Raw genomic sequence first — 56610 nt, forward strand, 5'->3', positions numbered from 1 at the left:
AGAAGGCCGCCACCCGCCGGGCCATCGCCGACGCCGCGCTGCGCCTGTTCCTGGAGCGCGGCTACGACGAGGTCGGCATCCGCGAGATCGCGGACGCCGCCGACGTGTCCACCACCACCCTGTTCAAGCACTTCCCGGTCAAGGAGGCCCTCGTCTTCGACGAGGAGACCGACCGGGAGACCCACCTGCTCGCGGCCGTCCGCGAGCGCCCCGAGGGCCGGTCCATCCCCGCCGCGCTGCGCGAACACGCCCTGACCACCCGCCTGGTCTCCGCCGACGGCGACGCCCGCTTCGCCGCCTTCACCGACCTGGTGACCCGCACTCCCGCCCTGCTCGACTACGGCCAGAAGATGTGGCTGCGCCACACCACCGCGCTCGCCCGGGTCATCGCCGAGGAGAGCGGCCGCCCCGCGGACGACCCCGCCTGCACCGCCCTGGCCCACTTCGCCCTCGAGGCCCCCCGCGCGGCCTACCCCCATGCCACCCCCCGCGAGGTCGTCGACCGGGCCTTCGACCTCCTGGAGGAGGGCTGGAACGCGCTCGTACGGAGCGAGGAGTGAGCGTGGATCCCGCCGCCCTTCCACCGCGGGGAGGGTGCCGGTTCGCCCTCCCCGACGATCAGGCGGTTCGCCCTCTGGCCTCACCGATCCGTCTGTCCAACTCGGCGTCCGATGCTGCCTGTTCGCGCACACCGGGGTCATAGCCGTTCCACTCCCGCAGAGCGGCGCGTACCTGCTCGTACTCCGCCCAGACGGTCTTGCCCGGGCCGTCCGGGCGCGGGTGCCAGTCCCAGCGGGTCGCGAGCTGTGACACGAGGAGCAGTCCGCGGCCGGTCTCGTCGGTGACGTCGGCCTCCTCCGCGACAGTGGGGCGGCGGGGGTGGCGTTCGGTGCGGGGGTCGGTGACCTCCACCCGCACGGTGCGGCCGTCGGGGGTCACCCGGAGGCGGAGGTGGAAGTCCCGGCCGGGGACGTGGCCGTGGCTCACGGCGTTCGCGGCGAGTTCGGCGACGATCAGCACGATCGCGTCGTGCGGGTCGGTGCCGTACGGGATGCCCCACGCGTCCAGGCGGACGGCCGCGAGGCGGCGAGCGAGACGGGCTCCGCGGGGTGTGGACGTGAAGCGCATCCCGAAGGTGCGGTCCGGTGGCGGGGGTGCCTTCAAGGGGGAGCAGGGGGTGGCAGGTTGGGTGGTGTCCGTGGGATTGATGGGTTTTGTCGTCACGCCTCTCACGGTCCCGTCGGTCGCGTAGCGTGACCAGTGGTGACGCAGCGACAGGGGGCGGCTGTACCCGAGGTGTACGCGCGTGTCGGAGCCGCGCGCCGTGACGGCGTCCCTTGCGGGGGCGTTGAGCGAGAGAAGGCGGTGGTGGACATGGCGGAGCGCGCGGGTGCGGAGGCCGGGGCCGAGGCGGTTCCCGGGGAGCGTGAGAACGACGGCAGTGGCGCGGGTGCGGCGGTCGTGAGTCTCGGGGACGGGTGGGAGAACGACGACGGGGCCGGGCGGCGGCCGGAGGACGAGGCCGGGTGGGGTGTCGTGGTCGCGTTCGGGCAGACCATGAAGACGCTGCGGGTACGGGAGGGGCTGGAGCGCGAGGAGTTCGGGCGGCGGCTCGGGTACTCGGCGTCCACCATCGCATCGTTCGAGCAGGGGCGGAGGATTCCGACACCGAGGACGATCGAGCGGGCGGATGAGGTGCTGGGGGCGGGTGGGTTGCTGTGCCTGTGGAAGGAGCAGGTGGAGCGGGCTCAGTATCCGGTGTTCTTTCAGGGGATGGCGGCCTTGGAGAAGGAAGCCGTTGAGCTGGTCGCCTACGACACCCTGGTGGTCAAAGGGCTGCTTCAGACAGAGGAGTACATGAGGGCGCTGCTCGCCATGAGGCGACCGCCCTTGGACGAGGAGACCATCGAGCAGCGAGTGACGGCACGCTTGGCCCGGCGGGACATCTTCGATCGTCGGCCCGCCCCGCTACTGAGTTTCGTACTCGATGAGGCAATCCTGCGGCGCCCTTACGGAGGAAAATCCGTGCTGCGCGGGCAGTTGGAGCACCTGCTGCTGATCGGGCAGAGGCGCAACGTCGAGATCCAGGTCATGCCAGTCGACCGCGAGGACAACGCCGGCGTGAACGGGCCGTTCACCGTTGTGACTCGGAAGGACGGCAAAAAGTTCGTGTACGCAGAGGCTCAAGGAATCGGCTCTCTACAGACCGACCCGGAGCAAGGGGTTCTGGCCGCCGCCCGCTATGGGATTATCCGATCACAGGCTCTCAGTCCGCGAGAGTCACTGGAGCTCATCGAAGGGTTGCTGGGATCGCTATGAACAACGCTGAGTCCTCGACCGTCGCCTCCGATCTCGCTTGGTTCAAGAGCAGCTACAGCGGAACCGAGGGCGGTGATTGTGTAGAGGTCGCGCCCGGTACAGCGGTTGTGCGCGTCCGGGACTCCAAGGCCGCCGCCGGGCCCATGCTCGTGGTGTCACGTGAGGCTTGGGCGGGTTTCGTCGGGCTGGCCTCCTCGGAGCGGCGCGTCTGACGCTCGTACGACCGTGAGGGCTCTGCCGGCCAAGGTCCAGGTCGGCAGGGCCCTCACGTTCAGCCCTCCGGAACCCCTTCTCGGACCACTCGTCGGCGAATTGCCCCCTCTGGCGGAGGACCAGGTCGATGGCCTCCTTCTGCCGGTCCTGTGGTCCAGGGGCGCTTGGTGATGCTGCCCGGCCGCCCGTCGGTCAGTGGGTGTCGGTGCGCTTCTCCAGGCGGGTGCCGTCGCGGAGGGTGATCGACATCAGGTCGCTGGGGGCGTCCAGTTCCAGGCGGTGCCAGCGGCCGCGGGGGACGATCGCGGCGGTGCCCGCCCGCAGCCGCACCATGTCCTCGGCCCCGCCGGGCGTGGTGGGACGGAAGTAGAGGCGGACACCGCCGGTCAGGCAGCACACCGCCTCCTCCGCCTCCGGGTGCATCTCCCAGTGGTCGGCGTGGACGTCGGTGTCGGTCTCCACGTGGAACGTGGCGATCTGCCAGGCGCCGGAGCCGCTGCCCGTCATCTGCCGTCCGGCGGCCCGGACATCGCCGTCGGGGTGGACGTGCAGCGCCGAGGTGAACAGGTCGATGGGGGCGGTCGTCATGACGAAGTTCCTTCCAGCCGGTTCGGTTCGGGAGTGGTGGGGCGCGGGACGGGAGTGACGGCCCGGCGGCGCGGCAGTACGCCGACGGCCACGACCGCCGCGAGCACGAAGACGGCGGCGGCGACGGCCAGGCCCAGGGCGTAGCCGTCGTTGAGCGCGGCGGGGTCGGCGGTCGTGCCGGTGTGGTGCGCGGCGATGGTGGCCAGGGCGGCCAGGCCGATGCAGCCGCCGAGTTGGCGGGAGCTGTTCATGAGGCCGCCGGCCATGCCGGCCTCACGCGGGGCGACGCCGGTGGTCGCGGCGGCGGCGACCGGCGCCAGGACCAGCCCGGCGCCGACGCTGGTGACGAGGGACGGGCCGAGTACGTCGGTGAGGAAGCTGCCGTCGGGGCTGATGAGGGCGAACCAGGCCAGGCCCGCGGCGGCCAGCAGGGCGCCGGGCACCAGGGACGCGCGGGGGGTGCGGGAGGCGGTGAGGCGGGTCGCGACGACGGTTCCCGCGACCAGGCCCAGGGAGAAGGGCAGAAATGCGATGCCGGTCGCCGCGGCTCCCATGCCCAGGACCTGCTGCATGTACAGGGAGACGAAGTAGAACGCCGTGAACTGCCCGGCCGCGGCCAGGAACACCAGCACGTTCGCGCCCGCGACCCAGCGGCTGCGCAGCAGGCCGAGGCGGAGCAGGGGTGCGGCGGCCCGCGCCTCGGCGAGGACGAAGGCGGCGAGCAGCACGGCCGCGGCGGCGAGGGTCGTCCACGTGGCCGGGGAGCCCCAGCCCAGGGTGTCGGTGCGGACGACACCGAGCACCAGCAGCCCGACTCCGCCCGTCGCCAGGACGGCGCCCCAGGTGTCCAGCCCTTCGCGCCGGGCGGGCGGGGTCCCGGCGGGCACCCCCGTGAGGACCAGCTCGAGAGCCACTACGACGATGGGCAGGTTGACCAGCATGATCCAGCGCCAGCCCGCGTACTCGGTCAGCAGGCCGCCCGCCAGGACGCCCAGCGCGCCGCCCGCGGCGTTCACCGCGCTCCACACCCCCAGCGCCCGGACGCGTCCGGGGCCTTCGGGAAAGGTGGTGGTGAGCATCGCCAGCGCGGCCGGCGCGGCCGCGGCGGCGCCCAGGCCCTGCCCGGCGCGCGCGGCGATCAGGTGCCAGGGGTCCTGGGCCAGCCCGCCCGCCAGCGAGCACAGCCCGAAGACGGTCAGCCCCAGCACGAACATCCGGCGCCGCCCGTACAGGTCACAGGCACGGCCCCCCAGCAGCAGGAACCCGCCGAACGTGAGCGCGTACACGTGCACGACCCACGACAGGTCGAGCGGCGCGAATCCCAGCGCCGTACGGATCGCGGGTAACGCGACGTTGACCACGGACATGTCCAGGGCGACGACGAACTGGGCGACGGCCGCCGCCGCCAGCACCACTCCGGGCCTCCCACGAGAGTTTTTATACATGTAAGAAAACTTAGCGCCGGGGTTCGCCGTTGTCGACACCTGGGGAATGATGGGGGCATGCCGCAACCGTCCGCACCGCGCAGAACCCCGGGCCGGCCTCCCCGCATCTCCCGCGAGGCGATCATCGGGACGGCCCGCCGGATCGTGGAGGAGGGAGGTGTGGACCGGCTGACCATGCGGCGGCTGGCCACGGAGGTCGGCAGTACGCCGATGGCGCTCTACCACCACGTCCGCGACAAGGAGGAACTGCTGGTCCTCCTGCTGGACGACTACGCCGCCCGGACCCTGCGCCGGCCGGAACTGCCCGCCGACCCCCGCGAGCGGGTCGTGGTGGCCGCCGCCGCGATCCACGAGGCGCTCGCCGCCTGCCCCTGGATCGTGGAGGTGCTGACCGCCGACGACCTGCTGTCCACCAGCGCGCTGTGGTTCGTCGAGCAGATCGTCGACGGCCTGGTCGGGTGCGGCCTCTCCCTCGACCGGGCCGTGCACGGCTACCGTGCGATCTGGTACTACACCGCCGGAGAGATCGTGGTCCGGACGACGGCGGCCCGGCGGCGCGCGGACGACGACCGCGCGACCTACCGGGAGCAGGTCTTCGCCGGTCTCGACCCGAGCGAACTGCCCCGCCTGGCACAGGCCGCGGACCGCTGGGCGCCGCTGACCGCCGAGGACACCTACCGGGACGGGCTCCGGGCCCTGGTGGACGGCCTCCTCGCCGGCCGCTGACGAGGCCTCACCGGCGATGTGTCCGGCCGTCGGTGCCACGCGAGCGGGGCGGACGGGCCCGTGACGCGGCTTCCGTGGGTCGTCTCCCTTTACGGGCGGTCCCCGCACCGGCGGGCCCGCGGCCGGCCACGCCGTCAGGCGGTGACCCGTACCGTCTCCACCCAGCCCGGGGGCTGCGGTGCGCCGTCGCCGATCAGGGCCGCGATCAGGCGGCAGGACGGGGTCTCGTCCGGCCAGGGGGTGAGTCCGTCGGTGAGGACGATGACGATCGAGGGGCGGTCGCGGGTCGCGAGGGCGGCGTCGATGCCGACGCGCATGTCCGTGCCGCCCCCGCCGCCGAGGGTGACCTGCTCGGTGGACGTCACCCGGGACACGGCGTGCACGTCGGCGTCGCAGGCGAGGACGGTGACGCGGTTGCCGCGCACGCCGACCTCGCGCAGCACGCCCGTGATCTCCCCCAGGGCGGCGGCGAGTTCCGCGTCACCCATCGAACCCGAGGTGTCGACGACGACGGCCACCCGGGGCAGCGGACGGCGCAGACTGGGCAGGACGACGCCGCGCAGCGCCGGGGTGCGGCGCGACGGGCGGCGGTAGGTGTAGTCGATGGCGCCCGCTGCCCACGCGGCGGCCTCCCGGACCGCGCCGGACAGGGCCTGCCGCCAGTCCACCGTGGGTTCCAGGAGCTCCTCGGCCCAGCGCTGCCAGCCGGCGGGCAGGGTGCCGCGGGCGCGCTGGTGGGCGCGCATCGCCTCGGCGGTGTGCCGGCGCAGCGCCTGGGCCTCGACGTCGCCGAGCGCGGCGGGGCCGGCGGATCCGGGAAGGTCCCAGGGGGCGGGACGGCCGTGGGCGCCCGATCCGCAGTCGTGTTCCCTTACGTGCGGGGGCAGTTGCGGTAGGTACGCCTCGAAAAGCTGCCCTTCGGGGAGGCCGAAGAGGCGGGGTTCGACGCGTCCGGCGGGCAGGCGCAGGCCGTCGGTGAGGAGGTCGTCGTTGATCTCGCAGTCCTGGGCGACGTTGACGCGGTACCGGTCGCGCTGGTCGGCGGCGGGGAGCCGGCCGGCCCGGCCGTGGTGGTCCCGCAGGAGGTGCGCCGCCTCGTGGATCCATACGCCCGCGAGTTCCTCCACGGGGGTCGCGTCGACGAAGGCGGGCGACACGTAGCAGCGCCAGTGTCGGTCCACGCCCATCGTCGGCACGTCGGAACTCGGTACGACGGTGAGGGCGTACAGGGCCGAGGCCAGGTAGGGGCGGTCGTTCGCGGCGCGGTAGCGGGCGGCGAGCAGTTTGGTCGTGTCCAGGTGGTTGCGGGCGGCGTCCGTCATGCTCGTGGGTCTCAGCGGCTGCCGGGCAGGGCCCCGGACATGTGCAGCAGGTCCAGGAAGCCGTCGATGCCGGGCGGTACGGGCCAGTCCAGACGGCGCATCGAGGCGAGGTCGGTGGCGGCGCGGGCGGCCACGTCCGGTACGCCCGCGTCCACGGCCTTGGCCAGGACCACCCAGCCGGCCTCCCAGCGCGGCCGGGTGAGGTCGCTCTGGATGGCGGCCACGACCGCGATCAGGAAGGCGAGTTGGCGGTCGCCGCGCTCGGGCAGGGCGAACGCGTCGGGGTCGGCGAGGACCCGCTCGGGGTCGGGCAGGTCGAGGTGTTCCAGGTACGACAGCAGTTCGATGCCCGCGCCGTCCCCGACGGCACCGGTGAGCGCGGCGGCCGTCGCCTCGCGGCCGGCGCCGGTCGCGTATCCGGTGGCGAGCAGCCGCAGCGCCATCTCCCAGGTGCGCGGGGACGGCCAGGAGCGGCCCCGGCTCTCGGCGTCGGCGGGGATGTGGTGGACCAGGCCGGGGCGGGCGGTGAGGAAACCGGAGACCGCGCCGCGGGCCCGTGCGACGGCACCGGGCACCTTGGCCGGATCGACCGCCGGAACAGCCACCTCCGGCCAGGTGCCGGCCATGCCGCGGGCGACCGTGGCCGGGTCGTGGGTCCAGTCGAGGTGGACGAAGCGGTTGGCGAGCGGCGGGCTGAGGTGCCAGCCGTCGGCGGCGCTGGACGGCGGGTTGGCGGCGGCGACGATGCGCACCGCGTCGGGCAGGACGAGGCTGCCGACCCGGCGTTCGAGGACGACCCGCAGCAGCGCGGCCTGCACGGCCGGGGGCGCGGAGGACAGTTCGTCGAAGAAGAGCAGGCCCTGTCCGGCGCGGGTGAGCCGGACCGCCCAGTCGGGCGGGGCCATCGGCACGCCGGTGGTGGCCGGGTCGTCGCCGACGATCGGCAGTCCCGCGAAGTCCGACGGCTCGTGCACGCTGGCGATGACCGTCTCCAGCGGGAGGCCGAGTCCGGCGGCGAGCTGCTCCAGGCCGGCGGACTTGCCGATGCCGGGTTCGCCCCACAGCAGGACGGGCTGGTTGGCCGTCACGGCCAGGGCGAGCGCCTCCAGTTGAGGGTTGGCGGCGGGTTCGGTGCGGTGCGCGCGCAGTCTGGCGACGAGGGCGTCCGCGGCGGCCAGCGGGGCCGGTGCGGTGCGGGAGGCGGAGTCGGTGCTCAAAACGGCGGTTCCTTGCTGTACGTGCCGAGTCCGGGATCGACGAGTCCGGGCTTGACGGGCTCGGGCTCGTCGAACTCGGACTCGTCGGGCTCAAACTCATCAGGCTCGACAGGCTCGTAGTCGTCCGCTTCCTCCTCGTGGCGGTCCATGTAGTCGTCCCACCACTCGGCCCCGAGTCCCGGGTGTTCCTCACGGACACGCTTCCGGAGGAAAGCCAGATCGGAGCGCTTGTAACGGCGGATGACCTGGGCCAGCGACAGCTCCATCTGGTCTTCCACGTCGATCCGGGCGCCGGCGGCGAGGAGTGCCTCCACCAGGGCCCGGGAGCCGCCGTCGTTGACCGCCACGAACAGCGGTGTGCGGTCCCGCCGGTCCCGTGCCTCCAGGTCGAGCCCCGCCGCGAGCAACCGGGGCAGCAGCGGCTCGTGGTCGAGGAGGTGCAGTACGTGGAGCAGCGAGCGTCCGGCAGCGTCGCGCACCCGGGGGTCCACGCCGGCGTCCAGGAGGTGGAGCACGCCGTGGGTGTCACCGTGCTGGGCGCGCAGGAACAGGTCCTGCCGCTGGGCGCGCAGCGCCTTCGGCAGCCGGCCGTCGCCGGACGCCCAGGTCTGCTCGACGGCGAAGCACCCGGCGACGGCGCCGCCGAACGCGCGCAGGGCGCGCTCGCGCTGCTGCTCCTCGTCGCTGTGCGGCATGCGGAGCAGACCGTCCGGGCGGAAGCCCACCTCGTGCCATTCACCCCGGCAGCGCACCCTGACGGGTGCGGGGACGTCGGGACCCGGCGGGCCGCCGGTCCCGTCGGCGACCCGGAGGTCGGGGAACAGCGCCTCGCGGACCAGCGGATGCAGGTGTTCCGGCTCCACTCCGCCGACGCGCAGCAGGTCGAGGTCGGGGAGCCTGCGCCAGAGCGCCTCGGCCAGGAAGGGCACGTTCTTGGCCTCCTCGCGGCCGGCCGCCCTCGCCCCGAGACCGGTGGCCGTCGGCTCCAGCAGGATGCGCGTGCGCCAGTCGCCGACGACGAGGAAGCGGTCGCCGACGCCCTCGTCCATCAGCCGGCGGACCTCCCGCTCCAGACGGGTGTGGTCGAGCGCGAGCCGGCCGATGAGCTCCGCCGGATCGGCCCGGTACCAGCCGGGGCCGGTCGGGGGCGTCAGGTCGAGTTCGATCCCGGCCGCGGTGAAGGCCGCCTCGACCTCGCCCTTCTGGTGCAGCAGGGTGACCCACTCGGCCCGGGCCGCCGCGTCGGCGGGGCCGGGATCGGCGGTGGGGAGTTCGTCCGTACGGCGCGGCCGGCCGTCGGCGTGGAAGAAGGGAGGCCGGTCGGTGCCGCCGCCGCACCGCGCGCGCAGTTCGGCGGTGTGCCGCGCGTCCCACAGGTGCCGGGCGTACCGCCAGTCCTCGGTCCGGCTCCCGAAGACGCCGGCGGTCTTCTCGTCCAGGACGGTGCGGAACCGCAGGGTGACCCGCTGCGGACCCTGCATCATCGCGGGCGTGGTGAGGTGCAGGTACGGCGTGGTGCGCGGGCGTTCGCCCTCCCGCACCGGCCGGTAGCGGGCGAGGACGACGGTCCGGTCGGTGTCGAGGGTGGTCCAGCCGCCCAGCACCCGGGGCAGGTGCCAGCGCACCAGGTCCGGGACCAGGTGGCGCAGGTCGTCCTCCAGGGCCTCGGCGACGTCGTCGCCGCAGTGCTCGGCGACCTCCGGCAGGTCGATGTCGACGTCCACGCCGGCCGCCGCGCACGCGCCACGCCAGTCACCGGCGGTACGGTGTTCCGTCGCGCGCTCGATCATCAGCCGGGGCACGGCGTACCGGCGGATCCGCCGCCAACTCGCCGCCTCCTCCGGTGGGAAACAGGGGAGTTCGGGGCGGCGGCTCACCGGTAGACACTTCCTATCGCGCGCAGGTCGGGGTGGGCCCCGGCCATGGGCCGCAGGCGCTGGGTGAAGGACCGCTTCACCTTCCGGGGCAGTCCCGGCCCCAGACCGACGTACTCCAGCGGTGAGCCGTCCGGCACCGCCGCCAGCAGGGACTTCGCGCCCCGCCCGGTGAGTCCGGTGTGGCACAGCTCCAGCCGACGCAGCGGGCTGCCTGGGAGGGCGGCGGCCAGGGCGTGGGCGCCTTCGTCGCCGGTGGCGTTGGCGGGGGCGCCGAGGCTCCGCTCCGACATCGGCCGTCCGAGGTCGAGCGTCTCGATGGCGCCCAGGGCGTCGGCGAGGGCGCGCGCCCCGGCGGGGCCGATGCCGTTGCCGCCCAGGCCGAGGCGTACCGGCCGTCCGGCGTCGGCGGCGGCTGCCGCGAGGACGGCGGCGCCTTCGTCGCCGAGGTGGTTGGCGGGCAGGTACAGCTCGCGCACGCCCGCCTCCCGGATCAGCGCCGCCAGCAGGCCGGCGGCGTCGGCGGTCAGTCCGTTCCCACCGAGGAAGAGGCGTTCCACCGGGTGCGGGCGGCCGGTGAGGGCGTCGAGCAGGGCGCGCAGGCCCTCGGTGGTGACACCGGTGTTGACCAGGTCGAGGGTGCGCAGCGCGGTGTTGCGGCGGAGCATCGCGGCGAGCGCCGCCACGCCGTCGTCGCCCACCGGGTTGCGCTTGAGCCACAGAGCGCGGACGGTGTCGTCCGCGGAGAGTACGCCGGCGAGGGCGGCGGCGCCTTCCGGGCCGACGCGGTTGCAGCCGAGGTAGAGCGTGTGCAGGCCGTGGCCGGCGGTGAGCGCGCGGGCGACCGTGGCCGCTCCTTCGTCACCGATGGCGTTGGTGCCGAGGAGTACGTGCCGGGCGTGCGGCGAGGCGGCGGCGACGGGCATCAGCCGGGCGGCGCCGGCCGCTCCGAGGCCCTGCTTGCACAGGTCGACGCGGCCGTCCGCGCGGAGGGTGCCGAGCGGGAACGTCTCGTCGGTGTCCACCGCCCGCGCCGACCCCAGCCGGGCCAGCAGCGGGTCCAAGCCGGCGGGGTCGCTGATAGGGATGTCCGGGTGCTCGATCGCCGGGCAGCGCACGGGTGTCGGCTGCGTCATCACCACTCCACCGGTCCATCGCCGGTGTCCGGCTCGCCGAGGGCGGCTCCGCCCTCCGCCCGCCCGGGACGGACCGACGCCAATCGACGTTCCTCCACGACAAGGGTGGCAAGGCCGGTCGGATTCGAACCGACGTCCTCCGGCTTGATGCGAGGGCGCGACGACCTCTGCGCTACGGCCTTGCCGTGGAAGATCATAGCGGGATCGACCACGTTGTCGATCACTTGTTTGAATGGGATCCTCTGCACGCGGCACGCCACCACCTCTCAACCGCCCACGAGGGCGACGAGCCCGATGCCGCTCCGCCTCGGTCCCTGTGTCGCGGTCCCTTCACGCCGCTGACCGTTCAGCGCGGTGACCGGGGTTCCGGCCGGGTGGGAGGGCCCGAGAAGCCGTCCGGCTCACAGGCCGTGTTCGTCCATCAGGCGCATCAGGTTCCGCTTGCGTTTCCGGGTGGTGCGCAAAGCGGTGAGGTAAGCGGTGAACTCGTCTTCGGTGCCCAGGCGGCGGTGGCAGTCGCGGATGCTCAGCAGCAGGCCGACGAGCCGCTCGTAGACCTTGTTGCCGGTCTCCTCGGTCAGCGGCTCGGCCAGGCGCAGGTAGACGCCGAGCGCGTCGGCGGGACGGGCGGCACGGGCCTGGTCGGCGAGTGCGAGCCACTGCTGATCAGAGGCGCCCGTGCCGGTGGCGGCCTGCCAGGCGGCGTCGACGTCCTTGTCGTCGAGCAGGGCGTCGACCAGGACGGGGCCTCCGTACCGGCTCTGTCGCGGCCGCTCCGCGTCGGCGCGCAGCAGGGCGAGGGCTCCCTCGCGCTCGGCCGGCCAGCTGTCCGCGGCCCGCGCGGCGGCGCGCAGCTGCTGGTACGCGAGCAGTGAACGGCGGGCGCCGAAGTGGTCGCGGCGCACGGCGACGGCGTCGGCGGTCCGGCCCGCCCGCGCATAGCGGTCGCAGAGGTGGTCGACGAGGGCGGTGTCCACGGCGGAGAGGTCCCGGGCGTCCCGGATACCGCGTTCCGCCCACTCCAGGGCCTCGTCGAAACGCCGGGCGGCCTCCAGCTCGCGGGCGATGACCAGGTGGGTGTGGCCGTTCGGCGCGAGATCGGCCGCGTGCACGGCGATCACCGCGTCGACGTCTCCTCCGGCCTCGGCCAGACGCTCCATCAGGTACTTCTCCGCCCAGCCTCGGCGGTTGCGCCGCCACGCCTCGACGGCCAGCCTCCGCAGGACGGCCATGCCCTCTTCGCCGAGGACGTCGTCGTAGTCGAGCGGATCGATGTCGGTCAGGCCGTCGTCGGCGTCGCCGAGCACATGGCCGGCCAGCCAGTGTGCGAGCTCCTCGGGGTCGGGGTGTGCCGCGCGGCACGCGTCGAGGTGGGCGTCGGCGAGGCCCGCGCCGATCTGCCCGAGCCGGCCGTCGGTGTCGTCGACGCTCTCCACCGCCTCGGCCAGCAGCCGCATCGCCTCCCGCGCCAGGGTGATCGCGTCGGCGGCCCGGCCCGAGCCGGTCAGCGCGCCGATCGCGGACACCGCCTGCCGGGCCTGGTCGGCGTAGGCGCGGGCATCGGCGTACTCGACGTAGCCGTACTGCGCGAAGGGGCCGATGTCGAGCAGGTCGCGGATACGGGACCGGACCGTGGTGAGGTCTCCCCGGGCGCTCGCGGCCCGTAGTTCCAGGCGTCGCCGCACCTGCCGGTCCTCGTCGACCTGTTCCCGCAGCAGGGCGAGCAACTCGTCCTTGGACAGGGCGGACAGCCACCCGTCGAGGTCCCGCGCGCGCTCCCGGGCCGCCTTCCGCTGCCGCGGCAGGCTCTCCGGCCGGGCGAGCACGGTCAGACCGAGGGCGACCAGGTGCTTGCAGAAGTTGCCCTCGAGACCGTACGGGCAGTCGCACGCGCCGGACAGCCCGCGGGGCCCGTCCAGGGTCAGCTCGACCTCGTACCGCTCCGTCCCTTGGACCCGCGCGGTGATCCAGCCGTCCCCCACCTCGATCCCGGACACCGCGTCGAGATACCCGAGGGCGCGTTCGAAGGAACGGGCACCGGCCAGCGTCCTGAGGTCCGTCTCGGTGAGGCCGCGCATGGTTCTTTTCCGCCCTGCCATGGTGGTGCGGTCGACGCCCCCAGCCTAGTGGGGGCCGAGGCCGCGAACCGACGACTTCGCCGGGTACGCCCCTCAACTCGCCCGACGCCAAGGGGCGGTCGGCCGTGCACGCGCGCCTCCCCGGGCCCCGTGGGGTTCGCGCTCCTGGGCTGCCGCCCCGAGGATCTGACTCTCGCAGCCCGTCGGCTCCGTCAGGCGCCCGGCCCGCCGGTGCCCCGCGGCCGTCCGGTCAGCCCGACGTGACCGGCAGTACGTCGGGGGACAGTGCCGCCGCGCGGGCCGTCGCGGCCGTCATGCGGCGGCGGTGGTGGCGGCGGCACAGGACCTCGTAGCCGACCTCGTCCGCGGAACCGGTGACGTCGCCGACGACCACCTGGGCGCCCTCGACGACCATGACCCCGCCGACCGTACGCGCGTTGTGCGTGGCGCGGGCGCCGCACCAGCACAGGGCCTCCACCTGGAGCACCTCGACCCGGTCGGCCAGTTCCACCAGCCGCTGGGAGCCGGGGAACAGCTTGGAGCGGAAGTCGGTGGTGATGCCGAAGGCGTAGACGTCGAGTTCCAGGTCGTCCACGACCCGCGCGAGCTGGTCGATCTGCTCCGGCGCCAGGAACTGCGCCTCGTCCGCGATCACATAGTCCGCGCGGCGGCCCTTCGAGAGGTGGTCGACGAGGTACGCGTACAGGTCCGCGCCGTCGCCGACCTCCACCGCGTCCGTGACCAGGCCGAGGCGGGAGGAGAGCTTGCCCTCGCCGGCCCGGTCGTTGCGGGTGAAGATCATGCCGGTCAGGCCGCGTGCCGAACGGTTGTGCTCGATCTGGAGAGCCAGCGTCGACTTCCCGCAGTCCATCGTTCCGGAGAAGAACACCAGTTCGGGCATGGGAGGTCGGGCACCTTTCGGCAGGGGTCGCGGGCGGATCGTCAGGAGTTCAGGAGCGTACTTCGAGCAGGGGGACCAGTTGCTCGGCAGGGGTCATCGAGCCGTGGTTGCCGACCATCGCCGACTCCCTGGGCTCCCGCTCGGAGGCGATCAGCAGGACGTCGTCCCGTGCGGCGGCGACCACGTCGCCGATCCGGTGGTACACGCGCTCCTCGACCGCCGGACCGAACCAGCCCGCCTCGATCGCCTCGTCGCGCGAGGCCACCCAGAACCGCTCGCCGAGCACCTCGCGCCAGCAGGTCAGCACGTCGTCGGCGGCGCCCGGTACGGCGTACACGTGCCGGGCGCGGCCCTCGCCGCCGAGCAGGGCGACGCCCGCCTTCAGCTCCCAGTCCTCGTCGACGTCGATGCGGTGGTCCTCGTCGAAGGGGATGTCGAGCATGCCGTGGTCGGCGGTGACGTAGAGCGCGCTGCGCGCGGGGAGCTGTTCGGCCAGGCGCTGGACCAGGCGGTCGACGTACATGAGCTGGCCGCGCCAGGTGTCGGAGTCGACGCCGAAGCGGTGGCCGGCGCCGTCGACCTCCGCGTAGTACGTGTAGACCAGGGAGCGGTCGGCGGCGGCCAGCTGCTCGGCCGCGACGTCCATGCGCTCCTCGCCGGACAGCCGCCCGTGGAAGCTGCCGCCGCTGAGCGCGACCTTGGTCAGCGGGGTGTTCGCGAAGGCCGGGGAGGACACCTGCGCGGCGTGCACGCCCGCGCGGTGGGCCAGTTCGAAGACGGTGGGGTACGGCTGCCAGGGGCCGGGCGGGGTCCAGGGCTGCCAGCGCAGCTGGTTCATCAGCTCGCCGGTGTCCGGATTGCGCACCGTGTAACCGGGCAGGCCGTGCGCGCCCGGCGGCAGGCCGGTGCCGACGGAGGCCAGGGAGGTGGCGGTCGTGGCCGGGTAACCGGCGGTGATCGGGCGTCCGGTGCCGCCGCGCGAGGAGGCGAGCAGGGACGTCATGAAGGGGGCCTCGTCCGGGTGCGCCCTCAGCTGCTCCCAGCCCAACCCGTCGATCAGGAAGACGCAGTTCCGGTCGGCGGGGGTCAGCTCGGTGATCGCGGCGGTCGTGCCGGGGACGGCCATGCCGGCGGCGAGCGTGGGCAGCAGGTCGGCGAGCGAGCCGGTGCCGTATGCGGGCAGGGGCGCGGAACCGGGGGCGAGGGGCCGCGGGTGCGCGTCCTCCCAGGCGGTGGGGGGCGGGGGCGGTACGGGCAGGGCGGGGGGCGTCGGCCGCGCCGTGGAGGTGGACCGCGGGACGCGGGCGGGCGGCGCGGGGCGGGGAGCCTGCGGGCGGGGCACGGGCCGCGCGCCGGGGGCAGGCTGGGCGCCCGGCGAGGGTCGGGCGCCGGGTGTGGGCTGTGCCATCAGCGCGTCTGGTCCGCGGTCGCCTCGGACAGGGCCTGCGCGAAGGTGAGCGCCTGGCGCACCGTCTCCGGCCCGTCGCCGGCCTCGCTGACGCGCAGGCTCAGGTCGTCGGCCGTGGAGCTGCCCGTGTAGCCGTGGTCGGCCTCGCAGTTGGGGTCGCCGCAGGCGGCCGGCTCCAGGTCGATGCGGGAGACGGCGCCCCAGCCGATGGTGAGCACGACCTCGCGCGGCAGCGTGCCCGGCTTGTACGACTCCGGGTTGCCGACCACCCGGCTGACCACGATCGACGAGATCCGGTCGAGCTTGACCGACTCCGTGGACGTGGTGGCGTACGGCGTCGGGGAGGTGCTGTCCGCGGCCTGCTCGTCGGTGTGGCTGACGATGAAGCGGTTGCCGGTGAGGACGAGCACGGTGACGTGCCGCCGCACCTCGTTCGAGTCGAACGTCGTCTCCTGGTGGACCAGGTACGACCGGATGGGCTCGCCGCCCACGGCGGCCTCCACCGCCTCGGCCACGAGGGCCGGGTAGTAGCCGCTGCGCTCGATCGCCGCCCGCAGCCCCTGGGTCGTCGTACTGGTCTTGGCCATGGGCCCCATCCTACGGGGGACCACCGACTGCGAGGCACCGCTCACCGCACTCCCCTCCCCGGCGCCGGTCAGTACGCGGGGAGGGTCCGCGGGCCGAGGTCGTCGCGGGCGGGCGGCGGGGCGAGGCGTACGGAGGCGCCGAGGACGCTCACGCCGTGCGGGGCGACGACGACCGGCTCCAGGGTGACCGCGACGACCTCCGGATGGTCGTGGACCAGCCGTGACACCCTCAGCATCAGCTCCTCCAGCGCCGGGGTGTCGACCGGTGCCGAGCCGCGCCAGCCGAACAGGAGCGGGGCGGTACGGATCGATCGCACCAGTGAGGTCGCGTCCCGGTCGGTGACCGGGATCAGCCGGTGCGCCATGTCCCCGAGCAGCTGCGAGGGGGGTCCGGCCAGCCCGAAGGAGAGGACGGCTCCGGCGGCGGGGTCGATGACCGCGCGTACGACGGTGTCGACACCGCGCGGGGCCATCCGCTGCACCACGGGGCGCAGCTCCTCCGGGGCACCGAACAGCTCCGTCAACTCGCTGTACGCCCGGCGCAGTTGTTCCTCGTCGGCCAGGTCCAGGCGGACGCCGCCCAGGTCGGCGCGGTGCCTCAGGTGGGGGGCGGTCGCCTTGAGGGCCACGGGGTGGCCGAGGGTGCGCGCGGCCTCGGCGGCGGTGTCGGGGTCCGGGGCGGGGAGGGCGCGGTGGACGTGGATGCCGTAGGTGCCGAGCAGGTCGCAGGTCTCGGCGGTGCCGAGGGCGAAGCCCTGGCCGCGCGCGAGCAGCCCTTCGATGAGCGCGGCGGCGCCCCGCTCGTCGATGTCGTCGTACTCGGGCACCTTGCCGGGCTCGGCGGCGTCCCGCCGCCACTGCGCGTACGCGACGGCCTGGGCGAGCGCCCGGACGGCACGCTCGGAAGCGGGGTAGGCGGGGATGAGGTGGGCGTCCTCGGGGAGCGGCGGGGCCGTCACGGAAGCGGTGTCCGCCCGGGGGCGTGGCGCCAAGGTCGCCGGCGTCGAGGTCGCAGGCGCCTGGGGCTGGGGCGGGGCCGGCGTCGGGACCTGGGGCGGGGTCGGCGTCGAGGCCTGCGGGGCCGTGCTGGTGGCGGCCGACAGGGCCGCCGCGAGGCCGCCGAGTTCCACGTGGACCACCAGGACGGGCTTGGACGGGGTCGCGGCGGCGGCCGAGCGCAGGGCCTGGGCCAGGGCCGCGTCACCGACCGAGCCCTCCCCCACCGCCGGGATCGCCGTCACGACGACCGCGTCGCTCGTGTCGTCGGCCAGCGCGCGGGAGAGCGCCGCGTGGAAGTCCGCTGCCGAGGCCGCGGTGGTGAGGTCCAGCGGGGGATGCGGACGCAGGCCCTCGGCGAGGCAGGCGTCGTAGGTGAGCAGGCCCAGGGACTCGGAGTTGCCGAGGATCGCCACCCGGGGCCCGGCCGGCAGGGGCTGGCGGGCGAGCAGCAGGCCCGTGTCGACCAGCTCGGTGATGGTGTCCACGCGGATCACCCCGGCCTGCCGCAGCAGCGCGGACACCGTCGCGTGGGGCAGCCGGGTCGCCCGTACGGCGTGCCCCCGGGGGCCCGCTCCGTGGCGTGCGCCCTGGACCACGACCAGCGGCTTCGCCGCCGCGGTGCGCCGGGCGAGGCGGGTGAACTTGCGGGGGTTGCCGATGGACTCCAGGTACATCAGGGCGACGTCGGTGTCGGGGTCCTCGTACCAGTACTGCAGGACGTCGTTGCCTGAGACGTCGGCCCGGTTGCCGGACGACACGAAGGTGGACACGCCGGTGACACCGGTGACGCCGCCGCCGCGCCGGTGCAGGCGGGACAGCAGGGCGACGCCGATGGCGCCGGACTGGGCGAACAGCCCGATCCGGCCCGGGCGGGGCGTCTCGGGGGCGAGCGAGGCGTTCAGCCGGACGTCCGGGGAGGTGTTGATGACGCCGAAGGCGTTCGGTCCGATGATCCGCATGCCGTACGCGCGCGCCTGCCGTACGAGGGCGCGCTGGCGTTCGCGGCCGTCGGGGCCGGACTCGGCGTAGCCGGCGGAGACGACGACGAGCCCCTGCACGCCGTGCTCGCCGCACTCGGTGACGGCCTCCGGGACCCGTTCGACGGGCACCGCGACGACCGCGAGGTCGACGGGCCCGTCGATGTCCCGCACCGAGCGGAACGCGGCCACCCCGCCGATCTCCTTCTCCCCCTCCCCCAGGGCCTTGTTCACGGCGTACAGCCGGCCGGTGAACCCTGTGTCGCGGAGGTTGTCGAGGACGCTGCGGCCCACCCCGCCGGGGGTGCGGCCCGCGCCGACGACGGCCACCGAGCCGGGGGCGAGCAGCCGCTGCACCGAACGCGCCTCGGCGCGCTGTTCGCGCGCGTACTGCACGGCCATGGAGCGGTCGGTGGGTTCGAGGTCGAACTCCAGGCGGACGACGCCGTCCTCGAAGCTGCGCTTCTGGGTGTACCCGGCGTCGGTGAACACCTTGATCATCTTGGTGTTGGCGGGCAGCACCTCGGCCGCGAACCGGCGGATGCCGCGCTCCCGCGCGACGGCGCCGATGTGTTCGAGGAGGGCGGAGGCGACGCCCCGGCCCTGGTGGGCGTCCTGGACGAGGAAGGCGACCTCGGCCTCGTCGGCCGGGGCCGAGGCGGGCGCGCCGTCGGCGCCGATCCGGTCGTAGCGTACGGTGGCGATGAACTCGCCGCCGATGGTGGCCGCGAGTCCCACCCGGTCCACGAAGTCGTGGTGCGTGAAGCGGTGGACGTCCTTGGCGGACAGGCGAGGGTAGGGCGCGAAGAAGCGGTAGTACTTCGACTCGTCCGACACCTGCTCGTAGAAGCTGACCAGGCGCTCGGCGTCATCGACGGTGATGGGGCGGACGCGCGCGGTGCCGCCGTCGCGCAGCACCACGTCGGCCTCCCAGTGGGCGGGGTACTCGTGCCGGTCCGACGAGGTCTGCATGGGCCCCAGAGTACGGCTCGCGTACGACAACGGCGCGGGGCAGTCTGTGGTGGACGACAGCCGGGCCGAGGCCGCGGTCCGGCTGCCACCGGGAGCGGGAGCGGAGGCCCCTTCGGGTACGCCTCCGGCACGCTCCGGGCATGCTTCACGATGTGGGAAACTGGTCTAGACAACCCTGAACACCGAAGGGCAGCAACACATGGCTGAGCGCCGCGTCAACGTCGGCTGGGCCGAGGGCCTCCACGCCCGCCCCGCTTCCATCTTCGTCCGAGCCGCCACGGCCGCAGGCGTCCCGGTGACGATCGCCAAGGCAGGGGGCGCCCCCGTCAACGCGGCCTCCATGCTGGCCGTCCTGAGCCTGGGCGCCCAGGGCGGCGAGGAGATCGTCCTCGCGTCCGACGCCGAGGGTGCGGACGCCGCCCTGGACCGGCTGGCGAAGCTGGTCGCCGAGGGTCTCGAGGAGCTCCCCGAGACCGTCTGAGCACGCAGGGGGTGCGGGAACGTCTCTCACCGAAACGCACCGGACTGCACCGCACTGCATTCGAAAGGCCCGCCCGGACCCCGCGCGGGCCTTTCCCTTTTCCCTTCCCCCCTTTTCCCGGGCAGCAGAAATAACCCCCGAGAAATGCACCCTCTTTGTATACGGCACCCGTGTTAATGCCGGAGACTCGGCATGTTTACGGGATGTTGCGAGTTCCTCACACGGTCCGCGCGGCCGGCGCCGGAGGCGAAGCGCAGGCGGTGCCCGGCGCTCGCGCGTTCGGTGTGCAGCGCCGTGACGGACCGCGCGCGGTCGCCGTCGCCGCGCGCCACGGCGTCCACGATCGCGCCGTGCTCCGCCCAGTACTCGACCGGGTCGGACGGTCCCTCGGTGGCGTACATCCAGGCGATCTTGTGCCGCAGCTGGGTCAGCGTCGACGTCAGCGCCGGGCTGCCGGTGGCCTGGGCGAGCGTCTCGTGGAACCAGCCGCTCAGGGAGCGCAGGTCGTCACTGTTGCCCTGGCGGGCGCGTTCCTGCCCCAGCCGGACCAGGCCGCGCAGCACCTTCAGATGGGCCTCGGTGCGGCGCTGGGCCGCGCGGGCGGCGCCGAGCGGCTCGAGGAGCACCCGCATCTCCAGCAGGTCGGCGGCCTCCTGCTCGGTGGGTTCCGCGACGCACGCGCCCGCGTGCCGCCGGGTCACCACGAACCCCTCGGCCTCCAGCGTGCGCAGCGCCTCCCGGACCGGGACGCGGGAGACGCCGTAACGGCGGGCGAGCACTTCCTCGGTGAGCCGGCCGCCGCGCTCGTGGACACCCGCGACGATGTCGTCCCGGATCGCCGTGCACACCGAGTGCGCGGGAATACGCATGACGGACCTCCGGCTTAATCCCCGTGAAACGTCGACGATTGACGTGTGTTCCGTGACTCTATTGCAATCAGCGGGAATTCACGACGCCGGACCGGAATCCGTGCTTATTTTTCGGACAGGAGCCGCCCGGAAACACCGGTGCCCCGGCTCGGGGAGCCGGGGCACAGGGAAGCGGTCGGGCCTAGAGGTTCACGCCGTGCGCGCGGAGGTAGGCGACGGGATCGAGGTCGGAGCCGTACTCGGCGGTCGTACGGGCCTCGAAGTGCAGGTGCGCGCCCGTGACGTTGCCGGTGGCGCCGGAGAGGCCGATCTGCTGCCCGGCGGCGACCTGCTGGCCCACCGAGACGCCGATGGACGACAGGTGCCCGTACTGGGTGTACGTGCCGTCGTGCATCTTGATGACGACCTGGTTGCCGTACGCGCCGCCCCAGCCGGCCTCGACGACGGTGCCGACGCCGACCGACTGGACGGGGGTGCCGCTCGCGGCGTGGAAGTCGACGCCGGTGTGGCTGCCGGAGGACCACAGTGAGCTGCCGACCTGGTAACTGGTCGAGACGTACGAGCCGGGGATCGGGGAGACGAAGGTGTTGAGGCGCTCGCGTTCGGCCTCCCGCGCGGCGCGCTCCTTCTCCGCGCGGGCCTCCTCGGCCTCCTTGGCGGCCTTCTCGCGCGCGGCCTCCTCGGCGGCCTTCCGCGCGGCGGCCTCGGCCGCCTCCCGGGCGGCCTCGTGCTGGGCGGCCGCCTGGGCGTCGATCCGGTCGGCGACCGCGTCGCCCAGGGTGACGACGGGGGTGAGGCCGGTCTGCGCGGCGGCGGGTTCGGCGGCGAGCGCGGGGGTCGCGAGGGAGCCGACGACGCCGGTGGTGGTGGTGAGCGCCGCGACGCCCGCCGCGCGGACGGTGCCGCGCTGCGTCCGGCTGGGACGACGGTGCTTGCCCGGGGCGCGGGTGAACGCCATGTGGAGGCTGGTCCTTTCCTTCCCTCTCGCCTACCGGGTTAGCTGACGGGTTCGGAGCAGGAAGGTCTCCTACGGGCACCCTCGCGACACGCGCGGGCGTCCGATTCACCCCAGGGACTCATGCGGGTCCCCGGCTCCCCTGGCTCGCGCCGTACGGGGACTCGGCGATGGCTGTCCGGTGCCGCGGGTGCGGCGCACTGCCCGACGAACAGCCCGGATGACGCTAAGGCGGCCGTCTCCTCCTCCTCAAACGAATCCCGGTTTTTGTAGCGCATCCCACAGGGCAGACAGGCAACTTCCGCCCCGATTCGGGCACAAGCGGGCCCCGGTGACGTCCGTGTCACCGGGGCCCGGTGCGCGCGTGCGCCTCCGCGGCTCGCTACTCGGCCGTCACGACGGTGACTTCACCGATCCCGAGGGCCTCGACGGGCGCCTTGATCTGCGCCGCGTCGCCGACGAGGACGGTCACCAGGCGGTCCACCGGGAAGGCGTTCACGACGGCCGCGGTGGCCTCCACGGTGCCGGTGGCCGCCAACTGCCGGTACAGGTCGGCCTGGTAGTGGTCGGGCAGGTGCTGCTCGACCTGGTCGGCCAGGGTGCTCGCGACGGCCGCGGCGGTCTCGTACTTGAGCGGCGCCACACCCACGAGGTTCTGCACGGCGACGTCGCGTTCGTCGTCGGTGAGCCCGTCGGCGGCGAGCGTGCGCAGCACGGTCCACAGGTCGTCGAGGGCGGGGCCGGTGTTCGGCGTGTCAACGGAGCCGCTGATGGCCAGCATCGCCGCACCCGTGCCGTCCGGCGCGGACCGGAGGACCTGTCCGAACGCCCGCACGCCGTAGGTGTAGCCCTTCTCCTCGCGCAGCACGCGGTCCAGGCGGGAGGTGAGGGTGCCGCCGAGGCAGTACGTGCCGAGCACCTGCGCGGGCCACACGCGGTCGTGCCGGTCGGGGCCGATGCGGCCGATCAGCAGCTGCGTCTGCACGGCGCCGGGGCGGTCCACGATCACGACGCGCCCGGTGTCGTCGGCGACCACCGGCGGGACGGGCCGCGGCTGCGCCGGGGAGCCGGTCCAGGCGCCGAGCGTGTCGCCGAGCAGCGCGTCCAGGTCGATGCCGGTGAGGTCGCCGACGACCACGGCGGTGGCCGTGGCGGGGCGGACGTGCTTCTCGTAGAAGGCGCGTACGGCCGCGGAGTCGATGCCCTCGACCGTCTCCTCGGTGCCCTGGCGCGGACGCGACATGCGCGAACTCGCCGGGAACAGCTCCTTGGAGAGCTCCTTGGCGGCGCGGCGGGAGGGGTTGGCCAGCTCGTGCGGGATCTCGTCGAGGCGGTTGCGGACCAGCCGCTCGACCTCGCTGTCGGCGAACGCCGGCGCCCGGAGCGCGTCGGCGAGCAGCCCGAGCCCCTTGGTGAGCCGGGAGGCCGGGACCTCCAGGCTGAGGCGGACGCCGGGGTGGTCGGCGTGCGCGTCCAGGGTGGCGCCGCAGCGCTCCAGCTCGGCGGCGAACTCCTCGGCGGAGTGCTTGTCGGTGCCCTCGGAGAAGGCCCGCGCCATGATCGTGGCGACACCGTCGAGGCCGGCCGGCTCGGCCTCCAGGGGCGCGTCGAGAAGCACCTCGACGGCGACGACCTGCTGGCCGGGGCGGTGGCAGCGCAGCACGGTCAGGCCGTTGTCGAGCGTGCCGCGCTCGGGGGCCGGGAAGGCCCAGGGCTTGGCGTCGCCGGCCTGCGGCTGCGGGTGGAAGTCCATCGTGGCGAGCTCGGTCACTTCGCCGCCTCCTCGTTCTCGTCGGTGCCGGCGACTGCGGCGGCTTCCTCGGTGCCCTCGGCGTCCTCGGCTTCCGGGGCGACGGGCTCATAGACGAGCACCGCGCGGTTGTCGGGGCGCAGGCGGGCCTCGGCGACCTCCCGCACCTCCTCCGCCGTCACCTCCAGGACGCGCTGTACGGCGGTCAGGGCGAGCTGCGGGTCGCCGAACAGGACGGCGTACCGGCACAGTTCGTCGGCGCGGCCGGCGACCGTGCCGAGCCGGTCCAGCCACTCGCGCTCCAGCTGGGCCTGCGCGCGCTCCATCTCCTCCGCCGTGGGGCCCTCCTCGGCGAACCGGGCGAGCTCCTCGTCGATGGCGGCCTCGATGACCGGCACCTCCACGTCACCGGACGTCTTCACGTCCAGCCAGCCCAGGGAGGGGGCCCCGGCCAGCCGCAGCAGGCCGAAGCCGGCGGCCACGGCGGTGCGGTCGCGCCGTACCAGCCGGTTGTAGAGCCGCGAGGACTCGCCGCCGCCGAGGACGGTGAGCGCCAGGTCGGCGGCGTCGCACGCGCGTGTGCCGTCCTCGGGCAGCCGGTAGGCGGCCATCAGCGCACGCGCGGGGACCTCCTCCTCCACGACCTCGCGCAGCTGCTCGCCGATGACGTCGGGCAGCGAGCCGTCGCGGGGCGCGGGCTTGCCGTCGTGGGCCGGGATGGAGCCGAAGTACTTCTCGATCCAGGCGAGCGTCCGCTCCGGGTCGATGTCGCCGACGACGGAGAGCACGGCGTTGTTCGGCGCGTAGTACGTGCGGAAGAACTGGCGGGCGTCCTCCAGGGTGGCCGCGTCCAGGTCCGCCATCGAGCCGATGGGCGTGTGGTGGTAGGGGTGGCCCTCCGGGTAGGCGAGGGCGGTCAGCTTCTCGAAGGCGGTGCCGTAGGGGACGTTGTCGTAGCGCTGGCGGCGCTCGTTCTTGACCACGTCCCGCTGGTTCTCCATGGACTCGTCGTCCAGGGCGGTCAGCAGGGAGCCCATGCGGTCGGCCTCCAGCCAGAGGGCGAGCTCCAGCTGGTGGGCGGGCATGGTCTCGAAGTAGTTGGTGCGCTCGAAGCTGGTGGTGCCGTTGAGGGAGCCGCCGGCGCCCTGGACCAGCTCGAAGTGACCGTTGCCCTTCACCTGGGCGGAGCCCTGGAACATCAGGTGCTCGAAGAGGTGAGCCAGACCCGTACGTCCCTTGACTTCGTGACGTGAACCCACGTCGTACCAGAGGCACACCGCGGCGACCGGGGTCAGGTGGTCCTCGGAGAGCACCACGCGCAGGCCGTTGGCCAGGCGGTGTTCGGTCGCTGTCAGGCCGCCGGAGCCTGCCTGGGCTGTGGCCGTGTGACCCATGGGCATGTACGTCCCTTCGATCGCGGAGGCGGTCGTCGACACCGCCGTTTCTGCCGGTCCTGCCACTGTATGCAAGCGCGCGGACCCCCGACGAAGTTCCCGGCGGGGGCGGGCTACGCCGAGAGCGAGAATGCCGACGCACGACCCCGGGCGGCCGCGCCCCCCGTCCCCGCGGACAGCCGCGCCCCCGTCCCCGCGGACAGCCGCGCCCCCGTCCCCGCGGACAGCCGCGCCCCCGTCCCCGCGGGCAGTCGTGCCTCCCCCAGTGCCTCAAGGGCCTGGGAGGTGCCCCCAGGGCGGCACGGGTGGGCGATGGGGGCACCTCCCGCTCGAGCGAAGCCGAGAGTGGGGGAGGCACCCCGCAAGCGCCGGGCAGCGCAACCCACCCCCGGCCCACGTCATCCCGGACCGGGAACCCCGCGCGGAAACGCACCGCACACGCGCCGTACCCTGCCCTCCCCAGGGCCCTCACAACCGGGTCCTGGTCCCGTCTGTCAGTGCGACGGTCCACAATGGTCCGCGTCAGATCCCGTCCACAACGCTTCAGCAAGGAGCCGGCAGCGATGGCCCGCCGCAGCACGAAGACCCCGCCGCCCGACGAGTCGTACGAGGAGAAGATCCTCGACATCGACGTCGTCGACGAGATGCAGGGCTCCTTCCTCGAGTACGCGTACTCGGTCATCTACTCCCGCGCCCTGCCGGACGCGCGCGACGGTCTCAAGCCGGTGCACCGCCGCATCGTCTACCAGATGAACGAGATGGGCCTGCGGCCCGAGCGCGGCTACGTGAAGTGCGCCCGTGTCGTCGGCGAGGTCATGGGCAAGCTGCACCCCCACGGCGACGCGTCGATCTACGACGCCCTGGTGCGCATGGCCCAGCCGTTCTCGATGCGCGTCCCCCTGGTCGACGGCCACGGCAACTTCGGCTCGCTGGGCAACGACGACCCGCCCGCCGCCATGCGGTACACCGAGTGCCGGATGGCCGAGGCCACCAGCCTGATGACCGAGTCCATCGACGAGGACACGGTCGACTTCGCGCCCAACTACGACGGCCAGGAGCAGGAGCCGGTGGCGCTGCCCGCCGCCTTCCCGAACCTCCTGGTGAACGGCGCGTCGGGCATCGCCGTCGGCATGGCCACCAACATGCCGCCGCACAACCTGCGCGAGGTCGTCGCGGCCGCGCGGCACCTGATCAGGTACCCGAACGCCGACCTCGACGCCCTGATGAAGCACGTCCCGGGCCCCGACCTGCCCACCGGCGGCCGGATCGTCGGTCTGTCCGGCGTGCGGGACGCCTACGAGAAGGGCCGCGGCACGTTCAAGATCCGCGCGACGGTCACCGTGGAGGACGTCACGGCCCGCCGCAAGGGCCTCGTCGTCACCGAGCTGCCGTTCACGGTCGGCCCGGAGAAGGTGATCGGCAAGATCAAGGACCTGGTCGGGTCGAAGAAGCTCCAGGGCATCGCCGACGTCAAGGACCTCACCGACCGTGAGCACGGTCTGCGGCTGGTCATCGAGATCAAGAACGGCTTCGTGCCGGAGGCGGTCCTGGAGCAGCTGTACAAGCTGACGCCGATGGAGGAGTCCTTCGGCATCAACAACGTGGCGCTGGTGGACGGCCAGCCGCTCACCCTGGGCCTCAAGGAACTCCTGGAGGTCTACCTCGACCACCGCTTCGACGTCGTGCGCCGGCGTTCGGAGTTCCGCCGCGGCAAGCGGCGCGACCGCCTCCACCTGGTCGAGGGCCTGCTCACGGCCCTGGTGGACATCGACGAGGTCATCCGCCTCATCCGCTCCAGCGAGAACTCCGCGCAGGCCAGGCAGCGCCTGATCGAGCGGTTCTCCCTCAGCGACATCCAGACCCAGTACATCCTGGACACGCCGCTGCGCCGCCTCACCAAGTACGACCGGATCGAGCTGGAGGCCGAGCAGGACCGGCTGAACGCGGAGATCGAGGAGCTGACCCGGATCCTGGACTCGGACGCGGAGCTGCGCAAGCTGGTCTCCGCGGAACTGGCCGCGGTGGCGAAGAAGTTCGGCAACGACCGCCGTACGCTGCTGCTGGAGTCGGCCGGCGCCCCGGCCGCCGCCGTACCGCTGCAGGTGGCGGACGACCCGTGCCGGGTGCTGCTCTCCTCCACGGGCCTGCTCGCCCGTACGGCGGACAACGAGCCGCTCGCCGACGACGGCAAGCGGGTCAAGCACGACGTGATCGTCTCGGCGGTGCCGGCGACGGCCCGCGGTGAGATCGGCGTCGTCACCTCGTCCGGCCGGCTGCTCCGGCTGAACGTGATCGACCTGCCGCAGCTCCCGCAGGCGATGCCGACGCCGAACCTCTCGGGCGGGGCGCCCCTGGCCGAGTTCGTGTCCCTGGAGGACGACGAGCAGGTGGTGTGCCTGACCACGCTCGACGAGTCGTCGCCGGGCCTGGCGCTCGGCACGGAACAGGGAATCGTCAAGCGCGTGGTGCCCGACTACCCCTCCAGCAAGGAGGAGCTGGAGGTCATCACGCTCAAGGAGGGCGACCGGATCGTCGGCGCGGTCGAGCTGCGCACGGGCGAGGAGGACCTGGTCTTCATCAGTGACGACGCCCAGCTGCTGCGCTACCCGGCCGCGCAGGTCCGGCCGCAGGGCCGTCCCGCGGGCGGCATGGCGGGCATCAAGCTCACCGAGGGGGCGAAGGTCATCTCCTTCACGGCGGTCGATCCGGCCGTGGACGCGGCGGTGTTCACGGTCGCGGGTTCGCGGGGCACGCTGGACGACTCGGTCCAGACGACGGCCAAGCTGACTCCGTTCGACCAGTACCCGCGCAAGGGCCGGGCCACCGGTGGCGTGCGCTGCCAGCGGTTCCTGAAGGGTGAGGACTGCCTGGCCCTGGCCTGGGCGGGCCCGCTCCCGGCCCGTGCCGCGCAGAGGAACGGCGCCGCGGTGGGCCTCCCGGAGCCCGACCCGCGCCGTGACGGCTCGGGCGTCTCCCTGCCGAAGACGGTGTCGGTGGTGGCGGGCCCGGTCTAGGCCGCCGGGTCCTCCGCCGCTCCCTGCACGTAGCGCAGGACGCCCCACATGCCGTGCTCGTCGGTGTGTGGGGCGTCGTCGCCCCGGCACGCCTCCAGCTCCTCGTGGAGGGCGGTGGCGTCGATGTCCGATCCGATGAGGACGAGCTGCGTGAGCCGCTCCTCGCCGGCGGGCCAGGGCTCGGGGTAGAACCGCAGGAACCGCCCCACGGCATGCACGGCGTACCGGTTGCGGGTGTCGTACGGCCCGAAGTCGACGTAGCCCTTGATCCGGTAGAGCCCTTCGGGCCGGCTGTCCAGGAACCAGATCAGCCGGCGCGGGTCCAGCGGGCGCCCGGAGACGAAGGAGACGCTGTCGTACGCGGTGTGCGGATGCCCGGCGTGGTCGGTGTGGTGCAGATCGTCGAACGACAGCTGCCCGACGCGCTCCTCGCTCGGCCGGCAGTCGAAGAGGAACTCGGGGTCGACCCGGCCGTGCGTGGTGGGGACGACGGCCGCACGGTCGACGAGGGACCGGACCAGGGCCAGTACCCGCGCGGCGTCGGTGACCCGGTCCGTCTTGTTGACGACCACGAGGTCCGCGAGGGCGAGGTGCCGGTCGATCTCCGGGTGCCTGGCCCGGGTGTCGTCGAACTCGGCGGCGTCCACGACCTCGACGAGTCCGCCGTAGACGATGCCCGGATGCTCGCTGGCGAGCACCATCCGCACGAGTTCCTGCGGCTCGGCGAGGCCGCTGGCCTCGATGACGATGACGTCGATCCCGGCGGAGGGCCGGGCGAGCCGCTCGAGGTACTCGTCCAGCTCGCTGCCGTCGACGGCACAGCACAGACACCCGTTGCCCAGCGACACGGTCGAGTCCCCGAGCGCCCCGGCGACGGCCATCGCGTCGATCTCGACGGCCCCGAAGTCGTTGACGACGGCGCCGATGCGGCTGCCGCCGCTGCGGTGGAGGAGGTGATTGAGCAGGGTGGTCTTCCCCGAGCCGAGGAATCCGGCCAGGACGACCACCGGAATCTGCCGCCCGCTGCTCCGCTCCGACACGCGACCCCTCTCCCGCCTGTGCGCACACCGGCTCGCTCACGGCGCGCACCTCGAAGACCGACTGACGCCCCAGGATACGAGTGCCGAGAACAGCGGCGAAGTGAACGATTGTTAGCAGCGTCCGCGGGGCAGACGTTGGGCAAGGCGCCGGTTTGTGCGACCCTCGCTTCCCTCCGTGCGCCGCCTGGCCGCCTTTCCGCCGATCAGAGCCGCTCGGCACCCTGGAAGGCGGCAAGCGCCGCCCACCGCTCGCCGGTTCCCCACCGTCGACCCGCAACCCGACGACCGGCGGACGGCGGCCCGACCGGGGGTATTTGACATGGCCACACGGAACAGTGGGATACGGGGGCTCCGCTCCGCGGTCGCGGCCTGCCTGGGCATGGCGGCAGGCGCCTGTGCCGCCATGGCGGCACAGCGGCACATCCTGGACACGATCAACGAACGACTGGAGCACCTGGAGAAGCGTGCGCTCACCCAGCAGCAGGCCAACCTGGCCATGCAACAGCGCCAGCACTGGGAGCTCCTGAGCAAGGCGATGGACAACCCCGAGCTCGCCGAGGTCCTGGACGTCTTCGAGGTGCCGGTCACCGCACAGAAGCGTCGCCAGTACCTTTTCGCCAACGCCCTGTACACGAACCTGCTCTGCTACTACCGCATCGGCAACATGAACAGGGACGAGTTCTTCAAACACGTCCGGGGCCTCTTCCAGAACCGGATCGTCAGGGAGTACTGGGACGCGACCCGGCAACAGCGCGCGAGCCTGACGGGGACGGAAGAAGCCGAGCTCGGCCGGCTGGTCGACGACCTGCTGCAGCAGCTGGACGAGGCCGACACCGACGAGTGGTGGGTGGTCGGCGACCCACCACTCGACGCATGACCCTAGACGTCCGGGATGTCCGCCTTCGCCTTGATCAGGGTCTCCCTGGTGATCACGACGATGCGTTCGTAGTCGGCACGCGCGGCGTCCTCGGGAAGCTGGGAATCGAGCGAATCGGTGGCATCCGTGCCGATGACGGCGAAGTTCCCGTCAGCCAGCTCGAAGATGTCGGGACATGTTCCACCACCGGTACTGCCTCGGTGGCGCGGAGCGACACCGAGACGGCGGACGATCTGACTCACTGTGCACTTTCCTCTGCTTCTCAAGACGCGAGCGCCTGCGCCCGCTGCCACGCGACGCGCGATGGCATCGTCGCAGGTCTGCCTCCCGGCCGGGGGAGGCTCGCAGGTGGCCGGACCCGCTCGCACCCCATCGGACCCGCTCGCACCTCACATGACGCAACGCGTGCGGCATTCCTATCACTCGGGGGTGTGAGACCACCCTCACCCCGAGGAATCCTCCGCAAGAGTGACAAGTGACCGAAGAATCGATGATCAGCCCCGTTCGAGGTGATTGTCACAGTCAGTACGCACTCCACGGCGCCGACGGGTCGACTCGGCACGGCCGCGCAACTCAGGTTAGGCTCACCTTTGTGAGTAGTACGTGCTCGACCGTCTCCCGCGCACTCGACGAGCCCGTCGCGGGAACCGCCGCCACCGCGCGGACCTGGCTGCTGCTGGAACAGCCGGGACCCTGGGGTGCCAAGGCGCTCACCTCCAGCCACCTCGACCCCGCGCTGGGCCGCGCCCTGGAGGCCGCCGCGCAGGGCAGCGGAGTGCGGATCGCGCTCATCCGGCGGCCCGGGCGGCACGCGGACCGCCGGACGCCCGCCACGCGCCGGGTGTACGCGGCCCACACCGTTCCCGGAAACGTGTGGCTGTACGCCGCCAGGACCACACATCTTGAACGCCTGCTCGACCTCGATTTCGCCGCCCTCGGCAGGGGCGAGCCGGAGTCCTTCGCGACCGCGCTCGGCGGACGGCCCCACGAGGGCGGCCCCCTCTCCCTCGTCTGCACCAACGGCAAGCGCGACCGCTGCTGCGCCCTCCTCGGACGGCCCCTGGCGGCCGAACTCGCCGCCTCCGGGGTCGAGGGCGTCTGGGAGGTCACCCACCTGGGCGGTCACCGTTTCTCCCCCACGATCCTCTGCCTGCCGTACGGCTACGCGTACGGGCGGGCCGAGGCGCACACCGTCAAGGAGGTGCTGCACGGCCTGGAGGAGGGCCGGATCGTCGTCGAGGGGTGCCGGGGGTGCACCGCCTGGGAGCGGCCCGGCCAGGCGGCCGAGCTGGCCGTCCGGCGCACGGTGGGAGAGTACGCCGCCGGGGCCCTGAGCATCGTACGGACGGACGGTGCCGCGCCCCGCTGGGAGGTGACCGTCGCCCATGCGGACGGGCGCCGGTGGCTGGTGGAGGTCGCCCGGGGCGCGTCCCTGCCGCCCCGTCCGGAGAGCTGCGGGTCGGTGCTCGGCTCACCCGCGCGGATGGACGTCGTGGGCGTCCGCGAGGTGGCCCTGGCAGCGCTGGCGGGCTGACCGCCCCCGCTCACGGGAACACCGGCCCGGGAGATCCCCGCCACACCCCCCGCGGCACCCCGCGCCCCTCCACGTACCGTCATGGGTATGAGCTCCACTCCCCCCGCACGCCGCCTGCGCCTCGGCCTGCCGCGGCGGGTGTTCTCGCAGGTCCTGCTGATGCAGCTGGCGATCGCCGCGGGAGTCACGGTGCTGGCCACCGGACTGTTCCTCGCGCCGCTCGGCGACCAGCTGGACGACCAGGCGATGCGCCGCGCGCTCGCGATCGCGCAGACCACCGCCCAGCAGCCGCAGATGGCACGGGACCTGCGCGGGACGGAACCGTCCCCGGACGGGCCGGTGCAGCGGGAGGCCGAACGGGTCCGGAAGGCCACCGGAGCCGAGTACGTCGTGGTGCTGGACGTGCGGGGCGTGCGCTGGTCGCACACCGATCCGGCACGGATCGGTGGCCTGGTGTCGACCGACCCCGGTGAGGCGCTGGCCGGACACGACGTCATGGAGATCGACGAGGGCACCCTGGGGCGCTCCGCGCGGGGCAAGGTGCCGCTGCGGGACGACGACGGCGAGATCGTCGGGGCGGTCTCGGTCGGCATCGCCTACGACAGCGTCCGGGCCCGGCTGATCCACGCCATCCCGGGGCTGTTCGCGTACGCCGGCGGCGCCCTGGCCGTGGGCGCGCTCGCGGCCTGGCTGATCTCCCGGCGGGTGCAGCGGCAGACCCGCGACCTGGCCTTCTCGGACATCGCGGCGCTGCTCGCGGAGCGTGAGGCGATGCTGCACGGCATCCGGGAAGGCGTCGTCGCCCTGGACCGCACCGGCCGCATCCGCCTGCTGAACGACGAGGCGCAGCGCCTGCTGGGGATCGGCGAGGAGGCCGTCGGCCACTCCCCCGACCTGGCGCTCGGCGAAGGGCGCACCGCCGATGTGCTGGCCGGACGGGTGACCGGCACGGATCTGCTCACCGTCCGCGGCCGACGGGTGCTGGTCGCCAACCGGATGCCGACGGACGACGGCGGTGCCGTGGCCACCCTGCGCGACCGCACGGAGCTGGACCGGCTCGGCCGGGAGCTGGACTCCACGCGCGGGCTCATCGACGCGCTGCGCGCCCAGGACCACGAGCACGCCAACCGCATGCACACCCTGCTGGGGCTGCTGGAGCTGGAGATGTACGACGACGCGGTGGAGTTCGTCGGCGAGGTCGTCGGCGATCACCGGGCCACGTCGGAGCAGGTCACCGAGAAGATCCGGGACCCGCTGCTCGCGGCGCTGCTGGTGGGCAAGGCGACGGTCGCGGCCGAGCGCGGGGTGGCGCTGTGGGTGTCGGACGGGACCCGGCTGCCGGACCGGCTGATCGACCCCCGGGGGCTCGTCACGGTCGTCGGCAATCTGGTGGACAACGCCCTGGACGCCGTCGCCGGTACCCCGCGGGCGCGCGTGGAGGTCGAACTGCGCGCCGAAGGGCGCACGGCGGTCCTCGTGGTGCGCGACACCGGGCCCGGAATTCCTCCGGAGCACCGCGAGTTGATCTTCACCGAGGGCTGGTCCACCAAGGAGCCGCCGGCCCACCGCGAGCGGGGCATCGGGCTGCCGCTGGTGCGCCGGCTCGCCGAGCGCCAGGGGGGCAGCGCGGACGTGGGCGAGGCGAGCGGCGGGGGCGCGGAGTTCACCGTCGTACTGCCCGAGGCCCTGGCCGAACCGGGCACGGAACCCGCCCTCACCGGGGCGTCCGTCCCGGGGGCCGCCGAGGAGGAGTCACGATGATCGAGGTCCTGGTCGTGGACGACGACGTCCGGGTCGCGCGGGTCAACGCCGCGTACGTCGAGAAGGTGCCCGGTTTCCATGTCGCCGGCCAGGCGCACAGCGCGGCCGAGGCGCTCGGCCGGCTGGAGGCGCTGCCCCGGCCGGATCTCGTCCTCCTGGACCACTACCTGCCCGACGAGACGGGGCTCGAGGTGGTGCAGGAGATGCGCCGGCGCGGGCACCAGACCGACGTGATCATGGTGACGGCGGCCCGGGACGTGTCCACGGTGCAGGCGGCGATGCGCCAGGGCGCCCTGCAGTACCTGGTCAAGCCGTTCGCCTTCGCCGGGCTGCGCGCCAAGCTGGAGGCGTACGCGGAGCTGCGCCGCACCCTCGACGGCGGGGGTGAGGCGGAGCAGGCGGAGGTGGACCGCATCTTCGGCGCGCTGTCGGCACCGTCCGAGCCACAGCTGCCCAAGGGGCACTCCCCCACCACCGCCGAACTCGTACGGCAGTCCCTGATGAACGCCGACGGCCCGCTGTCGGCCCAGGAGATCGCCGAGCGCACGGGGGTGAGCCGCCAGACCGCCCAGCGCTACCTGAAGCTCCTGGAACGCACGGGACGGGCCACGCTGACCCTGAAGTACGGCGACGCGGGCCGCCCGGAGCACCGCTACGCGTGGGCGACCCGCGCCTGAGGACACGATCCAGGGGTGCCGGGAGGGAAATCCTGCGGGCGGCGGCTCCGTCCGTCTCCGCCGGGCGCTCTACGCGGCTCCCGCACCGGTCAGCGAGCGCACCTCGGTCTCCGCGTGCTTGGCCTCGTCGGGGGCCTCGCGCGAGGTGAGCGTGCCGAGCCAGCCCGCGAGGAAGCCCAGCGGGACGGAGACCAGGCCGGGGTTCCGCAGCGGGAAGAGCTGGAAGTCGACGTCCGGGAGGAGGGACGTGGGGCCGCCCGACACCACGGGGGACAGCAGCACCAGCACCACGGCCGGGACCAGGCCTCCGTACACGGCCCACACGGCACCGCGTGTGGTGAAGCCGCGCCAGAACAGGGAGTAGAGCAGCACGGGCAGGTTCGCGGAGGCGGCCACGGCGAAGGCGAGGCCCACCAGGAACGCGACGTTGAGGTCGCGGGCCAGCAGACCGAGGGCGATCGCGAGCAGACCGGTGCCGACCGCGGCGAGGCGGGCCACCGCCACCTCGCCGCGCGGCTTCCCGCGCCGCCGGCGCAGGGAGGCGTACAGGTCGTGCGCGACGGACGCCGAGGAGGCGAGCGTGATCCCGGCGACCACGGCGAGGATCGTGGCGAAGGCGACCGCGGCGACGATCGCGAACAGGATCGTTCCACCGGTGGAGCCGGCGCCGCCGCCCAGGTCGAGGGCGAGCAGCGGCACCGCCGTGTTCCCGGACGCGCTCGAGGCGCGCACGGCGTCCGGTCCGACGAGGGCGGCGGCGCCGAAGCCGAGCACGATCGTCATCAGGTAGAAGCCGCCGATGAGCCCGATCGCCCAGACGACCGACCGCCGGGCCGCCCGCGCGGTGGGGACGGTGTGGAAGCGGGACAGGATGTGCGGCAGTCCCGCCGTGCCGAGCACCAGCGCGAGGCCCAGGCTGATGAAGTCGAACCGCGCGGTCCAGTCGCCGCCGTAGGCGAGCCCGGGGGCCAGGAACGCCTCACCGTGACCGCTGCGTTCGGCCGCGGTGAGGAGCAGCCGGTTGACGTCTCCGTGGAACCGCAGCAGGACGAGGACGGTCAGTGTGACGGTGCCGCCGAGCAGCAGGACCGCTTTCACGATCTGGATCCACGTGGTGGCCCGCATCCCTCCCAACGACACGTAGATCACCATGAGCACGCCGACGCCGACGACGGTCCAGGCCCGGGCCGCCTCGCCCGTACCGCCGAGCAGCAGCGCGACCAGGCTGCCCGCGCCCACCATCTGCGCCACCAGGTACAGAACGGACACGGTGACCGACGAGGTTCCCGCCGCGATCCGCACGGGCCGCTCCCGCATGCGGGCGGCAACCACGTCGGCGAGTGTGAACCGGCCGCAGTTGCGGACCAGTTCCGCGACCAGGAACAGGACCACCAGCCAGGCCACCAGGAAGCCCACCGAGTAGAGCATCCCGTCGTAGCCGACGAGGGCGATGAGTCCGGAGATGCCGAGGAAGGAAGCGGCCGACATGTAGTCGCCCGCGATGGCAAAACCATTCTCCATCGGGGAGAAGAGCCGGCCGCCGGCGTAGAACTCCTCCGCCGATCCCTGCCGGTGACGGCTCACCCAGGTCGTGATGGCCAGGGTCACCGCGACGAACGCGCCGAACAGCAGCAGTGCCGGCACCCGGTGATCACCCGTCATGCCGCGCCGCCTCTCCCGCGCGCCAACTCCTGGGCTTTCCAGCGCAGTTCCAGCGCCGCCCGGTCCCGGCGCAGCCGCGCATGACGGACGTAGGCCCAGGTGAGCAGGAAGGTGGTCAGGAACTGGCCGAGCCCGGCGAGCATGCCCAGGTTGACGGCGCCCGCGACGGGCCGTGCCATCAGCCCCGGCGCGGTCGTGGCGGCCACGACGTACGCCACGTACCAGACGAGGAAGGCGGCGACCGCCGGCACGACGAACCGCCGGTACCGGCTGCGCACCTCCTGGAAGGCCGCGCTGCGCTGTACTTCGAGGTAGACGTCGGCCCCGTCCGCACGGCGGGCCGGAGCCACCGCCTCCGCCGGGCCGGCCGCCTCGCCCCAGCCCGAGGCGAGGGCGTCGTACCAGGGATCGTCGTACCTCACGTCCCCCGAGTTGCTTCGCTGCATGCCCAAGGATGGACAGAACGGGAAGATCCCCGGCTCTTCTTCCCGTTCTGCTTCACCCCATCAGGTGATTGGGCCGAGCGCGCCCGGCGTGCCGCTAGGCGTCGATGCGCGAGCGGTCCAGGGTCGCCGCGGAGCTGGAGATGAACTCCTTGCGCGGGGCGACGTCGTTGCCCATGAGGAGGTCGAAGACCTGCTCGGCGGCCTCCAGGTCGGTGAGGTTGATCCGGCGCAGGGTGCGGTGACGCGGGTCCATGGTGGTCTCGGCCAGCTGGTCGGCGTCCATCTCGCCGAGGCCCTTGTAGCGCTGGATCGAGTCCTTGTAGCGGATGTTCTTGCTCTGGAACTCCATGAGCTTGTCGCGCAGCTCCCGGTCCGAGTACGTGTAGACGTACTTGTCCTGGCCCTTCTTGGGCTGGACCAGCTCGATGCGGTGCAGCGGCGGCACCGCGGCGAACACCCGGCCGGCCTCGACCATGGGCCGCATGTAGCGGTGGAACAGGGTCAGCAGCAGGGTGCGGATGTGGGAGCCGTCGACATCGGCGTCGGTCATCATGATGATCTTGCCGTAGCGGGCCGTGTCGATGTCGAAGGTACGGCCCGACCCCGCTCCTATGACCTGGATGATCGCGCCGCACTCGGCGTTCTTGAGCATGTCCGTCACGGACGACTTCTGGACGTTGAGGATCTTGCCGCGGATCGGCAGGAGCGCCTGGAACTCGGAGTTCCGGGCGAGCTTGGCGGTGCCGAGCGCGGAGTCGCCCTCGACGATGAACAGCTCGCTGCGGTCGACGTCGTCGCTGCGGCAGTCGGCGAGCTTGGCGGGCAGCGAGGAGGACTCCAGGGCCGTCTTGCGACGCTGCGCGTCCTTGTGCTGACGGGCCGCGATGCGGGTCCGGGCCGCGGCGACGGCCTTCTCCATGACGACGCGGGCCTGCTGGGCGTCGTCGCGCTTGGTGGAGGTCAGGAACGCCTTGAGTTCCTTGGAGATCACGTTGTTCACGATGCGGCGGGCCGCCGAGGTGCCGAGGACCTCCTTGGTCTGGCCCTCGAACTGCGGCTCGGCCAGGCGGACCGTGACCACCGCGGTGAGGCCCTCGAGGGCGTCGTCCTTGACGATGTCGTCCTCGGCCACGCGCAGCATCTTCTTGGTGCGCAGCACCTCGTTCAGCGTCTTGGCGACGGCCTGCTCGAAGCCGGCGACATGGGTGCCGCCCTTGGGGGTGGCGATGATGTTGACGAACGACCTGAGCGTGGTGTCGTAGCCGGTGCCCCAGCGCATCGCGACGTCGACGCCGAGCTCGCGGGTGACCTCGGTGGGCGTCATCTGGCCGTGCTCGTCGAGGACCGGGACGGTCTCCTTGAAGGTGCCCTGTCCGGTGAAGCGGAGGGTGTCGCAGATGGGCCGGTCGGAGGCCAGGAACTCGCAGAACTCGCTGATTCCGCCGTCGAAGCGGAACGACTCCTCACCCTTGCTGCCGCCCTCGCCGAGCCCGTACTCGTCACGGACGACGATGGTCAGGCCGGGCACCAGGAACGCGGTCTGGCGGGCGCGCTGGTGCAGCGTCTCCAGGGCGAGCTTGGCGTCCTTGAGGAAGATCTGGCGGTCGGCCCAGTAGCGCACGCGCGTGCCGCTGCGGGTCTTCGGGATCTTCTTGGCCTTGCGCAGCCCGCTCCCGGCCTCGAACTTCGCGTCCGGGCCCAGGGCGGCGAAGGCGCCGGGGACACCGCGCCGGAAGCTGATCGCGTGGGTGTGCCCGCCCCGGTCCACCTCGACGTCCAGCCGCGCGGAGAGCGCGTTGACGACGGAGGCGCCGACGCCGTGCAGACCGCCGGAGGCGGCGTACGAGCCGCCGCCGAACTTGCCGCCGGCGTGCAGCTTGGTCATGACGACCTCGACGCCGGAGAGGCCGGTCTTGGGCTCGACGTCGACCGGGATGCCCCGGCCGTTGTCCCGCACCTCGACCGAGCCGTCGTCGTGGAGGATCACGTCGATGTGGTCGCAGTAACCTCCGAGGGCCTCGTCGACGGAGTTGTCGATGATCTCCCAGAGGCAGTGCATCAGACCACGGCTGTCGGTGGATCCGATGTACATACCGGGGCGCTTCCGCACGGCCTCGAGCCCCTCGAGGACGAGCAGGTGCCGCGCGGTGTAGTTGGAACCGTCCCGGTCTGCTCCTGCCAGCAGCGCTGTGGACGGCACGGACGTGTCGGCGGTCACGCGGTTCGCTCCTCGCTGAATTTCAGATGCGGCCCTCATGGGTAAGGGCACGGCTTCAGTCACCGCTGAGAGGGTACCGAGGCCTGGTAGAGCCGTTGTAACGCCACCCTCGCTTCAGCCCACCCTAGTCCAGGGTCGCATGGGTGTTCGATCCCTCGATGGAGTGAAGCACACATCACGTTCCCTTCCAGGCATGAACCATTTAGGCTCCGGGCACGTCCTCATGAACAACCGGCAAGCCAGCCGGGAGGGCCGACCACCGATACGAACGCGAATCCGTACGACACATCAGACACGCACTACGGCACATTCGCCGCCAACCGGCAACAGCCACCCACCTCGGAAAATTTTTCCGAGGAGAAGCCACGAGCGGGAACGTTTTGGGGCTGGTTGGATGTTGACCCTGGTACGACAGCTCGTCGAGCTAGAGAAGAGGCGACGTGACTACTGTTCTGACCCCCGCGAGCCCGCTGACGGCCGCCGATCGCTGCGACCGCTGCGGCGCCCAGGCATACCTGCGCGTCGTCCTGCTGAGCGGCGGAGAACTGCTCTTCTGCGCCCACCACGGCCGCAAGTTCGAGCCGGAACTCAAGAAGATCGCCGCTGAGATACAGGACGAGACGGAGCGGCTGACCGCCCCTCCGGCGACCGCTCCCGACGAAGAGCGCTGACACCTCGCATCCGACGACGAGCAACCCGGCACAGGCCGGTGGGCGGGGGGGGGGCGCCCCCCCCCCCGGGGCCCCCCCCCCCCCCCCCCGCCCACCCCCCCCCCCCCCCCCCCCCCCCCCCCCCCCCCCCCCCCCCCCCCCCCGCGGGGGGGGGGGGGGGGGGGCCCCCCCCCCCCCCCCCCCCCCCCCCCCCCCCGACTCATGCCCGTACCCGCCGGGGACCGCCCGGCGGTCCTCCGGCGCTCTTTCGCGCGCTCTCAGCCCTGCGGCCACCCGAGGGTCCGCAGAATGTCGGAGACGCGCGTGTACACCCCGGGACTGCCCGCCTGGCCGCACCCCGTGCCCCAGGACACGAGGCCTATCAGCCGTCCCTGGGCCACCAGCGGCCCTCCGCTGTCCCCCTGACAGGCGTCCCGGCCCCCGCGCGCCTCTCCCGCGCACAGCATCGTCTCGGCTCGGTAGGTGCCCTCGGAACCACCCGGATACGCCTTCTCGCACAGCGCGTCGGGCTGCACCCGCACGCGCGCCGCGCGCAGACTGCCGGCATAGGTCCCGACTCCCGTGGTGTCCCCCCACCCGTAGACGGTGGCCGTGGTGCCCACCCGGTACGCGGGATCACCGGCCCCGGCCATGGCTATCACCGAACTCGCGGGCAGCGGCTCGGCCAGTCTGAGGACGGCGTAGTCGCCGGAGTTGGTGACGCTCTCATAGCCCGGGTTCACCCAGGTGTCGCGTACGGCGATCTCCTGACCGCGGTCCGAGAGCAGTTCCGTACGTCCCGTGATCACCTTGAGGTCGCCCACGCGCTCCGGGGACGTCCCCAGCGCCTCCTCGTCCATGCAGTGGGCCGCGGTGAGCACGGTGGTCCGGCCGACCGCCACACCCCCGCAGAACTGTCCCGCTCGCGCACCTCCGAACCGGTCACGGCTGGACAGCGCCACTGTCCACGGCCCCTCCGAGACGTCGACGGGGAAGCCACCGACGACGACGCTGTCGGCGGCCGCCGGAACGGCCGAGGCCAGCGGTATGACGGACACGGCGGCCGTGAGGGCCAGTGGCCGGGCCAGGGCCCGGGCAAGACGACGTCGCATGCACGCTCCTCACACTGGGGTGATCCCGGAACACCCACAGTGACGGACCCCGCCCGAGCCCGCACCCGCGCGGGGATGCGAAGACCCGGCTCCCGAGGACGGGAACCGGGCCTGGCACGAGCCGGCGCACGACGGCGCGTGGCGGTGGCGGACCTAGTCGAGGTAGTCGCGCAGCACCTGGGAGCGCGACGGGTGGCGCAGCTTCGACATGGTCTTGGACTCGATCTGACGGATGCGCTCGCGCGTGACGCCGTACACCTTGCCGATCTCGTCGAGGGTCTTCGGCTGACCGTCGGTGAGACCGAAGCGCATGGAGACCACACCGGCCTCGCGCTCGGAGAGGGTGTCGAGCACGGAGTGCAGCTGCTCCTGCAGCAGTGTGAAGCTGACCGCGTCGGCCGGGACGACCGCCTCGGAGTCCTCGATGAGGTCACCGAACTCGCTGTCGCCGTCCTCGCCCAGCGGGGTGTGCAGGGAGATGGGCTCGCGGCCGTACTTCTGGACCTCGATGACCTTCTCCGGGGTCATGTCGAGCTCCTTGGCCAGCTCCTCCGGAGTGGGCTCGCGGCCCAGGTCCTGGAGCATCTGGCGCTGCACGCGTGCGAGCTTGTTGATGACCTCGACCATGTGCACCGGGATGCGGATGGTGCGCGCCTGGTCGGCCATCGCGCGGGTGATCGCCTGACGGATCCACCAGGTGGCGTACGTGGAGAACTTGTAGCCCTTGGTGTAGTCGAACTTCTCCACCGCGCGGATCAGACCGAGGTTGCCCTCCTGGATGAGGTCCAGGAAGAGCATGCCGCGGCCGGTGTAGCGCTTGGCCAGGGAGACCACCAGGCGGAGGTTGGCCTCCAGCAGGTGGTTCTTGGCGCGGCGGCCGTCCTCGGCGATGATCTCCAGCTCGCGCTTGAGCTTGGGCGCCAGCTTGTCGGAGTTGGCCAGCTTGTCCTCGGCGAACAGGCCCGCCTCGATGCGCTTGGCGAGCTCGACCTCCTGCTCGGCGTTGAGCAGGGGGACCTTGCCGATCTGCTTGAGGTAGTCCTTGACCGGGTCGGCGGTGGCGCCGGCGGCGGCGACCTGCTGGGCGGGCGCGTCGTCCTCGTCCTCGTCGGAGAGGACGAAACCGGCGTTCTCCGCGCCCTCGGGCTCCTCCGCGACCTTGGTGTCCTCGAGGACCTCCTCGTCGCCCAGCTCGGCGTCGTCCTTCTTGGCCGTGGTCTTCTTGGCGGCCGTCTTCTTCACGGTCGCCTTCTTGGCGGCCGTCTTCTTCGCGGTCGTCTTCTTGGCAGCCGCCTTCCTGGCGGGTGCCTCCTCCTCGGCGGCGGGGTCGGCGGCGGGTGCCGCCGGAGTCGCGGTGGCGGTGGCCTTCCGTGTGGTCACCGTCTTGGCGGCGACCGTCTTGGCGGCGGTGCGCTTGGCGGGACTCTTCGCTGCGACGCTCTTGCGGGTGCGCTTGGGCTCTGCGGCACTGACCATCAGCGTCACACCCTCTTCCTCGAGGATCTGATTGAGGCTGCGCAGTACGTTCTTCCACTGAGTGGCCGGAATCTGGTCAGCTTCGAAGGCCCGACGCACGTCATCGCCGGCGATCTGCCCCTCAGCCTTTCCCCGCTCAATGAGCGCCATGACAGAGACGGACTCGGCGATCTCCGGCGGGAGCGTACGGGATGTGCTGGCCGACACGAACAACCTCTCGGAACGTTGGAAAACGGCTTCCGGCCCCGTCCACGGCGGACAGGAGCCGACCGCCGGCTTGGGGATGGGCCGACGGTGCGGGCGAGGGCCGGGGAGGATGCACAGCGCCATGAACGGCGTCCGTATTCCCTCCGCGGCTGTCACCTCTTAGGTCATCGCGTTCTTCTCAGGAGCGTTACGTCCAATCCGCGTGGCCCGAGTCACACCCCATAAGCACACGGAATCGGTCATACGATCACGAAAGCGTCCACTCGGGGGCGAGGAGGTCACCTCTCCGAGTGTGCCACGCCGTTCTGGGCATCGGACCCCGCGGGATCATCGACGATCCCGCGGGGTCCGACGGGGGACGGCTCATCGGTGGGGCACTGCCACAGGAGGGGGATGGCATGCCGGACCGCGCCGTCCGCGGAACGCGGTCAGTGCTCGCGGGGGGCGGGCACCACGCGTTCCACCTCTGGGTGGACCGTGAGCAGTTGGCGCATGGCCGCCTCGGCCGCCGCGCCGTCGCCGTCGGCGAGGGCGTCGACGATCCGGCCGTGCTGCGCCAGGGACGTCTCGTTCGGCCGCTCACAGCCCGTGACCGGGCCGCCCGAGACCTGCAGCGCGGCGGACACGATCCCGGACAGGTGCTCCAGCATCCGGTTGCCGGCGATCTGGATGAGCAAGGAGTGGAACTCCGCGTCGGCGCGGGCGAACGTCAGGGCGTCGCCCTGTCCCATGGCGTGGCCCATGATCTCGACCATGTCGGTCAGCCGCTGCTGGACGTCCTCCCGTCCGTGGCCGGCCGCCAGGCAGGCGGCGAGCGGCTCGATCGTCCAGCGGAGCTCACTGAGCTCACGGCGCTGGTCGTCGCGCTGCGGCCCGAAGGCCCGCCACTCGATGATGTCCGGGTCGAGGAGGTTCCAGTCGCTGACGGGACGCACGCGTGTGCCGACGTTCGGCCGGGCACTGACCAGGCCCTTGGCCTCCAGGACGCGGAGCGACTCGCGGACGACGGTGCGGGAGACCTCGAAGCGCTGGCCGATCTCCTCCGGCACCAGCGGGCGGTCGGCGCCCAGGTCTCCGGAAACGATCATCTGACCCAACTGTTGGACGAGTTGGCCGTGCAGCCCGCGGCCGCGGCTGCCCGCGGCCCGCCGGCCCACACGACCCAACTCCGGATCCGCGCCGTCCCAGGCGGGGCCCCCCACGCGGTCGACGGCGGGCGCCTCGGCGTAGGGGTAGCGGTCGAGTTCGCCCGGGCTCCCGAGGCCGGAGTCTGCGGAGCGGGCGGCGGTCATCATGGTGTGCGCAAGGGTACTCACGCATCCTTTGTCGGCTCCGCTTCCAACTCCCTTGAGGTCTTTGGTGAAAAGCACACGAAAGGGTGATCGCTCACCCCATCGCAATTGACGCCTTATCGGAAAGGAACGGGCTCTTTACGGTGAGTTGCGGGCAGGAGCGGGCCGTTGTGCCCATGGACGGTCGTTATCGGACCCTGCTCCGCAGGCCGGTGAACACGTACGCGCACAGCAGCGCCGCCAGCGACAACGTCAGCGCGCCACCGACGGGTTGGGCGATCAGGCGCAGGACCGCGTCCAGATGACGTTCGCCCCCGAAGGGCCACCGGAGCGGCAGACCGTCCCGCAGCCGCGACGCGAGCGGGACCGGGGTGCGCGCCGCCGGCCCTTCCGTCACCTTGTGCACGAGCGGCACGACGAGAAGGGGGACCGCGACGACGACGGCGAGACCGGCGGTGGTGGACCGGAACACACCGGCGGCCAGCACGCCGGCGCAGGCACACCCGGTCACGAGGCCGAGCCACCCCGCGCCCAGCGGCAGCCAGTCGGCGGGAACCTCGACGACCTCCCGTCCGTAGACGAGGTGGAGCAGTTCGGCATCGCACCCGACGGTCAGGACGGCCAGCACCGCCGCGGAGGCCGAGGCCACGAGGAGTTTGGCGGTCAGCAGCCCCAGCCGCCGGGGCACGGTGCCGCGGTCCGCCGCCAGCGCGGGGTGGCGGAACTCGTCACCGAAGGCCAGCGCGCCGAGCAGGCCCGCGCCGAGCGCCGCGGGCGGCAGCGGCAGTTCCCTCGGCCACGCGGCCAGCAGGCGCGGCTGCGGGGTGTGCCCGGCCCGCGCCAGCAGTACGGCGGTGAGCGCGGACACGACGAGCACGGCCGCCCCGACGAGGAACCCCGTACCGACGCCCGTGGCGCGGCGGATCTCGTAGCGCAGGGGGCGAAGGGGCCGGGCGGCGGGACGGACGGAGACGGAAGGGGGCAGCCCGGCGCCGGTGTCGCGCGCGCGGGCCGCCCGGCGCGAGCGGGCTCGAGGAGCCGGGTGTGCTCCCTGGGCCACGGATGTGTCCGGAGCCTCCTGCGACGGGGACACGGACGCGGAGGAGTCTTCGCCGGCCGGGGCGCCGGGACGGTACTCCGGATCGCGTGCCGTGTCGTCCGCGGGCGGGGGTGCGCCGGGTCCCGGCCGCGCGGGTTCCCCGTCGGCACCGGCCGGGGACGCCTTCTCGTCCACCGCCGGTTCGCCCGCCCCGGCGCCGGGACCCATGTCTCCGACCTCGTCCGCCAGTTGATGGACGACGATGCCGTGCCGGAACGCGATCTCACCGACGTCCGCGCAGGTACTGCCGTAGACGCAGAGGCGGTTGCCGCCCTCGTGCACGGCCTCCACGGACCGCCGGGTGGCGCGGGCCTCCTGTGCGAGCAGGGCGGAGAGGCGGGCGGCGTGCGGGCTGCGGACGGCGACGCGGGGGCGCAGCCGGGTCCGCGAGAAGTCCGCCGCCGCCTGGTCGGCGACGAGTCTTCCCCGTTCCAGGGTGACCACGTGGTCCGCGATCCGTGCGGCCTCCTTCGGGTCGGCCGTCGTGCACAGCACCGTGCCGCCCCGGGCCGCGTGCGCCCGGAGCGTGCCGTACAGCCAGCGGTTCTCGGCGGCGGACAGCCCTCGCGCGGGCTCGTCGAGCACGAGTGTGTGCGGGTCCGGCAGCAGCGCGCAGGCCAGTCCCAGGCGGCGGTCCATGCCGCGCGACAGGGTGCCCAGGCGTTCGTCGCGCAGGCTCACGAGCCCTGCCGCCTCGAGGACTTCGTCGGCCCGGCGGGCCGGGACGCCCGTGGCGGCGCACAGCATGCGGAGGTGTCCGCGGACGGTGCGGGCGGGGTGGCCCGGCACATCGCCGAGCAGTACGCCGACTTCGCGGAAGGGGTGGGGGATGCGGTGCAGCGGGCGGCCCCTGAAGTAGGTGATGCCACGGCCGCGTTGGAGTTCGAGCATGAGCCGGAGCGTCGTCGTCTTGCCGGCGCCCGGCGCTCCGAGCAACGCGGTGACGCGGCCCGCGTGCGCCTCGAAGGAGACGTCGTCGACGGCGGGCGGAAGCTCTTTGCGAGGGCTGCTGGTCAGTCCGGTGGCCTGGATCACCCGATGCAAGATAGCGCGCCATATCGGGTTTTTCGGGCATCTCGCGCCCCGCCGACGGGAGGGAGGGGCGCCACTCCACCGGGCCCGCCGGCCGGGTCCGGCCGTCCCGCGTCAGACCTCGGGGCGCAGCATCGGGGGGTTGAGCAGGGTGGCGCCACCGGCCCGGAAGAGCTGGGCGGGACGACCGCCCTGCCGGGTGGTCGTCCCGCCGGTGGGGACCAGGAAGCCCGGTGTGCCCGTCACCTTGCGGTGGAAGTTGCGCGGGTCGAGCGCCACGCCCCAGACCGCCTCGTAGACCCGGCGCAGCTCACCGACGGTGAACTCGGGCGGGCAGAAGGCCGTCGCCAGCGACGAGTACTCGATCTTGGAACGGGCGCGTTCCACCCCGTCCGACAGGATCTGGGCGTGGTCGAAGGCGAGCGGTGCCACCGGCTCGCCGTCCCGGCCGTAGCCACCCTGCTGCAGCAGCTCCTCGACGGGCGCCCAACGCGCGTTGCTGGCGTCGCCGCCGGCCCGGGGCGCGGGCAGGTCGGGGGCGAGGGCGAGGTGGGCGACGCTGACGACCCGCATCCGGGGGTCGCGCTTGGGGTCGCCGTACGTGGCGAGCTGTTCCAGGTGAGCGCCGTTGTCCTGGGCGGGGATGGCGGGGTCGTGCACCCGCAGCCCCGTCTCCTCGGCCAGTTCCCGGGCCGCCGCCTGCGCCAGGTCCTCGTCGGCCCGCACGAAGCCGCCGGGGAGCGCCCATCGCCCCTGGAACGGCGCCTCGCCCCGGCGTACCGCCAGCGCGCACAGGGCATGTCGGCGTACGGTCAGCACGACCAGGTCCACGGTGACGGCGAAGGGCGGGAAGGCTGACGGGTCGTAGGGCATGCGGCGATCATAGTCGTCTGCCTGACGATAAACACTCCCTTCGCCGTCCCGACGCCAACTGATCCGTTCCGGTCCGGCGGGTCCGTTCCCCCGTCCTCCCCGCCGTCCGGCGAAGGCGTCTTCCACCGGGTCAGACTCCCAGCCGGAGGCCGTCGGCCGCTTCCTCGACCATCGCGAGACCGAGCCGGCTGACCCGTACGGCGAAGGGGGCGCCCGCCACGCGCAGTCCCGTCAGGACCGTCTCGCCCAGCGGGGCGCCGCGCACCGGTCGCAGCGTGACCGTCCGGGCCGGGACGTCGGGGCGGATCCCCGCGAGCGTGGTCAGCAGCAGGACCCCGGCGGCCGCCGCCGTGGCCGCCGGGCGGCAGGCCGCCGGGTGCGGGAGCGGAACGCTCCCCTCGGTCCGCTGCTCCCCCGCGTACATCTCGGGCAGCCGGTGGCCGAACGCCTCCGCCGCCCCGAGCACGCCCCGCAGCAGGGACGTCGCCTCCTTCTCGTAACCGGCGGCCGCGAGTCCCGCGACGGCGAGCGCCGTCTCGCGGACCCGCACGGCGCCGGAACGGTGTCCGAACGGGTTGTGACCCGCTTCCTTCACGCCCATTCCGCGCAGGCCCCAGCCCGAGTCCAGGTCGGGGCCGCCCAGCAGCCGCGCCAGCCGCTCGGTCCGCACCTTGTCGAGGAGGCCGGGGGCGAGTTCGCCCCCGGCCAGCAGCCCGGTGTCGAGGAGGTGCGCGGCCGGTGCGCCCAGGTGCGGGACGGGGCGGCCGTCCGGGGCAAGGGCCGCCGCAGGCCGGTCGCCGCGCGGGCCGTCGATCCAGAAGTCGTCGTGGAAGGCCCCGCGCAGGGTCCGCGCCCACTGCCGCAGTCCGGTGCCGCCCGGTCTGCCGTACGCGTCGAGCAGGTCGGCGCCGAGCAGGGCCGCCCGGTGGGCCTGGGCCTGTGTCTCGCAGCGGACGGGTCCGCCGGGTTGCGGGTCGGGCAGGTAGGCGCCGTCGCCCACCGTGTTCCGCAGCCAGGTCAGACAGCGTTCGGCGGCCGGAAGCAGTTCCTCGGTCTCGTGTTCGGGGAGCCCCCAGCGGCGGGCTTCGGCCAGGAGCACCGGGAAGAGCAGCGTGGCCTCCGTTCCCGTGCAGCCGGGAGGCAGATGGGGCCCGGCGTCGCGGCACGGGCCGGGGATCATGCCGGCCTTCGGCCCCGGTCCTGGGAGTTGGGTGCGGGCGAGGGTGCGCAGGGTGCCCGCGGCGAGCCCGGTGCCCAGCGGCAGGGCCATCCGGGCGGCGGCGAGGGCCTCTGCCGGGGCGAGCCCGCAGCGCCAGGGGACGCCGGCCGCGAGGTGGAGGTCGGCGGGGTGTACCGGGTCGCGCAGCAGGAGGGCCCTGAGGTCGTCGACGCTCGTCCGCAGCAGGGCGGGGGCCCGCGGGTCGTCTCCCGTGGCGCGCGCCGGGGCGAGAGGGCTCGTGGCCGTGCGGCCCGCGGAACGAAGAGGTGCCGCTCCGTCCTGCCGTATGCGCAACTCGATGCTCGTGCTGCCGCCCGGAGGAAGGTCGAACTCCCAGCGCAGCAGTCCGGCGGAGGCCAGCGCCTCGGCGGGCGGCGGTTCGGCCGTGACCGACGCGCGGGCACCGGCCCGGGACCAGCGCAGGCCACTGGCGTGGACATCGGCCGGCAGCTCGGGCCCCGCGCGGCCTGCGGCGATCGTCCCGAGGTCGGCGAGATCCGTGCCGAGGGCCACCTCGACGGGCAGGCGCAACGGACGCGGGGCCGCGCTGCGCAGCGTGATCCGTTCCGTGCCGTCCGCGCAGCGTGTCCGCTCCACGACCACATCCGGGTCCGGGCCGCCGTCCCGCGGGGACACGCGCAGCGTCCCCACGAAACGGGCCCGGTCGGCGGCCACCATCCGCGCTTGTACCGGGAGCGGCTCCCGCCCGGCCACGCGGACCTGGCACCGGGAGAGGAGACGGCGTCCCGCACGGTAGAACCCCTCCAGCCCGCTGCCGGTCTGCTGCCCCTGTTCCGTCGAGACGGCAAGGCCGGGCAGGGCGACGCAGATCATGGCGGTGTGCGCGGGCGGCAGCTCGGCGGGCCACCGACGTGCGGGGTGGTGGTCCCGCTGTCGTGGGAGTGGCGTCCGCGTGCCGGTCGGGGGTCCGGCACGGTCGGCGAAGGGTGCGGGCGGAGCCGGCTGGTGCATGGGAAGGCTTTCTCTGTGCTCGGTGTGGCTCGGGCGGGCCCGTCGCCGACAGGCTTCGGTCAGGCCGGTGGAGGTGGAACACGACGTCACGCCCCGTCCAGGCGTTCCGCCACTCAGGTGAACGGAACCAGCCGTCCCCGGGTCACGCCCACACGGGCAGAGCCGTGCCTCCCCCCGTGCCTGAACGGCCGGGGAGGCATCCTCGGGACGACGGGAGTGCCCGCGCGAGCGGAACCGAGAGTGGATGAAGGCGGGCAGGGGGAAGGCCTCCCGCTCATGGGCCTCCGCTTGAGCGAAGCCGAGAGTGGGGCGGCACCTCGCCGACGCCGGGCCGCGCGGCCTCCCCGCCCGCTCCGGACGGCCGTGGCCCGTCCGGAGCGGGCCTCCGGGAAGGCTCCCCGCCGATGGCACAGCGCGGACAGCACCCCCGCCACCGCCCACCACGCCTCTTCAAGACCGGGTCCCGCTCAACGGGCCCACCGTCACAGCTCGCTCACTCCTGCCTGTCGCCGCCCCCGTGACCGGTCCGCGCGCCCGGCTGCGAGGCACCACGGCGACGCCCCGCACCGGGGCGCGCGCCACCGGGACGTGTTCCGCTCTCGTCCGCGCCGCCCTCCGCGGGGTGGGCGCTCGCTGCCGACGTACGCGCATGCGGGACCCGTCGTCCCGGTCGGCCGCCCTCCGTGCGGACCCGGCGGGGGAGGGCGATGCCGGTGCAGGGCACACGGGCGCGGCGCCGGCGGGGCAGGGGGGCCGCTTCGGGGTCCGGAACCGCGGGTTCGGCAACCGGTGGCTCCGTGGCCACGGCCGCCGTCCCGTCCGGCGCCGCCCGCCCGCGGTCCCCGCGCTCGGACCGCAGGCAGCGGCGGATCGACTCCGGGTCGAGCCCTTCGTTGCACGCCTGGTGCAGAAGCCGGGCGAAGAGGTAGTCGGGGTCGGCGCCCAGGGCCATGGCGAGTGCTTCCCGGGCCTCCAGTTCGTCACCGGTGGACCAGGCGACCCACCCGGCGAGGGTGAGGGGGGCCGCGGCGTGTTCGCCGTACGCCCCGACGCAGCGGCGGGCCAGGGCGCGCCACAGGCGAAGGGCCGGGCCCGCCTCGTCGCCCTCCATCCACTCGGCCGCGCGGTCGCGGGTCGTGCGGTCCTGCAGGCCGAGGATCAGCGCCGCGGCCTCGTCGTGCCCGAGCAGTTCGTCGTCCCGCAGGTCCGCCGGGAGCGTGCCGGGTAGGGGCGGGGCGTCGGCGAGACGGCCCAGGATCCGCTCGGCCAGCTCCAGTGTCTCCCCGGCGACCTCGTGCCGGCCCTCCGCGTCGAGGATCCTGGGGATCAGCGCCAGGCCGGCGGCGTCCAGGGCGGCCTCCTGCTCCCGGGCGGCGGAGTGCTCCCACGGCTGGAGCCTGGCGCGCAGTTCGCGCAGGGTGCCGCGGACCTGGAGCCCGGCGTAGGTGGCGGCGGCGGCCAGCACCGAGGTACCGGGCAGGCCCATCGGTGTCCCCTCGGACGGGCAGCAGCCCTCGTCGTCGCAGCAGTACGACCAGTACTAATCCGTGTCCTGGCACTACCAGCGGTGATACCGCCATCTGCGCGATGACCTGGGGAAGAACCCTCTCGGCGTCACCGGCTGTTTTCGGGTGTTTTCCAGTGTCCCGTGTCCCGTCAGTGTCCCGGATCTCCCGCAACAAGCCTGCGCCCGCCGCAACCACCGGGAAAAGTCGACGGTCGCACGCAACGTTGACGGCGGTAGCGTCGGTGGTGGAAGCGGAGGTGACCGCCATGACTCCCGACCTCTCCGACACCATCGCCCGACTGGACGCCGACGATCTCTCCGTCCTGGCCGACGTGCTGCCGGGCCTGAAGTGGGGCGGCAGCGACACCGCCGCCGCCCTCTTGACCTTGGTGGTCGAGGCGCAGGAGGCCCGTGAAACAGGGTCACCGACCTAGTTCACTCGCCCCTGACGGAACGAATCCCCCGAGCCGAAGTGATGTCGATCGACTCAGGGGATCGGTCTGTTTCACGCGCCGTGACGCGCTTCATGCGTCAGGCAGCAGGCGGGACGACCAGGGCAGTGCCGGGGAAGATCAGGTCGCCGTTGTTGCTCGACGCGTGACCGTGGTCCCGCGCGGCAGCCTCGATGAGCGACCGGTTGGCGTCGTAGATCGTCCGCCACTTGGTGCCGTCGCCGTAGGCGCTCACCGCGAGATCCCAGAGCGTGTCACCGGGAACCACCGGGTGCGGCAAGCCTTGAGTCGCCGCCACGGCAGTCGAACACGCTTGGCCGGTCGCGACGATGCATGCCGTTTCTCGTGAGGCCTCCTCTACAAGCCCCTCCCTCACATATGTCGGCGCGAGGTGGGCCGGGGTCACGCAGCTGCCGAGGTCCGCAGCCTGGCATGCCTCGCCCACCTCTATTGAGGAAGTGGGATCACAGAGCAGATCGTTTTCGTTGCAGGTGTCTACAGTCCGCCCCCTGTACTCGGGCGGTGTACTGCGCGGCGAATCGAACCTGCGGTACGGGTTACCAAACAGTTCGATGGCCCGAATCCTGAGCCCTACACCGGCAGAGACAACGTTCGGGCCCGCACCAAGCGAGTCCTGAATGACGTTGGCTCCCAGGGAGTACCCGACGAGGACGAAACACTCGTCGGGGTGCTGCCGATGCTCGCTCTCCAGGTAGTCGACGAGAGCTTCGTTGCCTCTGTCGAGGTTGCCTCTATCCGGGAGGGCAGGCCAGTCGATCGTGAGGGTTTTGACGTTGGTGGAAGGACTCAGTTTCTCGACCAGAGGGTCAACCGCCCACTTCCCGAGATTCTCGTCCGGCTCATTGAAGCCCCGGACGTAGACGATCACGATGTCGTGACACACCAGGGCCTCGTCGCCCGGCACGGACGAGGGCTCCACTGGCGGTACGGAAGGCAGCGGCGACGAAGGAGCCACCGGGGCAACCGTGGTGGTTGTGGGCGTCGGCGTCTCTTGCGTCGGCGTCGGCGTCGGCGTCGGCGTCGGCGTCGGCGTACCTTCCGTCGGCGTCGGCGTCTCGTGTGTCGGCGTCTCCTCCGGCGTCGGTTCTTCGTGTGTCGGCGTGGGTTCCTCGGTCTGCGCGAAAGCTGCATACCCAGGCGTCATCAGAGCGATGGAACCGGCCAGCAAGCCACTGACGGTCATCACAGCGGCTCGCTGGAAGGTGCGTATTCGCGGAGTCTTCGCAGAGCACGGACGTTGTCGCTGCACAGGCCATCACCTACTTTCGGTTGCACGTAATACACGTTGAGCGATCACTCGCTACCGTAAGTAGCAGCCTTCCTCTTGGGTGTGCTGAACGGAGCCGAACGGGTGACCGCCCAAAGCGGCGGCCTGACTCACGCGCCGTGCGGGGGCTCAGCCCGCCAGATGTTTCAAGAAGTCGGTGACGAACTTCTCGACTTCTTCCTTCGTCGTGCTGTCCTCGACGCTCAGCCGGTCCACGTCCTCGACACCGGCGTGCTTGAACAACCGGTCCCGGCTGCGGTCGGCGGAGGCACGGCCCTTGTGGTGCGGGCCGTCGATCTCGATGACACCGACCCGCCCTCGGTACGTGATCAGGAAGTCCGGTTCGAAGGTGTGCCCCGGTACACGCAGCGCGCCCAGGGGCATGATCCCGATGGTGTCGTTGTCCGGCAGGGAAGCCTGCTGCTCCTTGAGCACCTGGTACACGCGGTGCTCCCACTCGTTGGTGAAGTGGAGACCGTCCTCGGCCGGATGCCGGGGCTCCAGCCGGACCTTGCGGGCGTGATTCGTCTGGTGCCCGCCCTTGAGCTCACGGGCCAACTGCTCCCGCCAGTTCGGTCCGACCTTCGGGATGACCTCTCGGACCGAGACATCCTCGATGTTCCGCCCACAGCCGGCCCCAACGGCCTCGAACGCCGACTTGATGTGGTTGACGAGATAACCGGAGTTGGGCAAGAGGCGTGGCTCCAGCTCCAGGATGACCTCTTGGTACTCCCTCTCATATGAGAAGGACATGGAGTCCTCGTGGGCGGTGTGCCTCTCGATCCAGACGCTCGTCACGTCCAGCATGAGAGCAGCCGCCTCCCTGTATCCGCGCTGAACCAGCAGCATGGATGCGGCACCGATCACCTCGTCGTCCGTCATCTCGATACGGGGGCGCACCTCTTCACTCATGGTCGGATTTTCGCATGCACCACTGACAACGAAGAGGGGCCGCGTGCCAGTTGAGATCAGACGCGCGGCAAGGGCCTCGTGATCAGGAAAGAGGTCCCGGCGTGAGTACCGGGACCTCTTCCTCACACTCCATCAAGCGGCCGGGCTGGTCGGGGTCTCCGTACAGGCGGCCATGGCGTCGGCGCACCCCCAAGGGTCGAGAGGGCTACCGGAGGCTGTGTGTTGCTTCCTACGCGATCAGGACCAGATGTAGGTCAGGATCACGAAGATGACGATCAGGAGTCCGATCGTCGTCCCTCCTCCGGTCTTGAGCGCCTCGTAGTACGAGACGCCTTCCATGACCCGATGGAGGATGCCCGCGACGAAGCCGACGATGGTCGATGCCAGGATGGCGATCAGAGCGTCGATCTTCTTGTTCCTCTGCACGTGAGGAACAGGGGACTGCGGGCTGTTCTGCGGCGCCGACATGGCTCGCCTTCACCTTCGTAGCCGCCTGCGAGGTGAGCTGTCGGGTTCGGGCTCTACGAAGACAAGCCCGGCCGTGCCATGCGCACGGCTTCACCCCTAGCCGACTCCCTGATGCCCCCGCACCTCAGGGCTGCTCACGAGACCCGGCAACTTGCGTTGGGTCCCCCGCTCCTGCCGATCTCCGAGTGCGAGACAGACGTCCGGGCAGCGGCAGGACTCGGGGTCTACCGGACCGCCTCACCTCCGTCGGTGAGGACTTGTGCGGAGGATCATCGCGGGCTACCGATCAGTAGCGCCAATTGAAATGCCCTGATGTGCTGTTAATCACCTCGCTCACCCATTCGAGTGATAATCCCAGGGTAACCCCGAACTCTGGCCATAGAATTGACGATCAGTTACCGAACAGATCGCGCCATGATCGGCTAACTCCGATAAAGGCGTCGTGCTCCTGCCAAACTCTCCCTATGGACGCAGGGTTGGCGGCAGTACTGGGCGCGCTTGCAGGGGCCGTCGCGACGACAGCGGCGGCACTCGCCACGGGATGGTCCGCACGGGAACAAGCGAAGATCACAGCACGCGGTGAGCACCGGCGACAACGGCGCGATGCCCGGCAGGCGGTCTACGAAGAGTTCATAGCAGCGGTCAGGGAGCAACTGAACCATGCTGCGCCCTTGTTCGAGGAAAGCCCGCCAGAGGATCAAGAGGAATTTGATCGCCACTTCCGATCCTCAGGAGTCGCTTACGAGACACTAGTGGAAGACGCCTACCGTCTCCACATCAACGTCATGACAGTCCTGACACGCGTCCAACTGGCCGGCCCGGAAGATATAACAAAAATCGCCAAAACAGTAAGCAATCGCTCTTTAGCCCTCACCTCCTCAGTGGCGTCACTTATCAGTACCCCTCGCAGGAGGGACTCACTGAGACAAGCATTCAAAAGTGCCGGCGATCGCGGTCAAAAACTGGATTTGGCTGTAGACGCCTTTATTGATGCTGCACAGGAGGCCTTGGATGACGACGGCACGAAGCGGTAGCCGCCAGCCCCCCTTCCTCACCAGTCGCGAGACCCCCCACAACCCGGTACCCACCGACCGCCGACATTCGCCCACCAGCGACCGCGCCCCCAGTGCTGCGGCGGGTCCGGTTTCGCGCACTGCGGGCACTTGCAGTAGACGGCCCCAGCGGCGTTCTGGAAGCCGCCCGGGACGTGGTCGGGAGTGATGGTCAGGGACGGTGCCTCCGGACGCTCGGAGACCGCCCTACGGGCTGCGTTGCCCTTGTGGGCCCCGGCTCTGCGGTTGCACGACGCGTGCGCCGGCCCGTTGTAGTCGCCGGGGCCGCCACCATCGGCGTGGTCCAGGTCCCAGGGCTGACCGTCCAGGATCGGGCTGCCGCAGCGGCTGCACGGCATGCCGGTGACGTCGCCCAGCGCGGCACGGGCGTCCTGGTGGCGTCGGTGGCCGTGGCGGGGCCGATGGGCGTCGCAGTAGCGGCGGGGGCGTCCAGGGCCCACCTGCTCGAAACGCTGACCGCATGCTTCACACGTACGACTGGTCATCGTGGTCGCCTCCGCCGGTACTCGCACGGGGCGCAGAGGTCAGGATTGCCCCGGCTCCGGCCCTCCCGCGTACCGCACGCGTGGCAGTTCCACGGGATCGGAACCCTCGGCGTCCCTACCCTAGGGGCCCTCGTCCTCGGAGTACCGACCATGATCAATTCACCTTTTCCGCAGCGGGGGGATGCATGAAAAATCGGGCGCGCGAAAAAATGTTGGACCGAGCGCGGGGTCGCCAAGGGGATCTCTTTAAGCATGATCCCCTCCCCCCTGGGTGGTTAGGGTCTCCCACTCGCCCGCCGTCTTGACTCTTGAATGCTGGACAGTTCGCAGCAACCGGGAGGGTGCGGCCTCACCGATCACTACGGGTGCGGGTAACTCGTCGCCCTCGATGACGAGTTCGCTTTCATTGAAGTCAACGTTTCACTCGTCATTAACAATTGGTCGTTGACCACGATCTTCGAGTCGTGCATATGTGCGGTCGTACTCAGCGCGATGCTCGATGTCACTGAGCATCTTGCGCTGGAGCTGCCAACCTGACTCGACTGTGTTCAGTTCCTCGCGGGCGTCACGCTCGGCAACGGCCAGGCGCTCGATATCGGCCCGCGTTAGGCCGACGCTCACGGGCTCACCACCACCACGACGCCAGACGGTCTGAGGCTGGGGCTGAGTCTGCTGGGCGTGGACTGCGGCCAGCCACTTGGCCTTGGCCTTGGCCAGCTCCTGATCCCAGTCCTGCATCTTCTTGGTGGCGTCGGCGATGGCGTCCGCCCACTTGTCGATGGCCCCCCGTTCGTGACGGAGCACCGGGTCCGGGGTTGGCTTGATGTATCCCCGGACAGGGTCGGGCTCCAGCCCCCACTGGACGCAGTACTCCCCAGCGACAGGGCCCTCGACGGTCCGGCAGGACTGAGGTCCGCGCTGCCGCCCGCACCGCTCGCACTTGCCGCCGCCGCCCTTGGTGCTGACGCTGGTGATGGCCTTGTTCTGGGCACCGGTCCTCACGACGCCTCCCCCTTGCTGCGCGCGACGGCGATGGCCTTGGCGCGGTCGACGATGTGGATCAGATGCCGGTACGCCTCTTCGTCCAGGCGTGCGATGACCTTGATCGCCAGGGTTTCGGCGACGTTGGGGTCGTCCAGGTCGCGGACCGTCGACAGTTCCAGGGAGGCCAGAAGGTCGGCGCGGGCCTGTTCGGTCGGTGACAGCGTCATGAGTGCTCCTTCAACTTCGCGACCAGGTCGTTGATCGCCTGCTTGCAGTGGTCGTAGACGCCCAGCTCGTCCAGCGAGACGTCGAGGGCGATGACGCACCGACCGTCGAACAACCCGGTGAACGCCCTCGGACTGCTGCCAACGTCGGTGCGATAGAAGCGGATCTGCACGGGAGTCCTGGGAGGCCAGCCGGCCCGTTTGGCGTGAACGGCCAGAGCCGCTTTGGCCGCGGCGTACTGGCTGGTCGTGCCGTCGACGCGGATCATCATCAGGCCACCTCCCGGTTGGCTTCGGCGATTTGGCGCAGGACGAACGATGCGTAAGTCCTGTGAGCTTCCTCGGCGAGCACTCGGGCGCGGATGGCGGCGATGGAACTGGTCTCGACAGTGTGTGCGGCACTGTTACTGCCACGGAGCACCGGACTGACCTCGAAGACGTCCAGGGACTTGAGGAACCGCACCGCTGTGCCGTTCTGGTCGCCGTGCGAGTAGTCCAGGATGTTGAAGCCGAACGACCACTGCTGGAGTGGCCCCAGTTCCCGGATGACTTCCAGGGTGTCCTGCGCGGCCTGCGACTTGAAGAATGTCGCTTCCACCAGAGCGCCACCGGAACTACCGGTCCGGATGACACCTTTACCGACGGGGAGGTTCGGGCCCCAGGAGGAGTGGTTGTACGCGCTGATGACGACTTCCTGGCCGTCGGTGAACGCGCCAGGCGTCACGACGTCGCCGTCGTGGTCAATATTGCCGTAGACGCTGAACATAGCGGTGACGGTGCCGTCGGCGGCCTTGACGTCATGCGACGTGAAGGTTTTGCGCTCGGGGAACACTGCGCCTCCTTTCGACGGCCCTTTGTTCGGCCAGTGCCAGTAGTTCACCCCTGGGGAGTCTCCATATGCCGTTCGGCAGCCGGTAAGCACCCGTCATGGTGAGCGCTGTGTTCCGTACTTGGCGTTGCGAGATCCCCAGGAGCTGTGCCGCATCGGCCACTGATAGGAATTCTTCCCCGGCAAGGGCACCCGACGGTTCCGCAGTGCCGAGGTTTCTGTAGATGTCGCGATTGCGGCGGGAGTGCGGAGACGGCGGGGAGTTCCGGACGTAGAAGGCGACGGCTTCGGCGATGGCATCGCGATCACGACCGGTGGCGAGCAGCCGGTCGGCGTCGGAATAGATCATGGCTGTGCGCCTTTCTGCGGACCTTTCACGGAGGCGGTAATGGAGTTGGTCCGGCCAGGGGGGAGAAAGCCATCCGAGGGACGTCCAAGGGCATTCATCGACCCATCCCCTCGCAGTGCTCGGCGTACCAACGGCATCCGTCGTTGTGCTGCACGTTGAGCATGAAGATCCCCGGTGCCGACACGTCCGACTTCAGTACTTGATCGGCGTTGCAGTGATCGCAGCCGCCGGGGATGCGTTCTCCGACCAGTGCTCGCAGCTCCTGCTCTACCGGTGTCGTCGTCCGTCGAGGCCGACGGGGTTTGTTGACCTTGATCCTGCCCATGACAGTGATCCTTTCGATGTCGGTGTCATCTCTCGCGACGCCGGAATTTCTCATTCCCGGCCCCTCCTAGGGGAGGGGGCCGGTGAGAATTTGAGCGACAGTGAGAATTTCAGTGAAAGGGATGAGAATTTGGCAGCGGATCTTACCCCTGGACGAGCCTGTAGCGCGGCCGCCCCTCTGAGCCTTCATTTACCAGGACACCCCTAGTGGCCAGGTTCTTTATCGCCCGGTACGTCGTCGACTCCGGAGTCTCGGCAAGCCGGACGATCTTCGTCGGGCTGGAGGGCTCAGTGAGAAGTTCCGTGAGAACCCTGAGAACTTCTGCTTCACCGTCGGTCGAAA

The 56610-nt window shown here is 72.0% G+C and carries 50 protein-coding genes, 1 tRNA gene, 1 pseudogene and 2 riboswitches (2 of these 54 only partly in view); of the genes and pseudogenes, 13 read left to right on the plus strand and 39 right to left on the minus strand.

Annotated elements, in window-relative coordinates; genetic code table 11:
- On the plus strand, window positions 1–560 hold the 3' portion of the coding sequence (locus ACH5AO_RS11040; RefSeq protein ID WP_398923944.1) for a TetR/AcrR family transcriptional regulator. It extends 67 nt beyond the left edge of the window; 560 of the gene's 627 nt are visible here — the last part of the coding sequence; its start codon lies off the left edge, out of view; the stop codon is at window positions 558–560.
- A 58-nt stretch (window positions 561–618) separates the two neighbouring features.
- Here the strand turns inward: ACH5AO_RS11040 and ACH5AO_RS11045 are convergent, their stop codons facing one another.
- Complete coding sequence (locus tag ACH5AO_RS11045) at window positions 619–1224, minus strand: ATP-binding protein (protein ID WP_398923945.1); 606 nt, start codon at window positions 1222–1224, stop codon at window positions 619–621.
- Window positions 1225–1374: 150 nt separating this feature from the next.
- Here ACH5AO_RS11045 and ACH5AO_RS11050 point away from each other — a divergent pair, with 150 nt between their 5' ends.
- Together ACH5AO_RS11050 and ACH5AO_RS11055 are read left to right on the plus strand one after the other, a co-directional pair.
- On the plus strand, window positions 1375–2319 hold the full coding sequence (locus ACH5AO_RS11050; RefSeq protein ID WP_398924052.1) for a helix-turn-helix domain-containing protein: 945 nt from the start codon (window positions 1375–1377) through the stop codon (window positions 2317–2319).
- Window positions 2316–2531, plus strand: a complete 216-nt coding sequence (locus tag ACH5AO_RS11055) for a DUF397 domain-containing protein (protein WP_398923946.1) — start codon at window positions 2316–2318, stop codon at window positions 2529–2531. Before ACH5AO_RS11050 ends, ACH5AO_RS11055 begins: the two co-directional genes overlap by 4 nt.
- Before the next feature lie 193 nt (window positions 2532–2724).
- Here ACH5AO_RS11055 and ACH5AO_RS11060 read toward each other — a convergent pair whose 3' ends face one another.
- Both ACH5AO_RS11060 and ACH5AO_RS11065 read right to left on the minus strand, forming a co-directional pair.
- Window positions 2725–3120 (minus strand): cupin, encoded by a 396-nt coding sequence (locus ACH5AO_RS11060; protein WP_398923947.1) that lies wholly within the window; start codon window positions 3118–3120, stop codon window positions 2725–2727.
- Entirely contained in the window at window positions 3117–4565 is a 1449-nt protein-coding gene (locus tag ACH5AO_RS11065; protein ID WP_398923948.1) for an MFS transporter, read from the minus strand. Before ACH5AO_RS11065 ends, ACH5AO_RS11060 begins: the two co-directional genes overlap by 4 nt.
- Window positions 4566–4622: 57 nt before the next feature.
- Between ACH5AO_RS11065 and ACH5AO_RS11070 the strand changes: the two genes are divergently transcribed.
- The gene (locus ACH5AO_RS11070) at window positions 4623–5291 is read left to right on the plus strand and encodes a TetR/AcrR family transcriptional regulator (RefSeq protein ID WP_398923949.1); all 669 of its coding nucleotides are present in this window, start codon (window positions 4623–4625) and stop codon (window positions 5289–5291) included.
- A gap of 134 nt (window positions 5292–5425) precedes the next feature.
- On the opposite strand, the gene ACH5AO_RS11075 is transcribed toward ACH5AO_RS11070, so the two are convergent.
- From ACH5AO_RS11075 to ACH5AO_RS11120, 10 genes are all read right to left on the minus strand, one after another.
- Entirely contained in the window at window positions 5426–6613 is a 1188-nt protein-coding gene (locus tag ACH5AO_RS11075) for a VWA-like domain-containing protein (protein ID WP_398923950.1), read from the minus strand.
- A gap of 11 nt (window positions 6614–6624) precedes the next feature.
- A complete protein-coding gene (locus tag ACH5AO_RS11080) occupies window positions 6625–7830 on the minus strand; it encodes an AAA family ATPase (protein ID WP_398923951.1) in 1206 nt (401 codons plus the stop codon).
- The gene (locus ACH5AO_RS11085; protein ID WP_398923952.1) at window positions 7827–9707 is read right to left on the minus strand and encodes an ankyrin repeat domain-containing protein; all 1881 of its coding nucleotides are present in this window, start codon (window positions 9705–9707) and stop codon (window positions 7827–7829) included. The genes ACH5AO_RS11080 and ACH5AO_RS11085 overlap by 4 nt, the downstream gene beginning before the upstream one ends.
- Window positions 9704–10840 carry a gala protein gene (locus tag ACH5AO_RS11090; RefSeq protein WP_398923953.1) on the minus strand — a complete coding sequence of 379 codons (1137 nt, stop codon included), beginning with the start codon at window positions 10838–10840 and terminating at the stop codon, window positions 9704–9706. The genes ACH5AO_RS11085 and ACH5AO_RS11090 overlap by 4 nt, the downstream gene beginning before the upstream one ends.
- A 106-nt stretch (window positions 10841–10946) precedes the next feature.
- Window positions 10947–11022, minus strand: a tRNA-OTHER gene (locus ACH5AO_RS11095).
- A 219-nt stretch (window positions 11023–11241) separates the two neighbouring features.
- Complete coding sequence (locus ACH5AO_RS11100; RefSeq protein WP_398923954.1) at window positions 11242–12918, minus strand: SWIM zinc finger domain-containing protein; 1677 nt, start codon at window positions 12916–12918, stop codon at window positions 11242–11244.
- A gap of 250 nt (window positions 12919–13168) precedes the next feature.
- Window positions 13169–13819, minus strand: a complete 651-nt coding sequence (locus ACH5AO_RS11105; protein WP_398923955.1) for a thymidine kinase — start codon at window positions 13817–13819, stop codon at window positions 13169–13171.
- Between the two features lie 49 nt (window positions 13820–13868).
- Window positions 13869–15227: an alkaline phosphatase family protein gene (locus ACH5AO_RS11110; RefSeq protein WP_398923956.1), complete on the minus strand. Its 1359-nt coding sequence runs from the start codon at window positions 15225–15227 to the stop codon at window positions 13869–13871.
- Entirely contained in the window at window positions 15227–15823 is a 597-nt protein-coding gene (locus tag ACH5AO_RS11115) for a DUF5998 family protein (protein WP_398924053.1), read from the minus strand. The genes ACH5AO_RS11110 and ACH5AO_RS11115 overlap by 1 nt, the downstream gene beginning before the upstream one ends.
- Window positions 15824–15882: 59 nt before the next feature.
- On the minus strand, window positions 15883–18762 hold the full coding sequence (locus tag ACH5AO_RS11120; RefSeq protein ID WP_398923957.1) for a GNAT family N-acetyltransferase: 2880 nt from the start codon (window positions 18760–18762) through the stop codon (window positions 15883–15885).
- A gap of 199 nt (window positions 18763–18961) precedes the next feature.
- On the opposite strand from ACH5AO_RS11120, the gene ACH5AO_RS11125 reads away from it, so the two are divergent.
- Window positions 18962–19243 carry an HPr family phosphocarrier protein gene (locus ACH5AO_RS11125; protein ID WP_398923958.1) on the plus strand — a complete coding sequence of 94 codons (282 nt, stop codon included), beginning with the start codon at window positions 18962–18964 and terminating at the stop codon, window positions 19241–19243.
- Window positions 19244–19416: 173 nt separating this feature from the next.
- On the opposite strand, the gene ACH5AO_RS11130 is transcribed toward ACH5AO_RS11125, so the two are convergent.
- From ACH5AO_RS11130 to ACH5AO_RS11145, 4 genes are all read right to left on the minus strand, one after another.
- On the minus strand, window positions 19417–20112 hold the full coding sequence (locus tag ACH5AO_RS11130) for a GntR family transcriptional regulator (protein WP_398923959.1): 696 nt from the start codon (window positions 20110–20112) through the stop codon (window positions 19417–19419).
- A gap of 181 nt (window positions 20113–20293) precedes the next feature.
- Complete coding sequence (locus ACH5AO_RS11135; RefSeq protein WP_398923960.1) at window positions 20294–21070, minus strand: M23 family metallopeptidase; 777 nt, start codon at window positions 21068–21070, stop codon at window positions 20294–20296.
- 12 nt (window positions 21071–21082) lie between these two features.
- Window positions 21083–21247: riboswitch (cyclic di-AMP (ydaO/yuaA leader) on the minus strand.
- 202 nt (window positions 21248–21449) lie between these two features.
- Entirely contained in the window at window positions 21450–22838 is a 1389-nt protein-coding gene (locus ACH5AO_RS11140) for a M16 family metallopeptidase (RefSeq protein WP_398923961.1), read from the minus strand.
- A complete protein-coding gene (locus ACH5AO_RS11145; protein WP_398924054.1) occupies window positions 22835–24217 on the minus strand; it encodes a M16 family metallopeptidase in 1383 nt (460 codons plus the stop codon). The genes ACH5AO_RS11140 and ACH5AO_RS11145 overlap by 4 nt, the downstream gene beginning before the upstream one ends.
- 557 nt (window positions 24218–24774) lie before the next feature.
- On the opposite strand from ACH5AO_RS11145, the gene ACH5AO_RS11150 reads away from it, so the two are divergent.
- Complete coding sequence (locus tag ACH5AO_RS11150; protein WP_398923962.1) at window positions 24775–27225, plus strand: DNA topoisomerase (ATP-hydrolyzing) subunit A; 2451 nt, start codon at window positions 24775–24777, stop codon at window positions 27223–27225.
- On the opposite strand, the gene ACH5AO_RS11155 is transcribed toward ACH5AO_RS11150, so the two are convergent.
- Entirely contained in the window at window positions 27222–28265 is a 1044-nt protein-coding gene (locus tag ACH5AO_RS11155; protein ID WP_398923963.1) for a CobW family GTP-binding protein, read from the minus strand. The genes ACH5AO_RS11150 and ACH5AO_RS11155 overlap by 4 nt on opposite strands.
- Before the next feature lie 319 nt (window positions 28266–28584).
- On the opposite strand from ACH5AO_RS11155, the gene ACH5AO_RS11160 reads away from it, so the two are divergent.
- Entirely contained in the window at window positions 28585–29142 is a 558-nt protein-coding gene (locus ACH5AO_RS11160; protein ID WP_398923964.1) for a DUF6082 family protein, read from the plus strand.
- A gap of 2 nt (window positions 29143–29144) precedes the next feature.
- Here the strand turns inward: ACH5AO_RS11160 and ACH5AO_RS11165 are convergent, their stop codons facing one another.
- Window positions 29145–29384: a hypothetical protein gene (locus tag ACH5AO_RS11165; protein WP_398923965.1), complete on the minus strand. Its 240-nt coding sequence runs from the start codon at window positions 29382–29384 to the stop codon at window positions 29145–29147.
- Between the two features lie 350 nt (window positions 29385–29734).
- On the opposite strand from ACH5AO_RS11165, the gene ACH5AO_RS11170 reads away from it, so the two are divergent.
- The 3 genes from ACH5AO_RS11170 (at window position 29735) to ACH5AO_RS11180 (ending at window position 33114) form a co-directional block, all read left to right on the plus strand.
- Window positions 29735–30676 carry a sucrase ferredoxin gene (locus tag ACH5AO_RS11170; RefSeq protein WP_398923966.1) on the plus strand — a complete coding sequence of 314 codons (942 nt, stop codon included), beginning with the start codon at window positions 29735–29737 and terminating at the stop codon, window positions 30674–30676.
- A gap of 87 nt (window positions 30677–30763) precedes the next feature.
- Window positions 30764–32437 (plus strand): ATP-binding protein, encoded by a 1674-nt coding sequence (locus ACH5AO_RS11175; protein ID WP_398923967.1) that lies wholly within the window; start codon window positions 30764–30766, stop codon window positions 32435–32437.
- Window positions 32434–33114 (plus strand): response regulator, encoded by a 681-nt coding sequence (locus ACH5AO_RS11180; protein WP_398923968.1) that lies wholly within the window; start codon window positions 32434–32436, stop codon window positions 33112–33114. The genes ACH5AO_RS11175 and ACH5AO_RS11180 overlap by 4 nt, the downstream gene beginning before the upstream one ends.
- 69 nt (window positions 33115–33183) lie before the next feature.
- Here the strand turns inward: ACH5AO_RS11180 and ACH5AO_RS11185 are convergent, their stop codons facing one another.
- The 3 genes from ACH5AO_RS11185 to ACH5AO_RS11195 all read right to left on the minus strand — a co-directional run bounded on the left by ACH5AO_RS11185 (window position 33184) and on the right by ACH5AO_RS11195 (window position 37440).
- Entirely contained in the window at window positions 33184–34776 is a 1593-nt protein-coding gene (locus ACH5AO_RS11185) for a cation acetate symporter (RefSeq protein WP_398923969.1), read from the minus strand.
- A complete protein-coding gene (locus tag ACH5AO_RS11190; RefSeq protein ID WP_398923970.1) occupies window positions 34773–35222 on the minus strand; it encodes a DUF485 domain-containing protein in 450 nt (149 codons plus the stop codon). The genes ACH5AO_RS11185 and ACH5AO_RS11190 overlap by 4 nt, the downstream gene beginning before the upstream one ends.
- Before the next feature lie 94 nt (window positions 35223–35316).
- Complete coding sequence (locus ACH5AO_RS11195) at window positions 35317–37440, minus strand: type IIA DNA topoisomerase subunit B (protein WP_398923971.1); 2124 nt, start codon at window positions 37438–37440, stop codon at window positions 35317–35319.
- A gap of 440 nt (window positions 37441–37880) precedes the next feature.
- On the opposite strand from ACH5AO_RS11195, the gene ACH5AO_RS11200 reads away from it, so the two are divergent.
- The gene (locus ACH5AO_RS11200) at window positions 37881–38111 is read left to right on the plus strand and encodes a hypothetical protein (protein WP_159536152.1); all 231 of its coding nucleotides are present in this window, start codon (window positions 37881–37883) and stop codon (window positions 38109–38111) included.
- A gap of 257 nt (window positions 38112–38368) precedes the next feature.
- Here ACH5AO_RS11200 and ACH5AO_RS11205 read toward each other — a convergent pair whose 3' ends face one another.
- The 7 genes and pseudogenes from ACH5AO_RS11205 to ACH5AO_RS11235 form a co-directional block, all read right to left on the minus strand.
- Window positions 38369–39202, minus strand: a complete 834-nt coding sequence (locus ACH5AO_RS11205) for a S1 family peptidase (RefSeq protein ID WP_398923972.1) — start codon at window positions 39200–39202, stop codon at window positions 38369–38371.
- Window positions 39203–39355: 153 nt separating this feature from the next.
- Window positions 39356–40885 (minus strand): RNA polymerase sigma factor, encoded by a 1530-nt coding sequence (locus ACH5AO_RS11210; protein WP_398923973.1) that lies wholly within the window; start codon window positions 40883–40885, stop codon window positions 39356–39358.
- A 428-nt stretch (window positions 40886–41313) separates the two neighbouring features.
- Window positions 41314–42201 carry an FCD domain-containing protein gene (locus ACH5AO_RS11215; RefSeq protein ID WP_361746025.1) on the minus strand — a complete coding sequence of 296 codons (888 nt, stop codon included), beginning with the start codon at window positions 42199–42201 and terminating at the stop codon, window positions 41314–41316.
- 163 nt (window positions 42202–42364) lie between these two features.
- Entirely contained in the window at window positions 42365–44311 is a 1947-nt protein-coding gene (locus tag ACH5AO_RS11220; RefSeq protein WP_398923974.1) for an ATP-binding cassette domain-containing protein, read from the minus strand.
- 111 nt (window positions 44312–44422) lie between these two features.
- On the minus strand, window positions 44423–45181 hold the full coding sequence (locus ACH5AO_RS11225; RefSeq protein WP_398923975.1) for an NUDIX domain-containing protein: 759 nt from the start codon (window positions 45179–45181) through the stop codon (window positions 44423–44425).
- A 130-nt stretch (window positions 45182–45311) separates the two neighbouring features.
- On the minus strand, window positions 45312–47372 hold the full coding sequence (locus ACH5AO_RS11230; RefSeq protein ID WP_398923976.1) for a glycogen debranching N-terminal domain-containing protein: 2061 nt from the start codon (window positions 47370–47372) through the stop codon (window positions 45312–45314).
- Between the two features lie 493 nt (window positions 47373–47865).
- Window positions 47866–48912: pseudogene (locus ACH5AO_RS11235) on the minus strand (DUF4192 family protein); the annotation flags it as partial.
- 233 nt (window positions 48913–49145) lie between these two features.
- Here ACH5AO_RS11235 and ACH5AO_RS11240 point away from each other — a divergent pair.
- Window positions 49146–49313 carry a hypothetical protein gene (locus tag ACH5AO_RS11240; protein WP_398923977.1) on the plus strand — a complete coding sequence of 56 codons (168 nt, stop codon included), beginning with the start codon at window positions 49146–49148 and terminating at the stop codon, window positions 49311–49313.
- Between the two features lie 97 nt (window positions 49314–49410).
- On the opposite strand, the gene ACH5AO_RS11245 is transcribed toward ACH5AO_RS11240, so the two are convergent.
- The 3 genes from ACH5AO_RS11245 to ACH5AO_RS11255 form a co-directional block, all read right to left on the minus strand.
- The gene (locus ACH5AO_RS11245) at window positions 49411–50496 is read right to left on the minus strand and encodes a cutinase family protein (protein WP_398923978.1); all 1086 of its coding nucleotides are present in this window, start codon (window positions 50494–50496) and stop codon (window positions 49411–49413) included.
- A gap of 252 nt (window positions 50497–50748) precedes the next feature.
- Entirely contained in the window at window positions 50749–51531 is a 783-nt protein-coding gene (locus tag ACH5AO_RS11250; RefSeq protein WP_398923979.1) for a hypothetical protein, read from the minus strand.
- Between the two features lie 237 nt (window positions 51532–51768).
- A complete protein-coding gene (locus ACH5AO_RS11255) occupies window positions 51769–51957 on the minus strand; it encodes a hypothetical protein (protein ID WP_398923980.1) in 189 nt (62 codons plus the stop codon).
- Window positions 51958–52006: 49 nt separating this feature from the next.
- A riboswitch (cyclic di-AMP (ydaO/yuaA leader) is annotated at window positions 52007–52158 on the minus strand.
- Window positions 52159–52475: 317 nt separating this feature from the next.
- Between ACH5AO_RS11255 and ACH5AO_RS11260 the strand changes: the two genes are divergently transcribed.
- On the plus strand, window positions 52476–53033 hold the full coding sequence (locus ACH5AO_RS11260) for a hypothetical protein (RefSeq protein WP_398923981.1): 558 nt from the start codon (window positions 52476–52478) through the stop codon (window positions 53031–53033).
- 944 nt (window positions 53034–53977) lie between these two features.
- Here the strand turns inward: ACH5AO_RS11260 and ACH5AO_RS11265 are convergent.
- The 7 genes from ACH5AO_RS11265 to ACH5AO_RS11295 all read right to left on the minus strand — a co-directional run.
- Complete coding sequence (locus ACH5AO_RS11265; protein WP_398923982.1) at window positions 53978–54559, minus strand: hypothetical protein; 582 nt, start codon at window positions 54557–54559, stop codon at window positions 53978–53980.
- Entirely contained in the window at window positions 54556–54768 is a 213-nt protein-coding gene (locus ACH5AO_RS11270) for a hypothetical protein (RefSeq protein ID WP_398923983.1), read from the minus strand. Before ACH5AO_RS11270 ends, ACH5AO_RS11265 begins: the two co-directional genes overlap by 4 nt.
- On the minus strand, window positions 54765–55037 hold the full coding sequence (locus ACH5AO_RS11275; protein WP_398923984.1) for a hypothetical protein: 273 nt from the start codon (window positions 55035–55037) through the stop codon (window positions 54765–54767). Before ACH5AO_RS11275 ends, ACH5AO_RS11270 begins: the two co-directional genes overlap by 4 nt.
- Entirely contained in the window at window positions 55037–55597 is a 561-nt protein-coding gene (locus ACH5AO_RS11280) for an HK97 family phage prohead protease (RefSeq protein WP_398923985.1), read from the minus strand. The genes ACH5AO_RS11275 and ACH5AO_RS11280 overlap by 1 nt, the downstream gene beginning before the upstream one ends.
- Window positions 55563–55943 carry a hypothetical protein gene (locus ACH5AO_RS11285; RefSeq protein WP_398923986.1) on the minus strand — a complete coding sequence of 127 codons (381 nt, stop codon included), beginning with the start codon at window positions 55941–55943 and terminating at the stop codon, window positions 55563–55565. The genes ACH5AO_RS11280 and ACH5AO_RS11285 overlap by 35 nt, the downstream gene beginning before the upstream one ends.
- Before the next feature lie 94 nt (window positions 55944–56037).
- Window positions 56038–56268, minus strand: a complete 231-nt coding sequence (locus ACH5AO_RS11290; protein WP_398923987.1) for a hypothetical protein — start codon at window positions 56266–56268, stop codon at window positions 56038–56040.
- Between the two features lie 142 nt (window positions 56269–56410).
- Window positions 56411–56610 carry the 3' portion of an AAA family ATPase gene (locus ACH5AO_RS11295; RefSeq protein ID WP_398923989.1) on the minus strand. Its footprint extends 910 nt past the window's final position, so only the last 200 of its 1110 coding nucleotides appear in the window; the start codon falls outside the window, past its right edge — the gene reads right to left on this strand; the stop codon is at window positions 56411–56413.

This window comes from Streptomyces sp. NPDC018964, from assembly GCF_044390325.1.
GTDB lineage: Bacteria > Actinomycetota > Actinomycetes > Streptomycetales > Streptomycetaceae > Streptomyces.

Bases quoted from the DNA above. Each gene is read 5' to 3' on its own strand.
- ACH5AO_RS11120 (WP_398923957.1), bottom strand. From the start codon at position 18,762: ATGCAGACCTCGTCGGACCGGCACGAGTACCCCGCCCACTGGGAGGCC.
- ACH5AO_RS11250 (WP_398923979.1), bottom strand. From the start codon at position 51,531: ATGAGTGAAGAGGTGCGCCCCCGTATCGAGATGACGGACGACGAGGTG.
- ACH5AO_RS11055 (WP_398923946.1), top strand. From the start codon at position 2,316: ATGAACAACGCTGAGTCCTCGACCGTCGCCTCCGATCTCGCTTGGTTC.
- ACH5AO_RS11100 (WP_398923954.1), bottom strand. From the start codon at position 12,918: ATGCGCGGCCTCACCGAGACGGACCTCAGGACGCTGGCCGGTGCCCGT.
- ACH5AO_RS11145 (WP_398924054.1), bottom strand. From the start codon at position 24,217: ATGCCCATGGGTCACACGGCCACAGCCCAGGCAGGCTCCGGCGGCCTG.
- ACH5AO_RS11090 (WP_398923953.1), bottom strand. From the start codon at position 10,840: ATGACGCAGCCGACACCCGTGCGCTGCCCGGCGATCGAGCACCCGGAC.
- ACH5AO_RS11070 (WP_398923949.1), top strand. From the start codon at position 4,623: ATGCCGCAACCGTCCGCACCGCGCAGAACCCCGGGCCGGCCTCCCCGC.
- ACH5AO_RS11240 (WP_398923977.1), top strand. From the start codon at position 49,146: ATGACTCCCGACCTCTCCGACACCATCGCCCGACTGGACGCCGACGAT.
- ACH5AO_RS11150 (WP_398923962.1), top strand. From the start codon at position 24,775: ATGGCCCGCCGCAGCACGAAGACCCCGCCGCCCGACGAGTCGTACGAG.
- ACH5AO_RS11075 (WP_398923950.1), bottom strand. From the start codon at position 6,613: ATGACGGACGCCGCCCGCAACCACCTGGACACGACCAAACTGCTCGCC.
- ACH5AO_RS11230 (WP_398923976.1), bottom strand. From the start codon at position 47,372: ATGCACCAGCCGGCTCCGCCCGCACCCTTCGCCGACCGTGCCGGACCC.
- ACH5AO_RS11125 (WP_398923958.1), top strand. From the start codon at position 18,962: ATGGCTGAGCGCCGCGTCAACGTCGGCTGGGCCGAGGGCCTCCACGCC.
- ACH5AO_RS11180 (WP_398923968.1), top strand. From the start codon at position 32,434: ATGATCGAGGTCCTGGTCGTGGACGACGACGTCCGGGTCGCGCGGGTC.
- ACH5AO_RS11275 (WP_398923984.1), bottom strand. From the start codon at position 55,037: ATGATGATCCGCGTCGACGGCACGACCAGCCAGTACGCCGCGGCCAAA.
- ACH5AO_RS11050 (WP_398924052.1), top strand. From the start codon at position 1,375: ATGGCGGAGCGCGCGGGTGCGGAGGCCGGGGCCGAGGCGGTTCCCGGG.
- ACH5AO_RS11110 (WP_398923956.1), bottom strand. From the start codon at position 15,227: ATGGCACAGCCCACACCCGGCGCCCGACCCTCGCCGGGCGCCCAGCCT.
- ACH5AO_RS11225 (WP_398923975.1), bottom strand. From the start codon at position 45,181: ATGCCCTACGACCCGTCAGCCTTCCCGCCCTTCGCCGTCACCGTGGAC.
- ACH5AO_RS11160 (WP_398923964.1), top strand. From the start codon at position 28,585: ATGGCCACACGGAACAGTGGGATACGGGGGCTCCGCTCCGCGGTCGCG.
- ACH5AO_RS11190 (WP_398923970.1), bottom strand. From the start codon at position 35,222: ATGCAGCGAAGCAACTCGGGGGACGTGAGGTACGACGATCCCTGGTAC.
- ACH5AO_RS11060 (WP_398923947.1), bottom strand. From the start codon at position 3,120: ATGACGACCGCCCCCATCGACCTGTTCACCTCGGCGCTGCACGTCCAC.
- ACH5AO_RS11290 (WP_398923987.1), bottom strand. From the start codon at position 56,268: ATGGGCAGGATCAAGGTCAACAAACCCCGTCGGCCTCGACGGACGACG.
- ACH5AO_RS11130 (WP_398923959.1), bottom strand. From the start codon at position 20,112: ATGCGTATTCCCGCGCACTCGGTGTGCACGGCGATCCGGGACGACATC.
- ACH5AO_RS11285 (WP_398923986.1), bottom strand. From the start codon at position 55,943: ATGATCTATTCCGACGCCGACCGGCTGCTCGCCACCGGTCGTGATCGC.
- ACH5AO_RS11270 (WP_398923983.1), bottom strand. From the start codon at position 54,768: ATGACGCTGTCACCGACCGAACAGGCCCGCGCCGACCTTCTGGCCTCC.
- ACH5AO_RS11185 (WP_398923969.1), bottom strand. From the start codon at position 34,776: ATGACGGGTGATCACCGGGTGCCGGCACTGCTGCTGTTCGGCGCGTTC.
- ACH5AO_RS11065 (WP_398923948.1), bottom strand. From the start codon at position 4,565: ATGTATAAAAACTCTCGTGGGAGGCCCGGAGTGGTGCTGGCGGCGGCG.
- ACH5AO_RS11105 (WP_398923955.1), bottom strand. From the start codon at position 13,819: ATGCCCGAACTGGTGTTCTTCTCCGGAACGATGGACTGCGGGAAGTCG.
- ACH5AO_RS11245 (WP_398923978.1), bottom strand. From the start codon at position 50,496: ATGACGCCTGGGTATGCAGCTTTCGCGCAGACCGAGGAACCCACGCCG.
- ACH5AO_RS11135 (WP_398923960.1), bottom strand. From the start codon at position 21,070: ATGGCGTTCACCCGCGCCCCGGGCAAGCACCGTCGTCCCAGCCGGACG.
- ACH5AO_RS11175 (WP_398923967.1), top strand. From the start codon at position 30,764: ATGAGCTCCACTCCCCCCGCACGCCGCCTGCGCCTCGGCCTGCCGCGG.
- ACH5AO_RS11115 (WP_398924053.1), bottom strand. From the start codon at position 15,823: ATGGGGCCCATGGCCAAGACCAGTACGACGACCCAGGGGCTGCGGGCG.
- ACH5AO_RS11205 (WP_398923972.1), bottom strand. From the start codon at position 39,202: ATGCGACGTCGTCTTGCCCGGGCCCTGGCCCGGCCACTGGCCCTCACG.